General features: G+C 67.6%; 43 protein-coding genes, 1 pseudogene and 2 riboswitches (2 of these 46 running past the window's edge). Of the genes and pseudogenes, 9 read left to right on the top strand and 35 right to left on the bottom strand.

The window, feature by feature from the left end; translation table 11 throughout:
- On the top strand, positions 1 to 171 hold the final stretch of the coding sequence (locus tag ACWRN3_RS01875; RefSeq protein WP_255174970.1) for an SGNH/GDSL hydrolase family protein. Its footprint begins 699 nt before the window's first position; the window shows 171 of its 870 coding nt (coding positions 700-870); its start codon lies beyond the left edge, outside the window; it ends in the stop codon at positions 169 to 171.
- Between the two features lie 49 nt (positions 172 to 220).
- On the top strand, positions 221 to 802 hold the full coding sequence (locus tag ACWRN3_RS01870; protein WP_476739723.1) for a hypothetical protein: 582 nt from the start codon (positions 221 to 223) through the stop codon (positions 800 to 802).
- Between the two features lie 95 nt (positions 803 to 897).
- Here the strand turns inward: ACWRN3_RS01870 and ACWRN3_RS01865 are convergent, their stop codons facing one another.
- Together ACWRN3_RS01865 and mmsB are read right to left on the bottom strand one after the other, a co-directional pair.
- Positions 898 to 2,382 carry a CoA-acylating methylmalonate-semialdehyde dehydrogenase gene (locus ACWRN3_RS01865; RefSeq protein WP_476739722.1) on the bottom strand — a complete coding sequence of 495 codons (1,485 nt, stop codon included), beginning with the start codon at positions 2,380 to 2,382 and terminating at the stop codon, positions 898 to 900.
- Positions 2,383 to 2,447: 65 nt separating this feature from the next.
- The gene (gene mmsB, locus ACWRN3_RS01860; protein ID WP_476739721.1) at positions 2,448 to 3,365 is read right to left on the bottom strand and encodes a 3-hydroxyisobutyrate dehydrogenase; all 918 of its coding nucleotides are present in this window, start codon (positions 3,363 to 3,365) and stop codon (positions 2,448 to 2,450) included.
- Positions 3,366 to 3,476: 111 nt separating this feature from the next.
- Here mmsB and ACWRN3_RS01855 point away from each other — a divergent pair, with 111 nt between their 5' ends.
- The gene (locus ACWRN3_RS01855) at positions 3,477 to 4,409 is read left to right on the top strand and encodes a LysR family transcriptional regulator (protein WP_255174966.1); all 933 of its coding nucleotides are present in this window, start codon (positions 3,477 to 3,479) and stop codon (positions 4,407 to 4,409) included.
- Positions 4,410 to 4,470: 61 nt separating this feature from the next.
- On the opposite strand, the gene ACWRN3_RS01850 is transcribed toward ACWRN3_RS01855, so the two are convergent.
- From ACWRN3_RS01850 to ACWRN3_RS01835, 4 genes are all read right to left on the bottom strand, one after another.
- The gene (locus ACWRN3_RS01850; protein WP_476739720.1) at positions 4,471 to 5,607 is read right to left on the bottom strand and encodes a zinc-binding dehydrogenase; all 1,137 of its coding nucleotides are present in this window, start codon (positions 5,605 to 5,607) and stop codon (positions 4,471 to 4,473) included.
- A 4-nt stretch (positions 5,608 to 5,611) separates the two neighbouring features.
- Complete coding sequence (locus ACWRN3_RS01845) at positions 5,612 to 6,994, bottom strand: MFS transporter (protein WP_324644640.1); 1,383 nt, start codon at positions 6,992 to 6,994, stop codon at positions 5,612 to 5,614.
- Between the two features lie 179 nt (positions 6,995 to 7,173).
- Positions 7,174 to 8,289, bottom strand: a complete 1,116-nt coding sequence (gene metX, locus ACWRN3_RS01840; RefSeq protein WP_476739719.1) for a homoserine O-acetyltransferase MetX — start codon at positions 8,287 to 8,289, stop codon at positions 7,174 to 7,176.
- A 12-nt stretch (positions 8,290 to 8,301) separates the two neighbouring features.
- Positions 8,302 to 8,417, bottom strand: a riboswitch (SAM riboswitch).
- Positions 8,418 to 8,519: 102 nt separating this feature from the next.
- Positions 8,520 to 9,842 carry a bifunctional o-acetylhomoserine/o-acetylserine sulfhydrylase gene (locus ACWRN3_RS01835; RefSeq protein WP_476739718.1) on the bottom strand — a complete coding sequence of 441 codons (1,323 nt, stop codon included), beginning with the start codon at positions 9,840 to 9,842 and terminating at the stop codon, positions 8,520 to 8,522.
- A 44-nt stretch (positions 9,843 to 9,886) separates the two neighbouring features.
- A riboswitch (SAM riboswitch) is annotated at positions 9,887 to 10,001 on the bottom strand.
- Between the two features lie 161 nt (positions 10,002 to 10,162).
- Here ACWRN3_RS01835 and ACWRN3_RS01830 point away from each other — a divergent pair.
- Positions 10,163 to 10,801 (top strand): VOC family protein, encoded by a 639-nt coding sequence (locus ACWRN3_RS01830; RefSeq protein ID WP_175318149.1) that lies wholly within the window; start codon positions 10,163 to 10,165, stop codon positions 10,799 to 10,801.
- A 486-nt stretch (positions 10,802 to 11,287) separates the two neighbouring features.
- On the opposite strand, the gene ACWRN3_RS01825 is transcribed toward ACWRN3_RS01830, so the two are convergent.
- Positions 11,288 to 11,473 carry a hypothetical protein gene (locus ACWRN3_RS01825; RefSeq protein WP_476739717.1) on the bottom strand — a complete coding sequence of 62 codons (186 nt, stop codon included), beginning with the start codon at positions 11,471 to 11,473 and terminating at the stop codon, positions 11,288 to 11,290.
- 210 nt (positions 11,474 to 11,683) lie between these two features.
- On the opposite strand from ACWRN3_RS01825, the gene ACWRN3_RS01820 reads away from it, so the two are divergent.
- A complete protein-coding gene (locus ACWRN3_RS01820; protein WP_476739716.1) occupies positions 11,684 to 12,754 on the top strand; it encodes an HNH endonuclease signature motif containing protein in 1,071 nt (356 codons plus the stop codon).
- A gap of 65 nt (positions 12,755 to 12,819) precedes the next feature.
- Here ACWRN3_RS01820 and ACWRN3_RS01815 read toward each other — a convergent pair whose 3' ends face one another.
- From ACWRN3_RS01815 to tdh, 6 genes are all read right to left on the bottom strand, one after another.
- Positions 12,820 to 13,599: a CPBP family intramembrane glutamic endopeptidase gene (locus tag ACWRN3_RS01815; RefSeq protein WP_476739715.1), complete on the bottom strand. Its 780-nt coding sequence runs from the start codon at positions 13,597 to 13,599 to the stop codon at positions 12,820 to 12,822.
- 92 nt (positions 13,600 to 13,691) lie between these two features.
- Positions 13,692 to 14,480, bottom strand: a complete 789-nt coding sequence (locus tag ACWRN3_RS01810) for a DeoR/GlpR family DNA-binding transcription regulator (RefSeq protein ID WP_476739714.1) — start codon at positions 14,478 to 14,480, stop codon at positions 13,692 to 13,694.
- 99 nt (positions 14,481 to 14,579) lie between these two features.
- Complete coding sequence (gene hutI / locus ACWRN3_RS01805; protein WP_476739713.1) at positions 14,580 to 15,791, bottom strand: imidazolonepropionase; 1,212 nt, start codon at positions 15,789 to 15,791, stop codon at positions 14,580 to 14,582.
- Positions 15,792 to 15,802: 11 nt separating this feature from the next.
- Positions 15,803 to 16,933: an NAD(P)/FAD-dependent oxidoreductase gene (locus tag ACWRN3_RS01800; protein ID WP_476739712.1), complete on the bottom strand. Its 1,131-nt coding sequence runs from the start codon at positions 16,931 to 16,933 to the stop codon at positions 15,803 to 15,805.
- Positions 16,934 to 16,988: 55 nt separating this feature from the next.
- Entirely contained in the window at positions 16,989 to 18,185 is a 1,197-nt protein-coding gene (locus tag ACWRN3_RS01795; RefSeq protein WP_255174959.1) for a glycine C-acetyltransferase, read from the bottom strand.
- Between the two features lie 8 nt (positions 18,186 to 18,193).
- Entirely contained in the window at positions 18,194 to 19,240 is a 1,047-nt protein-coding gene (tdh, locus tag ACWRN3_RS01790) for an L-threonine 3-dehydrogenase (RefSeq protein WP_476739711.1), read from the bottom strand.
- 126 nt (positions 19,241 to 19,366) lie between these two features.
- On the opposite strand from tdh, the gene ACWRN3_RS01785 reads away from it, so the two are divergent.
- On the top strand, positions 19,367 to 20,278 hold the full coding sequence (locus tag ACWRN3_RS01785) for a LysR family transcriptional regulator (RefSeq protein ID WP_476739710.1): 912 nt from the start codon (positions 19,367 to 19,369) through the stop codon (positions 20,276 to 20,278).
- Positions 20,279 to 20,300: 22 nt separating this feature from the next.
- Here ACWRN3_RS01785 and ACWRN3_RS01780 read toward each other — a convergent pair whose 3' ends face one another.
- The 5 genes from ACWRN3_RS01780 to ACWRN3_RS01760 form a co-directional block, all read right to left on the bottom strand.
- A complete protein-coding gene (locus tag ACWRN3_RS01780; RefSeq protein WP_476739709.1) occupies positions 20,301 to 21,008 on the bottom strand; it encodes a hypothetical protein in 708 nt (235 codons plus the stop codon).
- A 235-nt stretch (positions 21,009 to 21,243) separates the two neighbouring features.
- The gene (gatB, locus tag ACWRN3_RS01775; RefSeq protein WP_255174957.1) at positions 21,244 to 22,752 is read right to left on the bottom strand and encodes an Asp-tRNA(Asn)/Glu-tRNA(Gln) amidotransferase subunit GatB; all 1,509 of its coding nucleotides are present in this window, start codon (positions 22,750 to 22,752) and stop codon (positions 21,244 to 21,246) included.
- Positions 22,752 to 24,317: an Asp-tRNA(Asn)/Glu-tRNA(Gln) amidotransferase subunit GatA gene (gene gatA, locus ACWRN3_RS01770; RefSeq protein ID WP_476739708.1), complete on the bottom strand. Its 1,566-nt coding sequence runs from the start codon at positions 24,315 to 24,317 to the stop codon at positions 22,752 to 22,754. The genes gatB and gatA overlap by 1 nt, the downstream gene beginning before the upstream one ends.
- Positions 24,318 to 24,319: 2 nt before the next feature.
- Complete coding sequence (gatC, locus tag ACWRN3_RS01765) at positions 24,320 to 24,616, bottom strand: Asp-tRNA(Asn)/Glu-tRNA(Gln) amidotransferase subunit GatC (RefSeq protein WP_043455998.1); 297 nt, start codon at positions 24,614 to 24,616, stop codon at positions 24,320 to 24,322.
- 145 nt (positions 24,617 to 24,761) lie between these two features.
- Positions 24,762 to 26,231: a CitMHS family transporter gene (locus ACWRN3_RS01760; protein ID WP_476739707.1), complete on the bottom strand. Its 1,470-nt coding sequence runs from the start codon at positions 26,229 to 26,231 to the stop codon at positions 24,762 to 24,764.
- A 190-nt stretch (positions 26,232 to 26,421) separates the two neighbouring features.
- Here ACWRN3_RS01760 and ACWRN3_RS01755 point away from each other — a divergent pair, with 190 nt between their 5' ends.
- Both ACWRN3_RS01755 and ACWRN3_RS01750 read left to right on the top strand, forming a co-directional pair.
- Entirely contained in the window at positions 26,422 to 28,176 is a 1,755-nt protein-coding gene (locus ACWRN3_RS01755; protein ID WP_476739706.1) for a sensor histidine kinase, read from the top strand.
- Positions 28,169 to 28,831 carry a response regulator gene (locus ACWRN3_RS01750; protein WP_159632435.1) on the top strand — a complete coding sequence of 221 codons (663 nt, stop codon included), beginning with the start codon at positions 28,169 to 28,171 and terminating at the stop codon, positions 28,829 to 28,831. The genes ACWRN3_RS01755 and ACWRN3_RS01750 overlap by 8 nt, the downstream gene beginning before the upstream one ends.
- Positions 28,832 to 28,841: 10 nt before the next feature.
- On the opposite strand, the gene ACWRN3_RS01745 is transcribed toward ACWRN3_RS01750, so the two are convergent.
- The 16 genes and pseudogenes from ACWRN3_RS01745 to ACWRN3_RS01670 form a co-directional block, all read right to left on the bottom strand.
- Positions 28,842 to 29,222 carry a RidA family protein gene (locus ACWRN3_RS01745; protein ID WP_255174953.1) on the bottom strand — a complete coding sequence of 127 codons (381 nt, stop codon included), beginning with the start codon at positions 29,220 to 29,222 and terminating at the stop codon, positions 28,842 to 28,844.
- A gap of 47 nt (positions 29,223 to 29,269) precedes the next feature.
- Positions 29,270 to 29,773 (bottom strand): GNAT family N-acetyltransferase, encoded by a 504-nt coding sequence (locus ACWRN3_RS01740; protein WP_476739705.1) that lies wholly within the window; start codon positions 29,771 to 29,773, stop codon positions 29,270 to 29,272.
- Between the two features lie 111 nt (positions 29,774 to 29,884).
- The gene (locus ACWRN3_RS01735) at positions 29,885 to 30,694 is read right to left on the bottom strand and encodes an inositol monophosphatase family protein (protein ID WP_476739704.1); all 810 of its coding nucleotides are present in this window, start codon (positions 30,692 to 30,694) and stop codon (positions 29,885 to 29,887) included.
- A complete protein-coding gene (ligA, locus tag ACWRN3_RS01730) occupies positions 30,691 to 32,994 on the bottom strand; it encodes an NAD-dependent DNA ligase LigA (RefSeq protein WP_476739811.1) in 2,304 nt (767 codons plus the stop codon). Before ligA ends, ACWRN3_RS01735 begins: the two co-directional genes overlap by 4 nt.
- An 83-nt stretch (positions 32,995 to 33,077) precedes the next feature.
- Positions 33,078 to 33,749, bottom strand: a complete 672-nt coding sequence (locus ACWRN3_RS01725) for a hypothetical protein (protein ID WP_476739703.1) — start codon at positions 33,747 to 33,749, stop codon at positions 33,078 to 33,080.
- A gap of 121 nt (positions 33,750 to 33,870) precedes the next feature.
- Positions 33,871 to 38,316, bottom strand: coding sequence for an FtsK/SpoIIIE domain-containing protein (locus tag ACWRN3_RS01720; protein ID WP_476739702.1), 4,446 nt, complete (start codon positions 38,314 to 38,316; stop codon positions 33,871 to 33,873).
- Complete coding sequence (locus tag ACWRN3_RS01715; protein ID WP_224025519.1) at positions 38,313 to 39,017, bottom strand: hypothetical protein; 705 nt, start codon at positions 39,015 to 39,017, stop codon at positions 38,313 to 38,315. The genes ACWRN3_RS01720 and ACWRN3_RS01715 overlap by 4 nt, the downstream gene beginning before the upstream one ends.
- A gap of 45 nt (positions 39,018 to 39,062) precedes the next feature.
- Positions 39,063 to 40,829 carry a serine/threonine-protein kinase gene (locus tag ACWRN3_RS01710; protein WP_476739701.1) on the bottom strand — a complete coding sequence of 589 codons (1,767 nt, stop codon included), beginning with the start codon at positions 40,827 to 40,829 and terminating at the stop codon, positions 39,063 to 39,065.
- Positions 40,826 to 42,982: an FHA domain-containing protein gene (locus ACWRN3_RS01705; protein WP_476739700.1), complete on the bottom strand. Its 2,157-nt coding sequence runs from the start codon at positions 42,980 to 42,982 to the stop codon at positions 40,826 to 40,828. Before ACWRN3_RS01705 ends, ACWRN3_RS01710 begins: the two co-directional genes overlap by 4 nt.
- On the bottom strand, positions 42,979 to 43,905 hold the full coding sequence (locus tag ACWRN3_RS01700) for a PP2C family protein-serine/threonine phosphatase (RefSeq protein WP_476739699.1): 927 nt from the start codon (positions 43,903 to 43,905) through the stop codon (positions 42,979 to 42,981). Before ACWRN3_RS01700 ends, ACWRN3_RS01705 begins: the two co-directional genes overlap by 4 nt.
- Complete coding sequence (locus ACWRN3_RS01695; RefSeq protein ID WP_476739810.1) at positions 43,902 to 45,239, bottom strand: RDD family protein; 1,338 nt, start codon at positions 45,237 to 45,239, stop codon at positions 43,902 to 43,904. The genes ACWRN3_RS01700 and ACWRN3_RS01695 overlap by 4 nt, the downstream gene beginning before the upstream one ends.
- 264 nt (positions 45,240 to 45,503) lie before the next feature.
- Positions 45,504 to 45,581 (bottom strand): annotated as a pseudogene (locus ACWRN3_RS01690) (zinc-ribbon domain-containing protein); the annotation flags it as partial.
- Positions 45,581 to 48,187, bottom strand: coding sequence for a transglutaminase-like domain-containing protein (locus ACWRN3_RS01685; protein ID WP_476739698.1), 2,607 nt, complete (start codon positions 48,185 to 48,187; stop codon positions 45,581 to 45,583). The pseudogene ACWRN3_RS01690 and the gene ACWRN3_RS01685, both read right to left, overlap by 1 nt.
- Positions 48,184 to 49,527 carry a DUF58 domain-containing protein gene (locus ACWRN3_RS01680; protein WP_476739697.1) on the bottom strand — a complete coding sequence of 448 codons (1,344 nt, stop codon included), beginning with the start codon at positions 49,525 to 49,527 and terminating at the stop codon, positions 48,184 to 48,186. Before ACWRN3_RS01680 ends, ACWRN3_RS01685 begins: the two co-directional genes overlap by 4 nt.
- A gap of 71 nt (positions 49,528 to 49,598) precedes the next feature.
- Positions 49,599 to 50,570: an AAA family ATPase gene (locus ACWRN3_RS01675; protein WP_255174943.1), complete on the bottom strand. Its 972-nt coding sequence runs from the start codon at positions 50,568 to 50,570 to the stop codon at positions 49,599 to 49,601.
- Positions 50,571 to 50,647: 77 nt separating this feature from the next.
- Complete coding sequence (locus ACWRN3_RS01670; RefSeq protein ID WP_476739696.1) at positions 50,648 to 55,783, bottom strand: Ig-like domain-containing protein; 5,136 nt, start codon at positions 55,781 to 55,783, stop codon at positions 50,648 to 50,650.
- Between the two features lie 532 nt (positions 55,784 to 56,315).
- Here ACWRN3_RS01670 and ACWRN3_RS01665 point away from each other — a divergent pair.
- Positions 56,316 to 56,561 (top strand): hypothetical protein, encoded by a 246-nt coding sequence (locus tag ACWRN3_RS01665; RefSeq protein WP_324644615.1) that lies wholly within the window; start codon positions 56,316 to 56,318, stop codon positions 56,559 to 56,561.
- Between the two features lie 367 nt (positions 56,562 to 56,928).
- Here ACWRN3_RS01665 and ACWRN3_RS01660 read toward each other — a convergent pair whose 3' ends face one another.
- Positions 56,929 to 57,671 carry the 3' portion of an adenylate/guanylate cyclase domain-containing protein gene (locus tag ACWRN3_RS01660; RefSeq protein ID WP_236561043.1) on the bottom strand. It continues 337 nt past the right edge of the window, so 743 of the gene's 1,080 nt are visible here — the last part of the coding sequence; its start codon lies beyond the right edge, outside the window — the gene reads right to left on this strand; its stop codon occupies positions 56,929 to 56,931.

The raw sequence follows: 57,671 nt of genomic DNA, 5'->3' as shown, positions 1-57,671 counted from the left end.
GTGTGGGCGCGCGAATACTTTGTCCCGTGGGTGCTGCGCCGGCTGCGGCGCCAGTCCTCGGGTGACGGCGTCATGGCAAAGCGTCCGACGCCGGGTCCCATCTTTGGCCCGGGCGTCCCGCTGGGTTCCGGCGAGGGTCCGCTGGGAACTTCTGAGCCCAGCCGCCGCTAAGGCCTCCCGGGGTTAGGCTGGAAGGACAATACACGAGAGGCGCGCCACCGTGAGCAGCTTGTTTTTCTGGATCATCATCCTGTCCTTCGTTGTCCCCATGGCCATGCGGGCATACCGGCGCTCCATGGCGCGGCGGGACCGGAACCAGGGCCTGCCCGGCCAGTTTCCGGGTCCGAACCAATTTCCCGGCTCGAACCAGTTCCCGGGTTCCAACCAGTTTCCTGGCTATGGCCAATTCCCCGGTTCCGCCGGGCCGCAGAGCAACCAGCCGCGCGACGGGTACACCCAGCAGGACTACTTCTCCGGCGGCTTCCGCCGGGCCGGCCAGCACGGCGAGCCGCCCATCCCGAACCAGTACGGTCAGCCGCCCATGACGGACCCCCGTTACGGGGCTCCGCAGGAACCGCCGTTCCAGCGGCAGCCCCAGCAGCCGCCCTTCCAGCAGCCGTCCCAACAGCCGTACCAGCAGCAGCTACCGGAGCAGCCTTCCGGACCCGCCACTCCCCCGCCGCCGTCAGGCCCGCAAGGATACCGGGCGCGGAAACTCGCGGAGCTGGACCAGCAGTACAGCAACGGTGAGCTGTCCATGGAGGAGTACATGAAGCGCCGCGGCGACATCATGAACGGCTAGCCACCCTGGGACTTAACAGCCCAACACAACAGGCCGGAGACCGAATGACGGTCCCCGGCCTGTTGTTGCTTTATCCACGTGCCTGGTCGTCGTGCCTAGTCCACTTGCGGGAAGCCCAGGTCGATCACCGAGGTTGAGGGGTCCGGCCAGCGGGTGGTCACTACTTTGCCGCGGGTGTAGAACCGGATGCTGTCGGGACCGTACATGTGGGTGTCGCCGAACAGCGAGTTCTTCCAGCCGCCGAACGAGAACGTTCCTACCGGGACCGGGATGGGGACGTTGACGCCCACCATGCCCGCCTCGACGTCGAACTCGAACTGCCTCGCCGCCCCGCCGTCGCGGGTGAAGATGGCCGTTCCGTTGCCGAACTGGTTGTCATTGACCAGCTGCACCGCGTCGCTGTAGGTGTCGACGCGGACCACGGACAGGACCGGGCCGAAGATCTCGTCGTCGTACACCTTCATGCCCGGCTTGACGTGGTCCACCAGGCTGACGCCGATAAAGAACCCGTTGGAATCGAACTGCTGGGAGCGGCCGTCCACCACCACGGTGGCCCCTTCGCCTTCGGCACCTGAAACGTAGGATGCCACCCGGTCCCGGTGCTCCGCGGTGATCAAGGGGCCCATCTGGGAGGCGGGGTCGGTTCCCGCACCGATCTTCAGGTCCGCCATGCGGCTGGATATCGCCTTCACCAGGTCGTCGGCAATGTTGCCCACGGCCACCAGGACGCTCACTGCCATGCAGCGTTCACCGGCGGAACCGTAGGCGGCGGAAACCGCCGCGTCGGCAGCCATGTCCAGGTCGGCGTCGGGAAGCACCACCATGTGGTTCTTCGCGCCGCCCAGGGCCTGCACCCGCTTGCCGTGCTCAGCTGCCCGCTTGTAGATGGACTGGGCCACGGGGGTGGAGCCGACGAAGCTGACTGCCTTCACGTCAGGGTGCTCCAGCAGGACGTCGACGGCTTCCTTGTCCCCCTGGACCACGTCCAGGACCCCGGCCGGCAAGCCCGCCTCGGCGAAGGCCTCTGCGATGAAGACGGCCGCCGATGGATCCTTCTCGCTGGGCTTCAGGAGCACCGTGTTGCCGCACGCCAGGGCGCTGCCGATCATCCACAACGGCACCATGGCCGGGAAGTTGAACGGGGTAATGCACGCCACCACGCCCACCGGCTGGCGGACGGAGTGCACGTCGATGCCGCTGGAGACCTGCTCCGAGCGCTCACCCTTGAGCATGTGGGACAGGCCCGTGGCGAAGTCGATGTTCTCCAGGCCGCGGGCAATTTCACCTTCGGCGTCGGAGAGGACCTTGCCGTGCTCGCTGGTGAGGATGGCGGCGAGCTCGGACTTTCGTTCGGTGAGGATTTCGCGGACCTTGAAGAAGATGGTGGTGCGCTTGGCCAGGCTGGTGGCCCGCCACGCCGGCAGCGCGGCGCGGGCTGCGGCGATGGCTTCTTCTGTCCGTGCCGTTGAGGCGAGCGCCACCTGCTTTTCCTGCTGGCCGGTGGCGGGGTTGAAGACCGGACCGAAGCGGTCGGCATCGGTGACGCGGGCGCCGTTGATGTAGTGCGGAATGGTTTCCAAGGGTGTCTCTTTTCCTGCGGTGCGTGCGGCGTGGTTGGTTGGCGTGTCTACGTTGGACGGCGTGGTTAGTTGGACGGCGTCCGGTCGGCGGGCTGGAGCGAGCCGTCCACGAGCTTGATGATCATGGAGCAGTCCTTGCCCGCGTCACCGGCGTCGATGAGCCGCTGGAAGAGCTGCTGGACATGTTTGCCAATTTCCAGCGGCGTGCCGGTGTCCTCGGCGGCGCTGATGGCCAGGCCGATGTCCTTGTTCGCGAGTTCGGTGGTGAACGTGGGTGCGAAGTCGTTGTTGGAGGCCGCGGTGGGTACCACCCCGGGCACCGGGTACCAGGTCCGCAGCGCCCAGGAGTCCCCCGACGAGACCGAGGCGATGTTCCAGAAAACCTGCTTGTCCAGGCCCAGCCGGTCAGCCAGGACCGCACCCTCCGCCGTGGAGGCGAGGTTGATGAAAAGCATCAGGTTGTTGCAGATCTTGGCCGCCTGGCCCGTGGTGGGGCCACCCGTGGGAATGATGTTTCCGGACATGGGCCCGATGTAGCCCGAGGCGTCTTTGACGGCACCCTCTTCGCCGCCCACCATGAAGGTCAGGGTTCCGGCCTCGGCGCCGCTCATTCCGCCGGACACCGGGGCGTCCACGAAGCGGAAGCCGGCGGCAGCAGCGGCGTCGTGCAGTTCCTGCGCGGAGGCGATGTCGATGGTGGAGGAGTCGATGAGCAGCGTGCGGGTATCCGCGTGCTTCAGCACGCCGTCCTCCCCGAGGTACACGGCGCGGGCGTGTTCGCCCTTGGGCAGCATGGTGAACACGGCGTCCGCGCCGCCCACCGCTTCGGCGATGCTGGCTGCGCGCTTGACGCCACCTGCTTCGGCGGCTGCCAGTGCCGCGGGGTTGAGGTCGAAGCCGCGCACATCGTGCCCGGCCTTCACCAGGTTCACCGACATGTGGCCGCCCATGTTGCCCAGGCCGATCCATCCGATAACTGCCATGCGTAAGCTCCTTTGCTTCCAGTCCGGCGTTACTGCCGGCATGTCTGTGTCTACGATCACACCCTGCTAGAGTGCAATCAAGGGGAAAAATTACAGACGCTCTGTGCATTGATGCACACAAGAGGAAGGCCGCCCGTGGATTCGAGACGGTTGCCCAGCCCCGACGACCTGCTCATCCTGCTGACCGTGGCGCGCCTGGGCCGGTTCAATGCGGTGGCCGAGACCCTGGGAACCACCCACACCACTATTTCCCGCCGGATCCTCGCCCTGGACAAACAGTTGGGCGGGCGCACCCTGGAGCGCAGCCCGCACGGCTGGGAGTTGACGAAGCTTGGTGCGGCCGCAGTGGAGGCGGCGGAGGCGATCGAAAGCACGCTTGGCTCGTTGTCGGGCCTGATCAGCCAGGACCAGAGTGCCCTTGCCGGCCTGGTCCGGGTCGCCACCACCGACGGAGTTGGAGCCGTGTTCGTCACCCCGTCGCTGGTGCGGCTCCAGCAGCAGAACCCGCAGCTGAACATCGAAATGCTGAGCGCCACCCGGAAAGTCAGCCAGAACCGGTCAGGGGTGGACCTGGAGATCGTGGTGGGCCGGGCCGACGTCAGTACCGCGCAGACCATCTTCCTGAGCAACTACTACCTGCGCCTCTACGCCAGCCCCGCCTATGCGGCGCAGCACGGGCTGCCGGAAACGCTCGACGACGTGGGGCAGCACGCGTTTGTCTCTTACGTGGAGTCTGCGCTCCAGGTGGCGGAGCTTGGGCCCCGCTGGTCATCGCAGCTTCCGACGCCCAGGACAAGCTTCCAGGCCACGAGCGTGTTCGCCCAGGTCGAGGCGGTGCGCCAGGGCGCCGGAATTGGGCTGCTTCCGAACTTCATGGTGGGAGACCGTGAAGATTTCGTCCCCGTGCTGCCAGGTGATTTTGAGCGCCAGCTGCCAATCTGGGCTGTTGCAAGGCCGGAGTCACTTCGGTCAGCGCGGGTGCAGGCCGTGATCGCGGCCCTGAAGGACGAGGTGAAGGAGCGCTCGTTGCTGCTCGCCGGGTGAGGAGCCGGGACGGGGAGAATCGGGCCTGACGGTTCAGGCCCGAAAATTCAGGCGCGACAGTTCAGGCCTGAAAGAGCCGCCGCACTACCTCCCCCGCTGCGAGCGCATCAAGGCCCTCATTGATCTCGCTGAGTGGCCGGGTATCGGTGTGCAGCAGCTCAACCGGCAGTTTGCCCTCCCGCCAGTACCCGAGGTACCTGGGGATGTCCCGCGCTGGAACGGCGTCACCCATGTAGGAGCCCAGCAGCCGCTTGCCGGCGCCGGCGAACTGCAGGGCCGGTACCGTCAACTCCGCGGACGGGTGGGGCAGGCCCACGGAGACCACGGCGCCACCCCTGGTGACCCGCTCCAGGCAGGACGCGATCACACCGGCCGAGCCCACCGCCTCGATGGCGACGTCAACGCCGTCACCGGCTGCTTCCTCAATCAACCGCCCCGCGTCCTCCGGCGTCCCCACCGCGGTGGCCCCGGCGTCGCGGGCCAGCTGGTGCTTCCCCCGGTTGGGATCGATGGCGATCACACTGGCGGCCCCGGCGAGGCGGGCTGCCATCACGGCGGAAAGGCCCACCGCTCCCAGGCCGAAGACTGCCACGGACTGGCCTGGGCCGACTCCGGCGGTGTTGAACACCGATCCCATTCCGGTGAGCACGGCGCAACCGAACATCGCCGCGACGGTGTCCGGGACGTCGTCGTCAATCACCACCACTGATTCCCGCGCTACCACAGCGTAATCAGCGAAGGCGGAAACGCCCAGGTGGTGGTTGATCCGCTCCCCCGCGGGCGTCCGCAAGAGTGCCGGACCATGGAGCAGGTCTCCGGATCCATTCACCTCAGCTGCCCTGTGGCAGAGCGCGGGCCTGCCGGAAAGGCAGGCCCGGCACTGGCCGCAGCTGGGCACGAAGACCAGAACCACATGGTCGCCCACGGACACGTCGGAGACGCTGTCGCCAACGGACACCACCCGCCCCACGGCCTCGTGTCCCAGGGCCATGGGAAGGGGCCGGACGCGCGACCCGTCCACCACGGAAAGGTCCGAATGGCACAGGCTCGAGTAGGTGATGGAAACTCCGAGCTCACCGGCGCGCGGCTCCGGCTGATCCAGCTCCTGCACCAGCAGGGGCCGGGACTCGGCGTAGCTCTGTTTGCCCTCGGCGCCGGCCGGGGCGGGAACGGTGGAATAGAGGACGGCGGCTTTCATGGGCCTACTTCTTGCTGGCAGCGAGCAGGTCTGCCGTGCCCTTGGCGTCGGCCGCGTCAACGTCGTGCAGCGAGATGCCCCGGGTTTCCTTCAGGAAGAAGACCGCGACGGCGGTGATGGCACACGCGATGAGCAGGTACACCGCCACCGGGACGGAGGACTTGTACGTTCCCAGCAGGGAGGCTGCGATGATCGGCGCCAGCGAGCCCGCCACGATGGACGTCACCTGGTACCCCAGGGAGACACCGGAGTACCGCATCCGGGTGGGGAACATTTCCGCCATGATGGCGGGCTGCCCGGCATACATGAAGGCGTGGAACACCAGGCCGATCATGATGGCCGCCAGGATGATGACATCGTTCTTGGTGTCCATCATGGGGAAGGCAAAGAAACCCCAGGTGGCACCCATGATGGCGCCGGCCATGTAGACGGGCTTGCGGCCGAAGCGGTCCGACAGCTTGCCCACCATGGGAACCACCGCGAAGTGGACGGCGTGCGCAAGGAGCAGCAGCAGCAGGATCCGCGTGGTGTCAGCCTGCACCACGGTCTTAAGGTAGGTGATGGAGAACGTGACCACCAGGTAGTACAGGATGTTTTCCGCGAAGCGCAGGCCCATGGCGGTGAAGACCCCGCGCGGGTAGCGCCGGAACACCTCGGCCACGCCGTAACCCTTGTGGCCCGCCTCCACCTCTTTGCGGGCCTCCAGGAAGATGGGGGCGTCGTTGACCTTGGTGCGGATGTAGTAGCCGATCAGGACGATCACGGCGGAGAGCCAGAACGCCACGCGCCAGCCCCAGCCCAGGAACGCCTCCTGCGTCAGCGTGGAGGAGAGGACGAACAGCACGGCCGTGGCCAGCAGGTTGCCGAGCGGCACTGCCGATTGCGGCCAGCTGGCCCAGAAACCGCGTGACTTGCTGGGGCTGTGCTCTGCGACGAGGAGGACGGCGCCGCCCCACTCCCCGCCCACGGCAAAGCCCTGGGCGAACCGCAGGAAGACCAGCAGCGTGGGGGCCCAGTAGCCGATCTGTCCGAAGGTGGGCAGGCAGCCCATCAGGAAGGTGGAGACGCCCACCAGGATGATGCTCAGCTGCAGCAGCTGCTTGCGGCCGAACTTATCGCCGAAGTGGCCAAAGACGATGCCGCCGATGGGGCGTGCGACGAAACCGACGGCGTAGGTGAGGAAGGCGGCGATGATGCCGTCCAGTTCCGTGCCGGCGTTGGGGAAGAAGGCCTTCCCGAACACCAGGGTGGCGGCCGATGCGTAGAGGAAGAATTCATACCATTCCACGACGGTGCCGGCCATGGAAGCCGTCACCACTTTCTTAAGGCCTGAGGCCTTGACGTCGGTTTCCTCTGTACGCCTTGCGGCGGAGCTTTCCGTACTCATGCGAACTCCTTCGGCGTCGTCGTCGACACCACGGGGACCAGTCAATGGCAGACGGGTGTGATGCACACCACGAAAGCCGGATTCGATGAGTATGGTCTGCCTGCGGTGCAACCTCAACGCCGATTAGTGCAGAAGGCATCTGCAGGAATGCACAATGCCGGTTGTCCGCCAGGCTGCGCCTAGACCAGGAAGCTGCTCCGCAGCCGGCCGCCCAACTGCCCGATCTCGGTGAGGAACCCGTCGTGCCCGATCGGCGCCTGGATGACATGGACGTCCACGTCGCCGGGCAGGGCCTGGGCCAGTTCGTGGGACTGCGACGGAAAATAGAGCCTGTCCGAGTCAACGGCGGCCACGAAGAACCGTGCCGTGGAGGTGGCCAGGGCTTCGGCCAAGGTTCCCCGCCCCCGGCACACATCGTGGCTCATCAGCGCCTCGGTCAGGGCGATATAGCTGTTGGCGTCGAAGCGCTTCACCAGCTTGTTCCCTTGGTGGTCCAGGTAGCTTTCCACCTGGTAGCGGCCGCGGGAGGCGAGAATTTCCCCCTGCAGGGGTGATTCGGGCGCCTGGGGTGCCCGGCCAAAGCGGCCTTCCAGTTCCGCGGCCGACCGGTAGGTGATGTGGGCGATGCGCCGGGCAAGTGCCAGCCCGTCTTCCGGACACGGACCGCCGTAGTAGTCCCCGCCGTTGAAGTTGGGGTCCTGCCGGATGGCCAGCGTCTGGGCCTGCGCGAAAGCAATCTGTTCGGCAGTGCTGGCGGCTCCCACGGAGATCACGGCGCAGCGCTGCACCCTCTCCGGGTAGGTCACCGCCCATTCCAGGGCGCGGGCGCCGCCCATCGACCCGCCAAGGACGGCGAACCAGCTCTTGATGCCCAGCTGGTCCGCCAGCCTGGCTTCAGCAACAGTGCTGTCGCGCAGCGTGACGAGGGGAAACCTGGAGCCCCAGGGCTTTCCGTCAGGCGCGGGGGATGACGGGCCGGTGGATCCGTAGCAGCCACCAACAATGTTGATGGACACCACGAAGAAGCGGTCCGTGTCCACGGGAGCGCCGGGGCCGGCCAGCTGTTCCCACCAGCCTTCTTCGTCGGTGTCGCCGCGGGTCACATGGGTGCTGCCGGTCAGCGCGTGCTCGATCAGGATGGCGTTGCTGGCGTCCGCGTTGAGCGTCCCCCAGGTTTCATAGGCCAGGGTGACATCCGGGAGGTATCCCCCGGCCTCGAGTTCCAGTCCCCCGATGGAGGCGTAACGGACAATTCCATGTTCGGGAATGGTGGTTCGGGCGACGGTAACCGTCATGGCAAGACCTCTTCTACGCGCTTGCCTGCCGTCGTCTGACCGGCAGGCCAGGTCCTCACCCGGGGCACCCCACCGCGGATGGAGGGTTGCCGGCCAGCAAGCCGGGGCTGTCACTGGCACTCATGACCTGGTTCGAGTGTACGAAACACCCCCCACTCCAGGCCAAGAGTATGACTGGTTGTGACTTCCCGGCTTGCCGGCCGGCACATGCTGCGTCATCGTGTTTGGGGCTACTGGTTGGCGCCCTTGGCGGCCCGGAAGCCTGCCTCCAGGTCGGCGAGGATGTCGTCGATGTGCTCCAGGCCGACGGAAAGCCGGACCAGGCCCGGGTGAACGCCGGCTACAACCTGCTGCTCCGGCGAAAGCTGGCTGTGCGTGGTCGACGCCGGGTGGATGACCAGGGAGCGGACGTCGCCGATGTTGGCCACGTGGGAATGCAGCTCCAGGGCGTCGACGAAGCGCTTGCCCGCCTCTGCCCCGCCGACCAGGTTGAAGGCCACGACGGCGCCCGTCCCCTTGGGTCCGTACTTGCGGCCACGCTCGTACCAGGGGCTGGAGGGAAGACCCGCGTAGGCGACGGATTCGACGTCGTCCCTTGCCTCCAGCCAGCGCGCCACTTCCGTGGCGTTCGCAACGTGGCGCTCCACCCGCAGGCTCAACGTCTCCAGGCCCTGGGAAATCAGGAACGCGTTGAAGGGCGAGACGGCCGAGCCCAGGTCGCGCAGCAACTGCACCCGGGCTTTGAGGATGTAGGAGAGGTTGGCGCCGAGCGCGCCGCCTTCACCGAGGTCGCGTGCGTAGACCAGGCCGTTGTACGTCGGGTCCGGGGTGTTGAAGCCGGGGAACCGTTCCGGATCCTTGCCGAAATCGAACTTGCCGGAATCGACGATGACACCGGCGATGGCGGAGCCGTGGCCGCCAAGGTATTTGGTGGCCGAGTGGATCACAATGTCTGCTCCCCACTCCAGCGGGCGGATCAGGTAGGGGGTTGAAAGGGTGTTGTCCACGATCAGGGGCACGCCCGCCTGGTGGGCCACCTGGGAGATGCCCTCGATGTCCAGGACGTCCTGGCGCGGGTTGGAGACCACTTCACCGAAGAAGAGCTTGGTGTTGGGCTGGACGGCATCGCGCCACTGGTCCAGGTTGTCCGGATCGGCTACGAAGGTCACCGAGATGCCGAACTTCTTCAGCGTGTGGGCGAACAGGTTGTAGGTTCCGCCGTAAAGGCTGGGGCTGGCCACGATGTGGTCGCCTGCCTCGGCGATGTTCAGGACAGCGAAGGTTTCCGCGGCCTGCCCGGAGCTCAGCAGCAGCGCGGCCAGGCCTCCTTCGAGGCTGGCAATCCGTTGCTCGACGGCGTCCTGGGTTGGGTTGCCAATGCGGGTGTAGATGGGCGCAAGTTCAGCCAGGGCAAAACGGTTGGCAGCGCTTTCAGCGCTGGGGAACACGAATGACGTGGTCTGGTAGATGGGCAGGGCGCGGGCACCCGTGGCGCTGTCCGCCGTTTGGCCTGCATGGATCTGGCGGGTTTCGAAGGACCATCCGTTGGACATCCAAATCTCCTTTGACATGGGCCCGGCATGCTCACCGGCAGTACGGGCCGCGCTTGCTCCCGGCTGTTGCCGGAGAGCCAGGTCCTCACCCGGGGCACCCCACCGCGGATGGAGGGTTGCCGGCCAGCGAGCCGGGGCTTGTCGCTGGCACTCATGACCTGGGCCCAGTCTAGGAACCGGACAGCCGCTGTGGACAGCATTGTGACGAACATGGTCTTCCGGCGCCCCTGTTGGCTCCGGTACCGGGGCGCCGCGCACGACAAATGCTAGTAAGGGCACCCTTAGCTGAGAGCCGGATCACAAAGTGCCAAGATGTTCGCATGCGCATGGATCACGTCTCTTACGCCTGTGAACACGATGGCCTCGCGGCCACTACCGAACGTATTGCAACTGCCCTCGGCGTTGAGGCAGTGAAGGGTGGCGTACACCCCCGCTTCGGAACCCGAAATATGATCATTCCGCTCGCCGGGCACAAGTACCTCGAAGTTGTCGAGGTACTGGACCACCCGGCATCGGACAAGGCACCCTTCGGGCAGGCAGTGCGTGCCCGTTCCGCTGCCGGTGGCGGGTGGATGGGCTGGTGCGTCGAAGTGGACGACCTCGCCCCCTTCGAGGAACGCCTGGGCCGCGCCGCCGTGAACGGCAACCGCAAATTCCCGGACGGCCGCGAGCTGGTCTGGAAGCAGATTGGCATCCTGGGCCTCATCGCCGATCCCCAGGTCCCGTACATGCTCAAGTGGGAGGGCGATCCATCGCTCCACCCGTCCAATGCGTACGAGAGCAACCTCAAGATGAGCTGCCTGACCATCGCCGGTTCCGCCTCGCGCGTCACCGAGTGGCTGGGTGAGCCGGTGGAGAAGCCGCTCGAGGACGTTGCGGTCGAATGGGTCGCCCCGCACGGGACCCCGGGCATCCTCTCGGTCACCTTTGAGACCGCCAACGGGGCCGTCACTATCTGACGCTCCTCCCTCCCGCCTGTCCGGCCCGGTCCGGGAGGTTCCTGGGTTGCGCCCAGGCAAGCTTCGGCCGCCATTGGGTGGTGACAACGGCGTCACCACCCAATGGCGGCCGAATTCGTTTAAGTGGCTGCCGGGTCGGGAGTCCCGGGCGGTGTCAACTAAAACGGCCAACACTTTGAATGTCAGTGCCTCGTCGGATGATGTTGCTATGGAAATCAGCGATGGTGTTGCGGTGGCGTTGGAGGGTATTCATGCCTCTGTTGCTGCCCTCGATGCGCTGGAGGAAGAGGACGCTTCCCTGGCTTCCGGCGCTCATGTCGGTGCCGGTGATGTGTTGCAGCGGCGGTATGAGATCCGGCTGGAACGCCTGGAAGCCGCGTCCCGCCTGGAAGCACAACTTGCAGCGGTGAAGGCATGGGACGCCGCTGAGGCAGTGGAGTTCCAGGAGGCGATGACGCCGCCGGACGCCTCAATCCAGGACCGCGCTTACGCGGACATGTCCGTGGTGGAGGAGATCGCGGGAGTCCTGACCATCAGTTCCGCGGCCGCGGGCGCTTTGGTGGAGCAGTCGCGGCGGATCTGTTCCCTGCCACCCGTCATGGACGCACTGGCCGCCGGCGTGTTGTCCTGGCAGCACGCGAAGATCATCGCCGACGAAACCGAAGGCCTCACCTCCGAGGGCGCGGCCTCTCTGGTGGCGCACTTCTTCGACCCCGATGCACCCAACCCCGCCCGCGGCGCGGCCCCCGGTGAGCTCGTCCCGTCCCGGTTCCGGGCCAAGGTCCGTGGCTGGCGGGAACGCCACCACCCTGACTCGATCGAGAAGCGGCACGCCAAGGGGGCGGCTGACCGGCGGATGGAATACACCCCGACCGGGACGGCATGGCCTGGGTCTCCCTCTACCTCCCCGGGGACACCGCATGCGCCATCTGGAACCGGACCACTGCTACCGCACGCGGCCTCCAGGGCCCCACCGAAGAGCGCACCCTCACCCAGCTCCGCCCCGACATCGCCGCCAGCCTCCTCCTCGGCGCCGGGCACACCACACAAACCGGGAAACCCACAGAGATCGGGAAGGTCCCTGCGCCGCGGGCCGACGTCCTGGTCACCGTGCCGGTACTCTCCCTCCTCGGCCAGACCGATGAACCCGCCGTACTGGATGGTTTCGGGCCGATCCCGGCATCCATGGCACGCAGGCTCGTCGCGGACGGGGCGGACTCCTTCTACCGGGTCCTCGTCGACCCCCGTGACGGGGCACCCTTGGAAATCGGCCGCAAAAACTACCGGCTCACCGAAACCATCAAACGCTGGATCAGGATGCGGGATGCCAAGTGCACCTTCCCCGGCTGCAACAACAAGACCAGCGACAACGACACCGACCACCTCACCGCCTGGCAACACGGTGGCACCACCAACGCCAACAACCTGGCCCAACTCTGCCCCAAGCACCACCGGCTCAAGCACCACAGCCAATGGACACCCAGCACAGCAACCGAAAACCAACCGCCCGGCTGGACCTCACCAACAGGCAGGCACTACAAACCCGAACACCAGGACGCAGCCCAACGCACTGGCCACCAGGATTTCTGCCGGTGGATGCTGTCGCGGGACAAACTGAGGCGCCAACTCCGCGCGGATCCAGGGCTGGACCTGATGACGCTGCTCGGCTTAAGGACACTGCTCGGCTTACCGGCACTGCTCAGCTGGTCACGGCGCCACCATGGCGCGGGCCGGACCTATCCGAAGATCCGTTGTGGCAAGAGTTCCTCGCGGGGATGCCGGTGTGGCCAGATCCGCCTGTCGAGGACCCGCCAGGTGACAACGTGCTGGATTGGAACGAGCTTTGCCCTGCTGATCCCCTGTGGGATGAGTTCCATGCAAGGTTCTACGACCTGCCCGCTGACCCCCAGTCGGACTGGCAGTTGCTGTTGTTGGAAATTTGACCCTGCGTGATGTTTAGAACCACAGCACCCATACCGCCCGGGGAACATCACCGGCCCGCCGGGCCGCCTGCGCAGCTACCCCAGCCCCATGGCCTTGCCGAAGAGGCTGAAGCCAACAAAAGCCACGATATCCAGCAGCGCATGGGCGATGACCAGGGGCATGACGCGCTTGGTGCGGGTGTACAACCAGGCGAAGACCACCCCCATCACCGCGTTTCCAATGAAGGGACCGAAGCCCTGGTAGAGGTGGTAGCTGCCGCGCAGCAGCGAGCTGACGGCGATGGCGAGCGGCGTGCTCCACCCGAACTTGCCGAAGCGGTCCAGGAGGTAGCCCACCACAATGACTTCCTCGAGCACCGCGTGGCGCATCGCCGACAGGATCAGGACCGGAACAGTCCACCAATACGCATCCAGTGCACTGGGAATGATGGCGGTGGTGATGCCGAGAGCCCGGCCGGCGGCATAAAGCCCCAGGGACGGTATGCCAATCAGCGCCGCGAGCCCCAGGCCCTGCAGCAGGTCCCTGCCGGGCCGGGCAAAGTTGAACCCAAGCTTCCGGAATGCTGAACCGGGATTACCGGCATCGCCCGGTGTCGCCTGCCGCTGGTCGGTGAGGAAGTAGAAGACCAGCAGCACCGGAACCAGCGCAAAGATGATATCCAGCAGCTGATAGGTGAGGTCGAAGTACTCGCGGGTGCTCTGCGACCGGTTCAGGGTGGAGGTGCCCTCGGCCAGCGGGGCGCGGGTCATCTTGTCGAGCAGCTGCACCACGGAGTAGACGGCCGACTGGCCCAGGGACAGGCCCAGGACGATCCAGACTTCGAGCCGCAGTCGACGGCGGGAGGGAACCAGCATGTTCCCATCTTGCCTTCAGTTTCTGGATCCGGCCTGATGGAGCGGCAGGTGTTGGGCAGCACTGTACCCGGACCGCGCACAGCCCAAGGGATTTAGGCGGGTGCGACAATCACTTCCGTGCCGTTGGCTTCGAAGGCTGCCTTGTCGCGCGCAGAGATGCCGGAATCGGTAATCAGTCGGGTGAAGTCATAGCCGTCCATGGTGGCAAATGCCCGCACGCCAACTTTCGAGGAATCAGCCAGGACGTAGGACACCCTGGCGCGGGAAGCCAGCAAGGCATTGACAGAGGCTTCGCCTTCCCCCGTGTTGGTGGGTCCCACCTCCGGATCGATGCCGTTGACACCGATGAAGGCGATGTCCAGCACTACCTTCTGCATGATGATGTCCGTATAGGGCCCCACGAGTTCATACGAACGCGGGTTCAGGATGCCGCCGGTCACCATCACCTTGATATTGGGCCGGACCGCAAGCTGGCCGGCGATGTTGATGGCATTCGTCACCACCGTGAGCGTCGGCTGGTTGGAGGGTGCGTTCAGGTCCTCGCGGGTGGCCAGGATCTGCGCAAGGGCGGTGCTGGTGGTGCCCCCGCAGAGACCGATCACCGTACCCGGCCGGATCAAGGCCGAGGCGCACTGCGCGATCTGTTCCTTGGCTTCCGCGTGGTCGTCGCGGTTGTAACGTCCGGGCAGGTCGTATGCGAGGGCGCCCGTGGTGGCGCCGCCACGGGTCCGCGTGAGCAGGCGTCGCTTGGCAAGGCTGTCCAGGTCGCGCCGGGCCGTGGCAGGGGAAACATTGAGGGTGCTGACGATCTCGTCAACCTCCACCTGCCCGGTCTTGGCCAGCAGGTCGAGAATCGCCGTCAGCCGGTCGGTACGCGTCATACAAGCGGGCCTTTCGATGCATCAGCCACCACTCCTGATGACGTTTCCTGATTATAACCTTAGGGAAACAATCAGGAACAATCAAAGCGCCTCCGTTGATTACCGTTCCCGGGTTCCGGCCCGCCACACAGCGTACGTCAGCGGCATCCCCGGCCGGTAAGCGAGATGCGTGGCGGACGGCGCGTTCAGAAGGTGCAGGTCGGCCCGGTGCCCGACGGCGATCGACCCCACGGCGCGTTCACCGTCGGCATCCCGGCCGGCTTCCTTGTGCAACGCCAGGGCGCCGCCGTAGGTGGCGGCACGGACAGCCTCGTGCACGCTCAGCCGCATCTGGAGGACGGCCGTTGTCACGCAAAAGGCCATGGAACTGGTGTACGACGTGCCGGGGTTGCAGTTGGAAGCCAGTGCCACCTGCACACCCGCGTCCAGGAGCTCACGGGCGGGGGCCAACGGCTGGCGGGTGGAAAGGTCGCAGGCAGGGAGGCAGGTGGCCACAGTGCCACGCCCGCCTGTTCCTGCGGAGGGATCCCAGCCGGACCAGGAGGCAGCCAGGGCCTTGACGTCCTGCGCGGCAAGGTAGTTGACGTGGTCAACGCTGGCCGCGCCCAGCTCCACAGCGAGCTGCACGCCGGGGCCTTCACCGAGCTGGTTGCCGTGCACGCGCAGCCCCAGCCCGGCGTCACGGCACGCCACCAGCACCCGGCGTGACTGCTCGGCATTGAACGCGCCCTCCTCGCAGAAGACGTCAGCCCACTGGACGTACGGGCGGACCGCGGCGAGCATCGGCCCGCAGACCAGGTCCGTATAAGCCTCCGGATCCTGCCCGGCGGGCACCAGGTGCGCACCAAGGTAGGTCACCTGGTCCGCGATAGTGGAGGCAATACGCGCGCTCCGGGCCTCATGCTCAACGTCCAAGCCATAGCCGGTCTTGGTTTCCAGGTAGGTGGTGCCCTGGGATGCGGCCTCGGCCACCCGCCCCATGGCCAGGCGGGTGAGGTCGAAATCGGACGTGGCACGCGTGGCGTTCATGGTGACGGCGATGCCGCCGGCGGCGTAGGCCTCCCCCGCCATCCGGGCCTCGAATTCTGCGGTGCGGTCCCCGGCGAACAGCAGGTGGCTGTGCGAGTCCACCCACCCCGGCAGCATGGCCCGGCCGCCGGCATCGACGGCGTCATCCGCTGCGGGAGCATCCGCCGCCGCCCCGATCCAGGAGATCCGTTCGCCCTCGACCACCACCGCCGCGTCCTTCAACACCCGGTGTTCCAGGTCCTGGGTCATCAGCTCGGCGATGTTGGTGATCAAGGTGCTCATGGAATCATTCTTCAGCGTCGGATGGACCAGCGTGTGGCTGCCAGGGCCTGCGCTGTCCGGGATTCCGGACCATCCATAGCCCCTTCGGCAAGGGCGGCACCGCCGGAAGAGTGCAGCGCGGACAGAATCTGGCCCGCTGCCAGCTCGGCCATGGCGGCCGAAGTCTGGAAGCCATAGCCGCCCTGCCCTGCCAGCCAGTAGAACCCGGCAGCCTCGGCGTCGAACCCGGCCACCGGCACCCCGTCCGCAGCTTCCGTTCGCAGGCCCGTCCATGCCCGGCGGATGCCGCTGATCCCCAGGCTGGTGAACGCGTTGAGCTTTTCCACCAGGCGTTCCACATCGCCGGGGCGCGGGCGCGCATCTTCGGGCCCGCTGGGCACAGTCTCCGAGGGAGAAATCAGCACGTCCTGCCCGTCCGGCCGGAAATAGAACGTGTTGTCCGCCGCCGCCACCATGGGGGTAGCGGCGGGCAAGGGACGGTCGACGGCGGCAATCGCCGCGGTGCGCCGGAACGGCTGGAGTCCCAACTTCTCAACGCCGCTGAGCACCGCCAGCTCGTCCGCCCAAGCACCTGCGGCATTGACCATTACCGTGGCCTCAAAACCCTCTGCGCCGGCACCCACCAGCCAGCCGGAACCCAGCCGTTGTGCGGAATGCACGCGCGCGCCGGTGATGATGTCGGCGCCGGCGGCGAGCGCCCGTTTGCGGTGGTCCTCCACCAGCAGGGGCGCATTGCAGCCAAAGGAGCCGCTATCCAGTCCGGCGGCTTCAAAGGTTCCCGACTTCAGCACCGGGCACAGCTCAAGGGCACGGTCCACCGAAATGGTCTGCATGTGCCCGCTGGCCTCCGCGGCGACATCCTCCGCAGAGCCCACCAGCATAAAACTTCGCGGCGTCAGGACGGGTTCGGGCGATTCCGCGTCGCGGGCTGCGAGCAGCTCAAGGGTCCGGACGGTAAGCTCCTGCACCACGGGAGGCCCGTAGCTGGGGATCAGCTGGCGGGCGGAGCGGGAGGACGTGTGGTACGCCAGTTCCTGCTCCGCCTCCACCAGGGCAACGCTGCAGCGGCCGGCCAGGGCGGACGCCAGGGACAGGCCGGCGATGCCGCCGCCCACAATCAGGACATCGTAGTGTGCTGCCATTCGTCCATCCTGACAGAGTTCCTGCGGACTGAAACCCCGCTGTCGGGGAGTCCCGTCAGGCTGCCGCCTCGGCCCGGCTGGCGACGAAGGCACCTACGCACGCTTCGACGTCGTCCGCTGAGTGCGCGGCGGAGAGCTGCACCCGGATCCTTGCGGCACCGCGCGGAACTACGGGGAAGCTGAAGGCAGTGACGAAGACGCCGTGCTGCAGCATCCGGTCCGCCACTTTGGCCGCCATGACGGCGTCGCCGAACATGACCGGCACGATCGCGTGCTCGCCGGGCAGCAGGTCGAACCCCTCTTCGGTCATGCGGCGGCGGAACAGCCCGGCGTTTTCGAACAGGCGGCGTCGAAGGTCGGCCGAGTTCTGCACCAGGTCCAGCGCCTTGAGGGTGGCGGCAACGATGGCGGGGGCCAGGGAATTGGAGAACAGGTAGGGCCGCGCCTTCTGGCGCAGCATCGCGACAATCTCGCCGCGCCCGGAGACGTAGCCACCGGAAGCTCCACCCAGGGCCTTGCCGAAGGTGCCGGTGTAGATGTCCACCCGGTCAGAGACGCCGGCGTGCTCGGGAGTGCCCGCACCGGTGGCGCCCATGAAGCCCACCGCGTGGGAGTCGTCCACCATGACCATGGCGCCGTACTTGTCGGCAAGGTCGCAGATGGCCTCAAGCGGGGCCAGGTAGCCGTCCATGGAGAACACGCCGTCGGTGACAATCAGTGTCCGGCGGGCGTCCTGTGCCTCCTGCAGGCGGGCCTCGAGTTCGGCCATGTCCTGGTTGGCGTAGCGGTAGCGGCGCGCCTTGCAGAGGCGGATGCCGTCGATGATGGAGGCGTGGTTGAGCGCGTCGGAAATCACGGCGTCGTCCGGGCCCAGCAGGGACTCGAACACGCCGCCGTTGGCGTCGAAGCAGCTGGAGAACAGGATGGTGTCCTCGGTGCCCAGGAACGCGGACACCTTGGCTTCCAGCTCGAGGTGCAGGTCCTGGGTGCCGCAGATGAACCGGACGCTGGCCATGCCGAAGCCGCGCTCATCCATGGCGGCCTTGGCCGTGCTGATGATGTCCGGGTGGTCGGCCAGGCCCAGGTAGTTGTTGGCACAGAAATTGAGCACGTCAGCTCCCGGGCCGCCGATCTGCCCGGCGGTGATGTGGCTGGACTGCGGCGAGCTGATGCTGCGTTCGGTCTTGTACAGTCCCGCGGTGCGGATTCCGTCCAGTTCTTCGCGCAGCTGGTCCTTGATGGAGGTGTACATGGGGTTCCTTACAGTCGGGTCCAGTCGAGGACAACTTTGCCGCCCACGCCGCTGCGGGCGATCTCGAAGCCTTTTTCCCATTCCGTGGCGGGCAGCGTGTCCGTCACCACGGCGGAGATGCCGGCGTGCAGCACCGGGCTGGAGGAGAGCATGGCGCTCATGGCGTACCAGGTTTCGTACATTTCACGGCCGTAGATGCCCTTGAGCGTGAGCATGTGGGTAACCACCTTGCCCCAGTCGATGGTGATCTCCTGGCTGGGCAGGCCCAGCATGGCGATCCGGCCGCCGTGGTTCATGTTGTCGATCATCTCAGGCAGGGCCGAGGGGTGGCCGGACATTTCCATTCCGACGTCGAACCCTTCGCGCATGCCCAGCTCACGTTGGGCGTCGCGCACCCGGGTGGTGGAGACGTCGATGGCAAGATCGGCTCCGAGCTGCCGTGCCAGGTCCAGCCGCGGCCGGGAAACGTCCGTGATGACGATCTTCCGCGCTCCGGCGTGGCGGGCCACGGCGATGGCCATGAGGCCGATGGGGCCTGCGCCGGTGATGAGCACGTCCTCGCCCACCAGCGGGAAGCTGAGTGCTGTGTGGACGGCATTTCCGAAGGGGTCGAAGATGGCACCGAGTTCGGGCGTGACGGAGGGATCGTGGTGGACCCAGACGTTGGTTTCGGGGATCACGACGTATTCGGCAAAGGCACCATCGCGCTGGACTCCCACGCTGACCGTGTGGATGCACATCTGGCGGCGTCCGGCGCGGCAGTTCCGGCAGATGCCGCACACGACGTGGCCTTCGCCGGAGACCCTGTCCCCGACCTTGACCTCCCGGACGTCCTCGCCCACTTCCACCACTTCGCCGTAGAACTCGTGGCCGGCAATCAGGGGGGCTTCGATGATCCCCTGCGCCCAGGCGTCCCAGGACTGGATGTGCAGATCCGTGCCGCAGATTCCGGTGGTCATGACCCGGATCTTCACGTCAGCCGGGCCTGCTGCGGGTTCGGGCCGTTCGACGAGCTCGAATCCGGCGTGGGGGCCGGCTTTATACAGGGCCTTCATTGGCATCCTTACTGCTTGGCATTCAATCTGCGGGGTACGTCCCCATTGAAGCCCTGCCGATGCTTTAGCACAACAGGGATTTTCTCAATCGACGATGTAGCTGTAGCTAATGATTAGAGTGGATGTATGGAGGTTCATCAGCTTGAAATCCTGCGGGAACTGGGCGCCCTGGGCAGTGTGAAGGCAGTGGCCGATACGCTCATGGTCACCCCGTCGGCAGTGTCGCAGCAACTGGCGCACCTGCAGCGCACCGTGGAGGTGCCGCTGACGCGAAAGGAGGGCCGGAACCTGGTGCTGACGGAGGCCGGCCAGGTTCTCGCCGACGCGGGCGCCGCCGTCGTCAGCGCCATGGCCGATGCCCGCGGCGCGCTCGGTACTTACCACGGCTCGCCCGCCGGAAGGGTGACCGTCAGCGGCTTCCACAGCGCGGGGCAGGCCCTGTTCGCGCCGCTGGCCCGCATGCTGGACCGGCCGGAGCACCCGCGGATCGAGCTGTCCGACGAGGACGTCGCGCAACAGGACTTCCCGGCCCTCACCGCCCGGTACGACCTGGTGCTGGCGCACCGCATGGACCACAGTCCCCGCTGGCCGGCGGAGCGGGTTGCGGTGATCCCGCTGGCACATGAGCCGCTGGACGTGGCGCTGCCCGCCGGCCATCCCCTGGCCCAAAAGGAGACGGTCACGGCGGACGACGTCGGCACAGAGGCCTGGGTGACCAGCCACCCCGGCTACTCCCCCGCCGATGTCCTGTCCGCCGTCGCTGCCCTCTCCAGCCGCGAGCCTAATATCGTCCACCGCATCAACGACTATTCCACGGTGGCGGCCCTCGTGGCTGCCGGCGGCGTGGTGGGGCTGCTCCCCAGATACACCGCGGGCCCGGTCCTGAACCCGGACATCGTGCTGCGTCCGCTGGAGGGAATCAGCACCCGCCGCAGGATCGATCTGCTGGCCCGGCCGGAGAACCTTAAGCGCCGCTCCGTAGTGATGGTCTGCGAGGCGCTGGAGGACATCATGGCGGGGCTGGTGAAACAGGGCTGAGCCGGAGCCGGCGGCCCGGAACTCAGGAGTCCTCGCCGTCCTGGTGGTTGCCCTTGCCCGTCTTGTGTCCAAGGCCCGGGCTGTGTCCCGGCGTATGTCCCAGCCCGCGTCCCAACCCACGCCCCAGCCCCAGGCCGGGCCCGTTACCGGCGCCCTTCACGATCCGCGCGGCAGTGGCTTTGTCCCCGTCCTTGACGCCGGTAATGCGCACGGTGTCCCCGGCGGCGATGTCCGCGATGGTTCCGTCCGTCGGTTTGAGCCGCTTGCCGTCGTCGCCCGTTGCCCCCCGGGTGGGTGTTGCTTCCGGGCTGGGGGTTGCTTCCGGACCGTCTGTGGATCCTGAACTGGCCGGCGCTGCCGGAATCCTGATGATCTTCGTGTCGCCATTGACGGTGTAGGTCTGGGAGAAGCCGTCATCACTTTTGACGGTGATGGCTGAATCGCTGACCGACTCCACGGTCCCGTTCTGTTCCAGGACCGTCTGGTAGGTTCCGTCGGGCTTCCTGGCTACGGCTTCGCCGTGCAGGAGTTGCCCGCGCTGGGCTTTCCTGTCCTGCTTGTTCTGTTGTCCAGGCGCAGCGTCCTTGCCCGGCACTCCCTGCTGGGGCGCTCCCTGCTGGCCGGGGGTCGAGGGGGAAGGTGCCGGCGTTCCGGTGGCCGACCAGGCGAGGGCGGCCCCAGTCCCGCTGAGTGCCAGAGCCACCGCCCCGGCGAGCATTGTCTTGCGCATCCTCATAGGTTCCCGGACCACCATGGTTGTTCCTCCCGCACGCTGCCAGGGCACCGGCGCCCTGTGGGCTCAAGTGTAAGTCCGCCACGGCCGCCCAACCACGGGTACTTACGCAGGCCTTCGCCTGAGTACCCAACAGGTAGTTAAGGCGAAACCGGGCCGGGGTTGGCATCAATGTGAGGTTTCACAAGGATGCCAACCCCGGCCCGGCCGGGAGAAAACAGCGGGAGGAGCCTTAGACGGTGACGCCCAGCTTCTCCAGGATCAGTTCCTTCACGCGGCCGGCGTCGGCCTGTCCACGGGTGGCCTTCATGACCCCGCCCACGATCGCACCGATGGCCTGCACCTTGCCGCCACGGATCTTGTCCGCGACGTCGGGCTGCGCGGCGAGTGCGGCGTCGATGGCTTCCAGGAGGGGCCCGTCGTCGGATACGACGGCGAGGCCGCGCTTCTCCACGATCTCCTCCGGGGTGCCCTCACCGGCGAGCACGGCGTCCAGTACCTGGGAGGCCATCTTGTTGTTGATCTTGCCCGCCTCAACCATGCGGCTCAGCTCCACCACCGTGGCAGCTTCAACGCCCAGCTGGCCGGGGTCCACGTCGGCGGCCTTGGCGCGGCCCACGATCTCACCCATCCACCATTTGCGGGCCACGGAAGCCGTGGCGCCGGCGGCGATGGTTTCCTCGATTTCGTCCAGGACGCCGGCGTTGACCACGTCGCGGAATTCGAGGTCGGAGTAGCCCCAGTCAGCCTTGAGGCGCTTGCGGCGCTCGGCCGGCGGCTCGGGCAGGGTGGCGCGCAGTTCCTCCACCCATTCGCGGGAGGCCACCACGGGAACCAGGTCCGGTTCCGGGAAGTAGCGGTAGTCGTCTGCGTCGGACTTGGCGCGGCCGGACGTGGTGGTGCGGGTGTCCTCGTGCCAGTGGCGGGTCTCCTGGATCACCGGTTCACCCGAGTCCAGGACGGCAGCGTGGCGCTGGATCTCGTAGCGGACGGCGTGCTCCACGGCGCGCAGCGAGTTCACGTTCTTGGTCTCGGAACGGATGCCGAACCGCTCACGGCCGTGCGGGCGGAGCGACACGTTCGCATCGCAGCGGACGTTGCCGCGTTCCATCTTCGCGTCGGACACGCCCAGGTTCTTCACGATCTCCCGGACGGCCGCCACGTAGGCCTTGGCCAGTTCCGGTGCGCGGGACCCGGCTCCCTCGATGGGCTTGGTGACGATTTCCACCAGCGGAACACCGGCACGGTTGTAGTCCACCAGCGAGAAATCGGCGCCCTGGATCCGCCCGGTGGCGCCACCCATGTGGGTCAGCTTCCCGGCGTCCTCCTCCATGTGCGCGCGCTCGATCTCCACGCGGAACACGGTGCCGTCCTCGAGCTCAACGTCCAGGTAGCCGTCGTAGGCGATGGGCTCGTCGTACTGGGACGTCTGGAAGTTCTTGGGGGTGTCCGGGTAGAAGTACTGCTTCCGGGCGAAGCGGCAGGATTCGGCAATCTTGCAGTTCAGCGCCAGTCCGATCTTGATGGAGGACTCGATGGCCGTCTTGTTCACCACGGGCAGGACGCCGGGCATGCCCAGGTCCACCTCGTTGACGTTGGTGTTGGGCTCGTCGCCGAAGACGTTGGGGGCGGAGGAGAACATCTTGGTCTTGGTGTTCAGCTCCACGTGGACCTCGAACCCCAGGACGGGATCGTACTTCTCCATGGCCTCGTCGAAGCTCAGGATGTCGTCAGTGCTCATTATTTTGCCTCCTGGGTTTCGAGGGTTCCGGCAACGGCAAGGTCGGGCGCCTGGGCCAGCAGCGGGCCGCCCCACTTGGCTTCGAGCAGCGATTCAAGGACTGCACCCACCCGGTACAGGCGGGCGTCCTCGCGGGCCGGGGCCAGCAGCTGGATACCGACAGGCAGCCCGTCCTCGTCGGCCAGGCCGCCGGGCAGGGACAGGCCGGGGACGCCGGCAAGGTTGGCGGGGATGGTGGCGACGTCGTTGAGGTACATGGCCAGCGGATCGTCCAGTTTTTCGCCAAGCGGGAACGCCGTGGTGGGGGCGGTGGGCGAGATCAGGACGTCAGCCTGCGCGAAAGCGGCCTCGAAGTCCCGCTGCACCAGGGTGCGGACCTTCTGGGCGGAGCCGTAGTAGGCGTCGTAGTACCCGGCGGACAGGGCGTAGGTGCCCAGGATGATGCGGCGCTTGACTTCGTCACCGAAGCCGGCGGCGCGGGTGGCACCCATCACGCGTTCGATGGTCATGGGGCCCTCTTCGGGGAGGACGCGCAGGCCGTACCGGACGCCGTCGAACTTGGCCAGGTTGGAAGAGGCCTCGGACGGCATGATCAGGTAGTAGGCGCCCAGGGCGTACTGGAAGTTGGGGCAGGAGACCTCCACGATCTCCGCGCCGGCTTCCTTGAGCAGCTCCAGGGCATCGTTGAAGCGGTTTTCGACGCCGGCCTGGTAGCCCTCGCCGTGCAGTTCCTTGATGATGCCGATCCGCAGGCCCTCGACGTTGCCGGTCTTCGCAGCGGCAACGAGGTCCGCCAGGGGTTCGGGCAGGGAGGTGGAGTCGCGGGGATCGTGGCCGCCGATGACCTGGTGCAGGAGGGCGGAGTCCAGGACGGTGCGGGTGACTGGGCCGATCTGGTCCAGGGAGGATGCCATGGCGATGGCGCCGTAGCGGGAGACGCTGCCGTAGGTGGGCTTCACACCAACGGTTCCGGTGACGGCGCCGGGCTGGCGGATGGAGCCGCCGGTGTCCGTACCCAGGGCCAGGGGCGCCTCGAAAGCGGCGACGGCGGCAGCGGAGCCACCACCCGAGCCGCCGGGGATCCGGTCCAGGTCCCAGGGGTTGCGGGTGGGGCCGTAGGCGGAGTGCTCGGTGGAGGAGCCCATGGCGAACTCGTCCAGGTTTGTCTTGCCCAGGATGGGCATCTTTGCGGCACGCAGGCGCTCCACCACGGTGGCGTCGTACGGGCTGTGCCAGCCTTCGAGGATCTTCGAGCCGGCGGTGGTGGGCTGGCCGACGGTGACGATCAGGTCCTTGACGGCGATGGGAACGCCGGCGAGGTAGTGCAGTGCTTCGGCTTCCGCGCCGCCTGCGGCGCGGATGGCGTCCACCTCGGCGGCGACGGCGAGTGCTTCCTCCGCGTTGACGTGCAGGAAGGCATTGACCTGCCCGTCGACGGCGGCGATGCGGTCCAGGTGGGCCTGGGTGATTTCGACGGCGGCGACCTCGCCGGCGCGGAGTTTCTCCGCGAGCTGCGCGGCGGACAGCCGGATCAGGGTGCCGGCGGTGGTGTTCTTTTCAGTCATGGTTATGCCTCATCCAGGATGGCCGGGACCTTGAAACGGTTGTCATCGGAGTCCGGTGCGCCGGAGAGTGCCTGTTCCGCGGTGAAGGTGTGTCCCACAACGTCCTCGCGGAACACGTTGGTGAGCGGAATGGGGTGCGAGGTGGCCGGGACGTCGTCCCCCGCGGCCTCGCTGACGGACTTGACCGAATCCACGATGACGGCGAGCTCGCCGGCCATCCTGTCCAGCTCTTCGGCACTCATCTCGATGTGAGCGAGCCGCGCGAGATGCGCGACGTCGTCACGGTTGATCGCAGCCATGGATCTCCCCTGCAAAGTTCGGATTGTTTTCCGATCCAGTCTAGTGCGGAAACGCAGATGCCCGTCTGACATCCCCCAGCGGGCGTCAGACGGGCACCTTCGACACCCGGCCTGCCTCGGGGACAGGATCACGGGCAGCTACAGACTAGCCGATTCCAATGGCTCCGGTCAGCATGCCGACTCCGAGCATTACCAGGGAGATGACGGCGGTGCGCCACAGGACCTTTTTGTGGTGGTCACCCAGGTCCACCTTGGCCAGCGAGACCAGCAGCAGGATGGCCGGAACCAGCGGGCTCTGCAGGTGGAAGGGCTGGCCGGTGATGGAGGCCCGGGCCATGTCAGCGGCGCCGACACCGTAGTGGGCCGCGGTTTCGCTGAGGACGGGCAGGACGCCGAAGTAGAACGCGTCATTGCTCATGAAGAACGTCATGGGGATGCTGAGCACACCGGTGATGACGGCCATGAACGGGCCCATGGAGGTGGGGATGATCTGGACCAGCCACGCGGACATTGCTTCCACCATGCCGGTGCCCTTGAGGACGCCGGTGAGGACGGCGGCCGCCATGACCATGCTGACCACGGCCACGATTGACGGTGCGTGCGCAATCAGCTGGGCGCCCTGGTCCTTGACCTTGGGGAAGTTGACCAGCAGGGCGATCGCGGCGCCCACCATGAACACGAACGGCAGCGGGATGACGTTGGCGACGAGCACCACCATGACGGCGACGGTCAGGACCAGGTTGAACCAGAACAGCTTGGGGCGCAGGGTGCTGCGGTTGGGATCGAGCGCGGTGTCCGCCATGGCGGAGTCGTGCTCGTCCACGAGGGTTTCGGTGCGGTCCAGGACTGCAACCGAACCACCGGCGGGGGCTGCTCCGCCGGGGTTGCCGCCCTTGCGGCCGCGGCCGGTTCCGGAAGCGGGGGTTCCGGAGGCACCTGCGGAGGTGCCGCCGTCGAACTCTTCCGCAGTGTCCGGCACGCCCCAGATCTCGGGGGCGGTGGCGCGGAGGCGGTTGCGTTCCTGCAGGCCGAGCAGCCAGGAGAAGGCGAAGACGACCACCAGGCCGGCCACGAGGGACGGGATCATGGGGACGAAGACGTCGTTGACGTCGATCTTCAGGGCGGTGGCGGCGCGGGCCGTCGGGCCGCCCCACGGCAGGATGTTCATGGTGCCGTTGGCCAGGCCGGCCACGCAGGTGAGGACCACGGGGCTCATCTTGAGGCGCAGGTAGACCGGCAGCATCGCGGCGGTGGTGAGGATGAAGGTGGTGGACCCGTCGCCGTCCAGGGACACGGCGGCGGCCAGGATCGCGGTGCCCAGGACCACCTTGGCGGGGTCGTTGCCCAGCTTGCGGAGGATGAACTTCACCAGCGGGTCAAAGAGCCCGACGTCGATCATCAGGCCGAAGTAGATGATGGCGAACATCAGCAGGGCCGCGGTGGAGGTCATGGACTTCATGGAGTCCATCACCATGTCGCCGATGCCCAGGCCGGCGCCGGCGAACAGGCCAAAAACAGTAGGGACAATGATCAACGCCAGCACTGGCGTCAACTTCTTCGTCATGATCAGCACCATGAATACCGCGATCATGGCGAATCCAAGTATTACCAGCACAGCCGGCTCCTTCTTGTGAACAGCGGCACAGCGGTGTGACGCGTGCTACAGACTGTAGGGTGGCGGACGTCACGGCAGTGCCTTTGGCTCAATTGATTGGCATACTGCTTATTGGGAGCATTTTGCTCATTGTGCTCACCGTGCTTGTGCGCTTAAACCATGGGCCGCCACCACCCGTCAAGGAGGATGAATGCAGCGTTCCATGCCCCGGCGGCCGCTGCGGTTTTCCACCCAGACGCTGCTGCTCCAACTGGCCGTGGTGCTGCTGGTGGTGCTGCTGAGCACCGCCGTCCACGCCTGGCTGACCTACGACCGGGTGGGCAGCGATGCGGAGAACCAGGCACTGACGCTGGCCCGGACTGTTGCGTCCGACCCTGAGGTCCGCGCCGATGTGCTGGCCATCAGTGACCAGCCCGGCACTCCCCCGGCGGCAGAGCTCCTGGGCGGGCCGCTGCAGGCGTCGGCGGAGGCAGCGCGGACCCGGACCGGGGCGCTGTTCGTGGTGATTACCGACGAAACGGGCATCAGGCTCGCCCACCCGGATCCGCAGCGGCTGGGAGAAAAGGTGAGCACCGACCCGTCGGAAGCATTGTCCGGGCAGGAGATCACCACCCGGAACACCGGAACACTCGGCCCGTCCGCCGGCGCAAAGGTTCCGGTGTACGCACCCGGCACCAGCACGGTGGTGGGCGAGGTGAGCGTGGGCTACTCCATGGAAACCGTGGCCCAGAGCGTGGCGCGCGACATCGGCCCCGTGGCACTGACCGCCGCGGGCGCCCTCCTGGCCGGGGTCCTGGGCTCCTTCCTGCTGCGCCGCCGCCTGCAGCGCCTCACCCTGGGCCTGGAGCCGGAGGAAATCAGCACGCTGGTGCACGACCAGGTGGCGGTGCTCCAGGGCGTGGACGACGGCGTGATCGGCGTCAGTGCCGACGGCCGGGTCAGCGTCTTCAACGCCGCCGCGCAGCGGCTGCTTGGCCTGCCGGACCTTTCCGGGTCGAGCTGGGAGGACGCGCCCGTCCCGGAACAGCTGAAGTCCCTCACGCGCCCCGGCCCAAGGGTTGCCGGCCCGGCGGTAGCCAGCGGCGGATCAAACCAGGACGCCCTCGAACTGGTGGCCGGGGGCCGGGTGCTGGTGGTGAATGCGCGCAAGGCGCTGCACCGCCGGGAGGACCTGGGCTGGGTGGTCATGCTGCGCGACCGCACGGAACTGCAGGAGCTGACGCGGCAACTCGACGCCGTGGGCACCATGTCCACCGCGCTGCGCGCCCAGCGGCACGAGTTCGCCAACCAACTGCACACCCTTGCCGGTTTCCTGGGCATCGGCCAGCACCAGGAAGCGCGCGACTACCTTGCCGGCCTCGCCGCCACCGGCCCGCTGAAGTTCCCGGTGGACCAGGCCGAGCTGCTGCAGGACCCGTACCTGCAGGCCTTCGTCGGCGCCAAGGGCGTGGAGGCCGACGAACGGGGCGTCTCGCTGCGCATCGGGCCGGAGACCCTGGTCCGAGGGCACGTGACCGATGCCCAGGATGTGACCACGGTGCTGGGGAACCTGCTCGACAACGCCGTCAACGCCGCCGTGGCCGGCTCGTCCGCGGACCGCTGGGTTGAGCTGGAGGTGCTGGATGAGCCAGGCGACGACGGCGGCACGCTGCACGTCGTGGTGGCGGACTCCGGCGACGGGCTGGCAGAAGGCACAGACACGGAGGCCGTGTTTGCCGAAGGTTTCACCACCGCTTCCGGCCCGGTCCGCGCCGGCGGCGGTCAGGGCTTCGGACTGGCGCTGGCCCGCCAGCTGGCCCGGCGCCGGGGCGGCGACGTGAAGGTGCTCGACCGCGGGGCCAGGGGCGGGCCGGGTGCCGTGTTCATGGCCACCCTTCCGCACACGACGGCAGGAAGCGCTGCCGCAAAGACCACGGGGGAAGCCGGAAAGGATAAGAATGGCTGACGATTTTCGGGTCCTGATCGTGGACGACGACTTCCACGTGGCCAAGCTGCATGCCGCCTACGTGGATTCGGTGGCGGGGTTCCTGGCGCTGGCGCCTGTCGGTACGGCGTCGCTGGCACTGCAGGCCATCCACAGCCTGCGGCCGGACCTGGTGCTGCTGGACGTGTACCTTCCGGACGCCTCCGGCCTGGACCTGCTGCAGCAGCTGGATGTGGACACGATCATCCTCAGCGCCGCATCCGATCCCGCGTCCGTCCGGGTGGCGTTCCGCCGCGGCGCGCTGGGATACCTGCTCAAGCCCTTCACGGCGGAGTCATTGTCCCAGCAGCTGCGTTCCTATGCCCGGTACCGGCGCCTCCTGGGCCAGCCCGGGGCACTGGACCAGGACGCCGTGGAGCGCGCCAAACGTGCGCTGATCCCGGGGGACGTCACGCCGTCGTCGAAACCCCGCTCCGCGACGGAGGCCGCGGTGCTGGAATCACTGGCCCCCGGCGAGCAGTATTCTGCCGCCGAGGTGGCCGCCCGGGTTGGCGTTTCTCGCGCCACCGCCCAGCGGTACCTGTCCTCGCTGGCGGACGACGGGGCGGTGGACATCCAGCTCCGCTACGGCACCACCGGCAGGCCCGAACACCGCTACGGCCTGCCGGCACGGTAGGGCCGGAAAATCACTCGCTCTTCTGCGCGACCAGTTCGATCTCGACGAGCATCTTCGGGTCCAGGAACGGGAGCACGTGGACCAGGGAGAGAGTGGGGCGGATCCCGCCGAACACTTCGCCGTGGGCCCGGCCGGCCTCTTCCCATTTGCTGATGTCCGTCAGGTACAGCTTGGACTGCACCACGTCCCCGTAGCCGAAGCCGGCGTCGGCCAGGACCTTGCCGAGTTTCTGCAGGATGTACTGGGTCTGGGTGTAGAAGTCATCCCCCACGATTCCGTCGTCACCGCTGGCCGCGGTGGCAGAGATATAGAGGGTGTTGTCCACCTGGACGGCGCGGGAATAGCCGAGGGTCTGTTCCCAGACGGATCCGCTGCCGAAGGTTTTGCGCATGGGTGGGCCTTTCAAAGCTGGAATGGGTCGCCACCACTGTAGGGCTGCTACAGGTCGCGCCGGTAAACCAGCAGTTTTATGTCGGTTCCGGGGACCAGCCAGTCCCGTTCAGGCACCCGCCGGAAGCCGGTCTTGCGGTACAGCCCGTGCGCGCTCTCCCAGGTTTGGCCGGTGGTGAGGGCCACCGCACGGATGTCGGGAAGGGTCCTGGCATGGCCGATGATGGCCTCGACCATGGCTTTGCCGGCGCCACTGCGCTGGACGGCAGGGTCCACCACCAGCATCCGGAATTCCAGCTCATCCTGCAGGGCGATATCCGCGTACGGCTCCCCCGCCAGCGCCAGCGTGACCGAACCGACCACAGCTCCATCGCGCTCCGCCACCCAGATGGTGGCCTGCTCCGCGCGCTCTGCCACATCCATGATCTTGACCATGTAAGGGTGGGCTGCGTCGTCGAAGTAGCCTGCCGAAAGATACGAATCTCCGGTGATGCGGGCAATGGCGGCGAAGTCGGCCTCGACGGCGGGACGGATGGTTATCTGCGGCTGCACCCGTCAATGCTAGTGGCGGCCCGGGCCGCCGTACGGCAGGAAGGCACTTTCCGTGACAGAACTATCAGAACGGGTGGCCCCGCTCTGTCGATGATGGCCTCCCCTGCCCGCTCAGAGCGGAAACTTTCCGGACAGCTCCAGGCTGGCGGCACAGGTCCAGGCGTCCAGGCGCTCACCATCGGTGGGGCCGCCGTCGAGGGGGCTCGTGAGGCGCGGCCTGCGCACCCAGCAGCCGGCCTCCTCCGCGATCAGGGCGCCGGCTGAAAAGTCATGCTCATTCAGCCCCCGCTCGCCGTAGGCATCGTGGGTTCCGTCCGCCACCATGCACAGGTCCAGGGCAGCGGAACCAAGCCGGCGGACATCGGCAAAGCCGTCCATCAAAGTACCGAAGGCAGCTGCCTGCTGGGCGCGGATATCGGGCTCGTAGCTGAACCCGGTGGCCAGGATCTGCCCGGCCCGGCCCGGAACCGGTCCGTCCAGCCTGGTGACAGTGCCGCGTTCCTCCAGCCACGCACCCTGGCCGCGGGCAGCGTAGTACACCCGTCCCAGGGCAGGGGCATTGACCACGCCGGCCAGCCAAACGCCGTCGGCATCGGCAACAGCCACGGAGGTGGCGTAGTAGACGATGTTGCGGATGAAGTTGGTGGTGCCGTCCAGGGGGTCGATGGACCAGCGGTAACCGGTGGGGTCGGCGGGCCGGGTGGTGCCCTGTTCCTCGCCGGTGATGCTGTCGCCCGGGCGGGCAGCGGTGATGACGCGGCGTACGGCGTTTTCCGCGGCCAGGTCAAAGGCTGTGACCCAGTCCCCGGCCGCTCCCTTGTTGCTCGCGTCCAGGGCGTTGCCGTCACGGCCGGACAGGACTTTTGCGCCTGCCGCCGCGGCCTGTTTGGCTACCTCCAGCAGTTCCGTTGCGGACGTCATGCGTTCTCCTCCACGGTGTCCTGCACGGCGCTCTCCCCGGCGGCGCTCTCCCCGGCGGTGCTCTCCCCGGCGGTGTTCTCCCCGGCACTGGCCGGTACGGTCGCTTCCTCTGCGCCGTCCTGGGCCGGTTCGGTGGCCGGGGCATCCCCCACTGCTGCCGGGCCGCCGTCGAGCAGTTGCCGGAACCCGTCCTCGTCCAGGACGCGGATGCCCAGCTGCTCTGCCTTGTCCAGCTTGCTGCCGGCGCTTTCGCCGGCCACCACGTAACTGGTGTTCTTGGAAACGGAGCCGGCCGCCTTGCCGCCGCGGAGCAGGATGGCTTCCTTGGCCTCGTCACGGCTGAAGTTGGGCAGTGAGCCCGTGACCACCACGGTCAGTCCCTCAAGGGTGCGCGGCATGGACTCGTCACGTTCGTCCTCCATGCGTACCCCCGCAGCGGCCCAGCGGTCGATGATCTCGACGTGCCAGTCCTCGGCGAACCATTCCTTCAGCGCGGCGGCGATAGTGGGCCCAACGCCGTCCACGTGGGCAAGTTCCTCCTCGGACGCGGCGCGGATGCGGTCCATGCTGCCGAACGCCTGCGCCAGGGCCCGGGATGCGCGGGGCCCGACGTGGCGGATGGACAGGGCCACCAGGACGCGCCAGAGCGGCTGGGTCTTGGCCTTCTCAAGTTCCTTAAATAGTTTCTGGGTGGTGGCGGTGGCCTTGGACGGCGACTTGGCGGTGCCCTTGCTGAAGAAGTACGGCACCAGCTCGTATTCGCCGGTGGGGACGCCTTTGCTCTTCTTTTCGCGCCGGATGCGGACACCGGCCAGGTCCTCGGGGGTGAGGTCGAACAAGCGGGCTTCGGAGGTCAGCGGAGGGGTGTCCGGTTCGGCAGGCTGGGTCAGTGCAATGGCCGCCTCCCAGCCCAGGGCCTCGATATCGAAGGCACCTCGACCGGCCACGTGGAACACCCGCTCCCGGAGCTGGGACGGGCAGGACCTCGCGTTGGGGCAGCGGACATCCACGTCCCCCTCCTTCGCAGGTGCCAGCGGGGTACCGCAGGAAGGGCACTCGGTGGGCATCACGAAGTCGCGCACCGGCGGGTCCTGCTGGTCCCGGAGGGACAGGACCGGGCCCACGATTTCGGGGATGACGTCCCCCGCCTTCCGCAGGATGACGATGTCGCCGATCTTGACGCCCTTGGCCTTGACCACGTCCTGGTTGTGCAGGGTGGCCATTTCCACGGTGGATCCCGCAACCTTGACCGGCTCCATGACGCCGTAGGGCGTGACGCGGCCCGTGCGGCCCACGTTGACCTGGATATCCAGCAGTTTGGTGTGCACTTCCTCCGGCGGGTACTTGTACGCAACGGCCCAGCGGGGAACACGGGTGGTGTTGCCCAGGGCCCGCTGGGTAGCGAAATCATCGACTTTGATGACGATGCCGTCGATTTCGTGAAGCAGCTTGTGGCGCTGGTCCCCGTACCGCTTGATGAACCCGAGGACGTCGTCCCGGGCTTCCAGCACCTCGAAGTACGGGCTCACCGGCAGGCCCCACTCCTTCAACAGGCCGTAGGTCTCCGACTGGCTGGCCGCGGCCAGGCCCTCCCGGGCGCCGATGCCGTGGACAAACATTTTCAGTGGCCGCTTGGCCGTCTCCGCCGGATCCTTCTGCCGCAGCGACCCGGCCGCGGCGTTGCGGGGATTGGCCAGCGGCGCCTTGCCGGCTTCAATCAGGGCCTCATTGAACTCGGCGAAGGCCTTGGATGGGATGAAGACCTCGCCGCGCACTTCCATTTCGGCGGGGAAACCGCTGCCGCGCAGTTCCTGCGGGATTTCCTTGATGGTGAGCAGGTTGTGGGTAATGTCCTCGCCCGTGGTGCCGTCGCCGCGGGTGGCAGCCCGCACCAGCTTGCCGTCGCGGTACAGGAGGTTGACAGCCAGGCCATCGATTTTCAGTTCGGTCAGCCACGCAGCTTTTGCGCCGCCGTCCCCGATCTTTTCGATGCCGGCCTCGGCCCGGTTAAGCCATGCCTCGAGCTCCTCCAGGGAGAAGACGTCCTCGAGGCTGTACATCCGCTGCAGGTGTTCCACCGGCGCAAACGCGGCGGACACCTCGCCGCCCACTTCCTGGGTGGGTGAATCGTTGGCCACCAGTTCCGGGTGCAGCGCCTCGATCTCCTCGAGGCGGCGGAAGAGGGCATCGAACTCGGCGTCCGATACCAGTGGCGCGTCCTCCTGGTAGTACGCGAACCGGTACTTCCGGACCAGGTCCGCGAGGTTGTCGTATTCCTCGCGGATGGCTTCGGTGGGGATCGCTTCGGGCTCGTGCGGTGCCGTGGTCCGGGTGGCGGTCTGTTCTGCGGGTCCTGGTCCTGTGCTCACAGACCTATCTTGCCTTACGCCTCCGACAGCCACTGGGCAGGGCGGCGCGGCAGGCACCCAGGCTCAGTGCGACCGGAGCCGGTTGCGGTTACGGTTAACCAGGCGAAAGCTCCGGCGGAGGCGCCCACCAGCAGTGTTCCGATGGCGATAGGCCCGAGTGCCGGCCCGTCCGGGCCCCCGCCACCGGCGGGAGCAACGGCGGCCAACTTGGTGGGGGCGGCGCTCCGGGTAACGGGACTGTTCCAGTCCTGTCCACTGGAGGGGCCGGTGGGCGGCCGGTAACCGGCAGTCGCTGATGGGGTTTCGGGGGCGGAATCGTCGGGGACCGGCGCCACCGTTGCCGGCAACTGAACCGGGTCAGGGGGCGGGACGTCACCCTGCGCCGGCTGGGGCTGGACAGTCGGTGCAGCCGGCTCCGCCGGGGGTGATGGCTGGGCTGGCGGCGGCACCGGATCCTTGGATTTGCGGGGGCGCCCGGTCTGGCCGGGGTCGGGGCTGCTGGCAAGGATGGGCATGCAGATCAGTCCGCAGTCGGCTGGCGCCTGGGTGTCCGACACCGGGGCGGGCGTGGGCTCGGCTGTGGCAGCAAGTGCCGGGCCTGTTGGGAAGAAGCCAAAGGCCAGGGCCAGGACAGCCGCGGAAGCCGTCGTCGAAACAGCGTGGCGGACCGGGGTGGACGGGGTCATTGCTACCTTTCGATGCGCGCAGCCCCCCACCACGGCTTTCTGGTGTCCCCGGTAGTCTTCTACAGCGCCGGGCGGGGCCGCAAATCCGCCGCAGCAGCGGCCCCGCCTTTTTCGGGCCTGCTCAGTCCCGGTTTTCCGGTGGAAGCGCCACCTGGATTTTCCGCGCTTTGCCGCGTCCCACCACGTACCCGCGGCCCGGGATGAAGTCCGGGCTCACCCGGCCCAGTGAGGTGTTGAGCAGGCTGTCGCCTTCGATGTCCCCCGGGTTGAGGAGCAGGCCCCGGCGCCCGGATTTGAACGGCTGGGCAAGCTGCCAGGCGCTGGACCAGGTGGAGGACTCGGACTCGCCCACCACCCACTGGTCCGCCTTCAGCGACGCGGTCACCAGCTGCGCCATGCCGGATTCGGCGATGGTGTCGGTGAATTCCGTCAGGCCCTCGATGAAGAAGGCCACCGCTCCCGGATTCCCGGTGGAGTGCTCCACCAGGTCCTCCACCACCTCGGCGAGGTCGTCCGGTCCCACCACCGAGCGGTTCCAGATGGGAAGGGAGGCGACGGCGGACCGGCGCGACCCGAGGTAGATCAGCTCCGTGGCGGGGTTGGACCGGCGCAGTGCGTAGGCCAGGGTCACCAGTGCCACGGTCCGTCCGGCACCCGGCGGGCCTGCCAGCAGCAGCGGGCCGCGCGCCATGACCTCCGCCGGCTGCAGGGACTCGTCGTCTACACCGATCACCGGCAGGTCCGGGCCGCCGGCGGGGAGGACATCCAGGTCCACCTGTTCGGGCAGCCGTTCGATGCCCGGCGCGGTGTCCAGGCCCTGGCGCAGCATGGCTTCGCTGAGCTTATGGACTTCCCGGGCCTGCAGGGCCAGGTTGGAGTTGCCGCCCAGGACGGCGAGCTGCACTTCAAGTCCGTCCAGCAGCCCGCGTCCCGGCGGCGACGTGGCGGTGAGCACATCCCTGGGGACGTCCATCGAGATGTAGTCGTCTTCATTGGAGAGCCGCAGCACCAGCCGGCGCTGGATGGAGGCGAGCAGCGACGCGGGGACGGCGTTGGGCCGGTCCCCCGTCACCACCAGGTGGATGCCCAGGGTGCGGCCGTCGGTGGCCAGTTGCAGGAAGATGTCCCAGAGTCCGGAAAGCTTGCTGTGCTCATATGCCTCCCGGAACGCGGACATGCCGTCCACCAGCACGAAGATCCGCTTCTCATCCGGCCGGTTGGCCAGCTTCCGGTACTCCACGATGGTGGAGGCCCGCACCTCAGCGAACCGTGCGGACCGCAGCTCGGCGATGTCCCGCAGGAGGCGCAGGAGCCGCCCAACCCGTTCCACGTCGTCGCCGTTGATGATCTCGCCCACGTGGGGAAGCTCCTCCAGCATCCGCAGCCCGGAAGAACCGCAATCGATGCCGTACACGTGGACCGGGCCGCCGCGCGGGGTGACCGCGGCGGCAATGGCAATGCCGCGCAGGGCTGCGGACTTGCCGGAACCGCCCGTTCCGTAGATGGCCATGTTGCCGTCCCGGTCCGGTTCGTAGAACACGGTGGGCTGGTCCTGGTGCACGGGATCGTCGGCAACGCCCAGGAGCAGCTGTTCGTCGGTGCGGGGGTTGGGCAGCTTGGAGAAGTCGTAGGTCTTGGCCAGTTCATCCAGCCATGGCTTGCGCGGCGGCTGGATGGCCAGGGTGTCCGCGGCGTGCACGATGGTGGAGGTCATCCGGGCGATGTCGTTGGGGCCGGCCGGTTCCTGGGCAACGGGCTTGTCGGGGGCGGGCGCTTCCCAGCTGGGACCGGAGCCGAAGGCCATTTCCACGATGTCGATCTGGGGCCGCTGTGGCTTGTCGGTGGTCCAGCCGCCGGCGTAGCCGGTCTGGAACCCCTGGATGCGGCCGGGCCCGGTCTTGGCGGCGCCGCGGCCCGGAATGGCGGGGTCGAAGTAGGCGGCGTCCGGGACGCCCAGGATGTCCGTGGCGTCGTCCTCATCGGCCATGCGCAACGCAACCCGGAGGTTGGTGTTGGCGCGGAGGTTGTCCTTGATGACGCCGGCGGGCCGCTGGGTGGCCAGGATCAGGTGCAGGCCCAGGGAGCGGCCACGGGCGGCCACGTCCACCACCCCGTCGACGAACTCGGGAACATCGTTGGCCAGGGCGGCGAACTCGTCCACGATGATGATCAGGTAGGGCGGGGCTTCCGGGTCTGCCTCGCGCTGCAGGGCCAGCAGGTCCTTGGCCTTCTTCCGGTTCAGCAGCTGCTCACGGTAATGCAGCTCCGCACGCAGGGACGTCAGGGCGCGGCGCACCAGGTGCGGGGAAAGGTCGGTAACAAGGCCCACGGTGTGCGGCAGGTTGATGCAGTCCGCGAATGCGGCGCCGCCCTTGTAATCCACGAACAGGAAGCTGACGCGGTCCGGGCTGTACGCCGCGGCCATGCCCATGACCCAGGACTGCAGGAACTCGGACTTGCCGGCGCCGGTGGTGCCGCCCACCAGGGCGTGCGGCCCCTCGTTCTTCAGGTCCAGGTACAGCGGCTCGATGCCCTTGGACCCCACCAGGGCCCGGAGCGTGCCGTTGTCCTTGCGGTTCGCCACCGCGGTGGCGTGCACGGAGTTGTTTTCCGTCCAGCGCTCGGCCACGGCCTGGGGGTTGTCCAGGAAATCCGCGCCGATTAGGGTCGCATAGGACACTGCGCGCGGCAGGTCGGAGTCGTCGTTGACGGGCTTGCCGACGTCAACCACGGGGGCCAGCATCCGGGCGAGCTGGGCGGCGAGCTCCGCGTCCACGCTCTCGCAGCTGACGGGATAGGTGTGGCGGCCCACGCGCACCTGCCCGGTGGTGGTGCCGTGGTCGCCATCCACCACCATGAAGTCGCGGCAAGCGGCCGGGAGGGCCTGGATGTCGGTGGCCACCCACAGGACGTGGACGCCGGAGTCGGGCCCGCGTTCTGCCAGCCGGGTGAGCCGGCCGCGGTCCACGGGAGCGTCGTCTTCCACGATGACCAGCACCGACGGAAGGACAGGCTCTTCGAGTTCATGCTTGACGGGGTCGATGCCGGGGCGCAGGTCCGGGGCGGTCCGTTTGGCCGCCGCTTCCCGGGCATCCACCAGGTCCTCAAGCCGGGCCAGCAGGGAGGAGCCGCCGGCCGAGCCGGCGGCCAGGTGGTCCCCGCCCAGCGGGCTGTGCCCCGAGCCCACGTGCGGCAGCCACTGCAGCCAGTTCCAGCGTTCGCGGGACTGCGCGGACGTGATGGCCGTCAGGACCACCTCGGCCGGGGAATGCAGGCCTACGAGCTGCAGCACCATGCCGCGGGCCACGTCGTCCACCAGGCCGCGGGCGCCGGCGATGCCCAGGGCGCCGGAAGTGCGCAGCTGGGAGACCACGGGAACGCCGTCGATCTCGCTGAACTGCTTGATGCAGTCCTGGATCTCGCGGGCGTACTGGACCTCGGTGTCGTTGTTGGAGGGTTCCTCCAGCGGGATGCGGGACGGCCCGGTCCCCAGCCCGAAGCGCAGGCCAAGGAACGAGGAGTGCTCCGGCCGGTGCGTCCACAGCAGTGGCCCGAGCTTGTAGATGGCATCCACGGTGTCGCTGACCGACGGCGCTTCCTGGAGCCGGACCGCCCGTTCCACCTGCTGCAGCTCGGTGAGGTCCTGCCGGAAGGCAGCCATGGACGCCCGGAACTGCTTGAGCTGTTCCTTCTGCTGCTTCCGTGTCCGCATCCTGGTATCCACATAGTGGCCCACGATGAACAGGGGCATCATCAGCATGAACACCATGGACAGCACGTTCTGCGTGACCGCGAAGATGACCGCGCCCATCATCAGGGGTGCCACCAGCATGATGTACGGGAACGGCTGGTCCTCGGGCCGCTTGGGCCCGGCAGGAAGGACGCGCTTGGGCACGTCGAAGCGGGGCACCACGCGCGGGGAGCGGTTGAAGTCCACAAGTGGCGACGTCGGCGCTGCCGCGTGGTTGTGTCCCAGCGGCACCACGGTGACGGTGGTGTCCCCCAGGGTCACCGTGTCGGATGAGTTCAGGGTGGCGCGCGTGACCGGCAGCCCGTCCATCAGGAGGCCGTTGGCGGAGTTGGTGTCCACGATCTCGATGCTTTCGCCCACCGTGATCCGGGCATGCCGTTTGGACGTGAGCGGATCCGTCAGGCGGATGTCCACGTCCCGGTCCCGGCCGATGTAGCTGGTGCCGATGGGCAGCGAAAATTCGCGGCCGACGTCGGGCCCGGACAACACGCGCAGCGTGGCCGCAGCAGGCCCACGGCTGGCTCCGGGTTCGTGGAACTGCCCGCTGACCTGGGCCAGTGACACCACGGAGCCGGGGCGCAGGCCCGATTCGAGCAGGTTGTCTTCGCGGGCCAGGACGTTGCCGCTGATGCCGGCACCCACGAAGGCTTCGTCGATGCGCAGGGACAGGTTGTCCGGGGCCGGCGTGCCCTTCCGGTCAGGGTCGGCCGCCCAGAGCACGGTGGCGATGTCGGCCACGGTGGCCAGGCCGTCCACCGTGACGGCCAGGTCTTTGGCGTCGGCGGGTTCGCGGCGGAGTGTCAGCCGGATCCTCATCCTTCGTCCACGCCCCTCATCTTCTCCAGGAGGTACAGGTCATCGGGCGTCACCAGGTGGGTGGTGACGGCGTGCTCCACCAGGCGTGCCCGGCGGTTGGTGGCGAGCTTGCCGCCGCCGCCGCGCAGTCCCACCACGCCCACGCGGTCCAGCTTGTCGCAGACGTTGTCCAGCTTGCGGTTGAACCGGGTCAGCGCCCAGCCCAGGGTTTTGGCGGCGGCCGCGGAGGACGGGATGGTGCTGAACCCGGTGCCTTCGCGCCGGAGCACCGGCTCGGCGAGGGCCACGATCAGCGCCTTCTGGGCGTCGGTGAAGACCACGGGGCCGATGGTGGTGTCGCCGCTGCTGGCACCTTCCCGGGCTTCCTGCCGGAAGGATGGCGTCTTGAGGTGCACGGCGAACTCGTAGGTGGTGGGCCCGGCCGTGAAGATGACGTTGGTGTGGCTGAACACCAGCGGAATCCGGGCGCCGGGCGACAGCCATGCCTGCATGCCGCCGGACGCGTCAGCCACGGTGGCGGACAGCATGCTGCCCACGTTGCTGAGCCACCAAATGCCGTCGTAGCGGGCCACCTGCAGGAACTGCCGGTGCAGGTACGGGTTGTCGTCCACTTCAAGGTCGCCTTCGCGGCCGATATTGAAGATGTCCTCATCCGATGGCTCGTACCATTCGCCACAGAAATCTATTGCTAGATCCCCCATGATCTGTGCCTCCTCAGTGGGCAATGTGTTTGCGTCATCAGCTGGCTAGTCCTGCAGGCAGGCGATGGAGTCCTGGCCTTCCGGCGAGGCGCTGCCGTCGGCCCGCACCAGGATCACTTCCAGGCAAATGGGAGTGGGGCCGAACCCGGAAACAAAGGTCTTCGGTACCTTCGTGGTTTCGTAGGGCCCGTCCGCCTTGGCCGATTTGGTGCGGTACTTGTAGGAGTCGCCCTCCCTGGGCTGCGGGTTGGTCCAGGAGAAGATGATGGTGTTTGGATCTTCGGGCTTTCGTGATGCCGTGAGGCCTTCGACACTGGGGACAGTGCCGCTGTCCACGGCGTCGGCCGGCGGCTTGCTGACCTGCTGGGTTTCCACTGCTTTGGGCGTCCCGGTCGCAGTGTTGGCCACCACGATGCCCACCACCGCCGCCAGGGCCAGGAGGGTTCCGCCGGCCAGCGCGAGCCAGAGGTTGCGCTGGCCATGGTCTGCCGCCGGCTCCGGCTGCGGCTGGTCCACGTTCACGGGCCGGTGCACGGTGGCGTCGGCGGTGTAGGTGTCCGGCCCGGCGTCGTCCCTTACCGGGGCACCATAGGTCGCCGCGCCTGTGCTGCCGCGCAGGACGGTGGACTGTGCCCACTCCCCCTGGCCGCCGCCGTCGGCCGCACCTCCTCCGGGGCCAGACGCTCCGGCGGGGGCCGCCGGGATGGAGGGCACGGCCGGGGCCGCCCGCCATGGGGTTGGGCCGGCGGGGGTGAAGGACGACGGCGGGACGGCGCCACCCCGCCGTGCCGTGGCGTCGGTCCCGTCGCCGGCTGAGCCGGGGCGGGTGCGGGCCGGGAAGGTGGGCGCGCTGCCGGTGCGCTCGGGATCAATGGCGGCGATGCTGCGGACGCGGGTTTCCTCCGTGCCGTCGTCCGGGTGGCCCTCCTCCTGCTGGGGTTCCTCGAGGACTTCGAAGGGCGTCACGGAGAGGTTGAGCTCAGCCTGGATCCGCTGGAGGGCCAGCGCGAAGGCGTGCGCGGAGGAATACCGTGACTGCGGCGACTTGGCCATGGCTGTGGCCAGGGCCAGTTCCAGCGATTCCGGCACATCCGGACGGCCCAGCCGGGGCACCGGCGAGTTGCTGATCCGGTTGATCAGTTCCCGCTGCGAGTTGTCCGCCCCGGGCAGGACGAAGGGCGAGCGGCCGGCCAGCAGGGTGTACAGGGTGGCGCCGAGGGCCCACACGTCCACCATGACGCCGTCAACACTGCCGTCGCGGAACTGCTCCGGCGGGGACCAGGGAATGGACATGCCCGAGTCGTCGTCGGAGTCCCCGGCAAGGGTGCCGGAGATTCCGAAGTCAGTCAGCGCTGGACGGTTGTAGTCCGTCACCAGGATGTTGGCGGGCTTGATGTCGCGGTGGGCGATTCCGGCACGGTGCGCGGTTTCGACGGCGGAGGCCACCTGGATGCCGACGGCCAGGACTTCATCAACGCTGAAGCGCTGCCGCCGGTACCGCACGTCCAGGCTGGGCCGGGAGCAGTACTCCATGGCCAGGTAGGAATGCCCGTCGTCCGTTACTTCCGCTTCGAAAATGGTGACGATGTACGGGTGCGAGGACAGCTGGGCCATGAGGTTGGCCTCGGACTCGAAGCGGCGCCGGGCGCCCTCGGTCTTCAGGTCCGAGAGCAGCACCTTGACGGCGACCTTCCGGCGCGGCCTGTCCTGTTCGTAGAGGTAGACGTCGGAAAAGCCGCCCGAGCCGAGCAGGCTGATGTAGGTGAACCCCGGAATGCGGGGCGGCGGCGCAACAGGCCGTTTGGAACTCAAGGAATCTCCTCAAAACGCAATGAGATGTTGTCGCCCAGTTCAGCGATATCGCCGTCGAGCAGGATGGCCATCTCGTTCTGGGCGAGGCGGCGCGGCGGTTGGCCTTCGCGCACCAGGACGGTGCCGTTGGTCGCCTTGAGGTCGCAGAGCATCACGTGCCAGCCCTCAAGCCGCACCTCCACGTGGGACCGCGAGATGTCACCGCCCGGGCTTGCCACCTGCACCAGGCGCGGCATCACTCCGCCCTGGACCCGGGACACCGACGGCTGGCGGCCGATCACCATGGACTGGTCGAGGTCCAGCAGGTCTCCGGTGGACAGCCGCATCCGTCCCAGCCTGGGACGCGCCACCTGCACCGCATCGGGCAACAGGGCGGCCCCGCAGACACTGCACTGGGCGCGGGTGGGCGGATTGGCGTGGCCCTGTGCGCAGACGCGGGCGAGTACCAGCGGGCCGCCGCCCGCATCCTGCCGGGCGGCAGGTGCGTCCGCGGCAGGGCCGGCCGCCGACCCGGCGACGCTGCTCTTCATGACCGTCTGGCCATCATGGTCGGGATCGAAGCCGGCGGGTTCCTGGCCTGGATCCGGCTGGTGGACCTGTGGGTCGTGGGGCGGCGGGGTATGGAGTGGCGGGTTGTGGACGGGCGGCCCATCGGCAGGCAGCTCATGGACCGGCGCTGACTCAAAGGGAGCCGGACCGGGCTCATAGGCAGCCGGAGGTCCCTGGAAGGGGGCGGGCTCCCGGGCGGGAGCATCGCTGCCGATGCCGGGTTCCGTCGCGGCGGGTGCCGTCCCTGCGGTGCGCCAGGGGACGGAATCGATGAGGACTCCGGAGGAAGCGGGACGGGACGGAGTGGCAGCCGCGCCGTTCGAGCCGGCACCGGGTCCGGCGGGAGCGTCTGAACGGGCATCTGATGGGCCGGAATCTGCTGCTCCGGCAAGTCCTGCTCCGGATTCGGCCGACGAGCCGCCCGGCGCCGCATCCTCCCCCGTGCCCAGGGCAGGGAGTGGTTCAGCTGCGGGCAGCGCGGGCTGTTGCTGCGGCATTACATGTCCGGAATCGGCGTCGGGGTCCTCCCGCACGGCTGCGTCTTCGATGTTTCGCATCACGGTCCGGTCCCACAGGTGGTCGTAGGACGTGGTCAGCTCCACGGCGGGACCTGCATCACCCTGGCTTGCTGCCGCGGTGGTTGGCTCCACGTCTGCTGCCCCGGAGCCGGGTCCTGCGGTGGCTGGGGACTCTGTGCCTGGAGACTCAGCACCTGGCGCCCCGTCGCCGGTCGAATCCCCGGCACCGGTTTCCTCAAAAAGCTCTCCGTCGGCGTCCATGATCGCGCCGGGGGCAATAGTGGCTTCCGGGTCGAGGTGGTGCGCGGCGGGTACCGGATCCGGCATGTCCGCAGATTCGCGTACGTCCACGGCAGATTCAGCTGGAGTGAAAGCGTCAGGCCGGCCCTGGGACTCGTCGGCCGCTTCCCCGTCATCCGCCGCCGCTGCTTCCGTGGCAGGTCCGGGGGCCAGCGGCGGACCGAAGCCGGCTGGGCCGTCCGCCTCGCCGGAAGAACTGACGGCGAACGAACCATCAACGCTGGCCGGTGTCACCGTGGATTCTTCGCGGTCCACGGCGGCAGGACCACCGACGGCGGCAGGGCCGGCCGGCGCGCACAGGGTCAGCGTCTGGAGCAGCACCACGCCCTCCCCCAGCGGCAGTTCATGCAGCGGCTGTTCACCCAGCGGCAGTTCATTGAGCGGCTGGCTGGGGCGTCCCGCGGCCTGCCCCGCCGTGGCACCGCCGGCGATACCCAGCCGGCATGTCCCGGGCACGACGAACCTGCGCTCGTTCCAGGTGGTCACGTCGCGGCCGTCGAGCTCCACCGGGCCGCCGGGCTGCTCCACGCTGAGGTCGAGGTCACCGCGCAGGAAGACCCGCAAGGACCCGTTGAAGTCCAAAATGCCGAAGGACGGGATGCGGGTCAGGGAGCCACCGGAACTGCTGGTGACGGCTGCCAGGACCTCGTGCGGCTCGGGTTGCGAAGCCAGGAGCTCCCAGATTGCACCTGCGAGTCCGGCGGGTGTCTCCGGGCCCAGGAGGACTGCGGTCCCGGACCGGACGATGCCCAGCCAGGTGCCGGGAATGTAGCTGGCGCCGGTCATCGTCCCGGCTCTCCGTCCTGGTCGGTGCTGGCTTCGACAGGCGCCGGCAGGGGCTGCGTGACGGCTTCGGACGCAGCCGGCCGCGGCAGCGTCACTTCGTCCCCGTCCGCCGGGGTGTGGCGGGGTGCCGTGGTGCCAGTGCCGTCGTCGTTCGCTACGTTCCTGGCGTCCACCACGATGGCCGTCACGTTGTCCCGGCCGCCGCTGCGCAGGGCAGCCTGGATCAGGGCGTCCACTGCGTCCTGCGGCTCAGCCACGGTGCTGAGGATCCGGAGGATCTCCTCGTCCGGCAATTCCCCGGTGAGGCCGTCCGAACAGACCAGCACCCGGTCCCCTTCCTCCACGGGGAGGAGCCAGTAGTCCGCCTCCGTCTCGTCCCCTGTGCCAAGGGCCCGGGTGACCACGTGCCGGCGGGGATGGACGGTGGCTTCCTGTGCGGTGATCTCGCCGGCGTCCACGAGCTCCTGGACCTCGGAATGGTCCACGCTGATCTGCTCGAACCGGCCCTGGCTGAGCCGGTAGGTGCGGGAATCGCCAATGTTCATGACCAGCCAGTACGGCACGCCCATTTGCTCCACCACCACGGCGCCCGTCAGGGTGGTGCCGGCGCGGGCGCCCGTGGCTTCGCGGATGGAGGCGTCGGCACGGACCAGGTACTCCTGGAGGAGGGACGCGGTAATGTTCCGCTCCCCCGTGGTGACCTGGGGTATTTCTGCCAAGGCGCGCACGCACAGGCCGCTGGCGATTTCGCCGGCCTCGTGTCCGCCCATGCCGTCAGCCACGGCGAAGACGGGGTCGGCGGCGATGTAGGAATCCTCGTTCAGCTCCCGGCGGAGTCCCCTGTCCGTCCCGTAGCCGTAGGTAAGGCTGAGGCCCGGCCCCGGCTGGATGGTGGAGGAAACACTGGCGGGGTGCTGGTTCATGCCTGTCCTAGGTAAAAGGTACGGTCTCCAAAGTGCACACTGGATCCCGGGGTAACAAACGTGGGGACGCCCGGCACCAGGGGGGTGCGCAGGCCGTCCGGGGTGGTGACGGCGCTTCCGTTGGTTGACTGCCGGTCCGTCACCCAGATGCCCGCACCGTCAGTGAGCAGGTGCAGGTGCGTCTTCGAGATGGAGCGCCCGGGGTCGTCCACGGCCAGCAACTGGGCGTGCTGTTCGCCCGTTTGCCCCACCGGGTTGCGGCCCACGAGGACGCTGCGGTCCAGCTGGAAGTCCCGGCCATCGTCCAGGCGGATGCGGAGGACGGCCACCTGGGCGGGGCCGCCGGCGCCGGGACGCACCTGGGTGCGTTCGACGTCGTCGTCCACGTGCTGCGAAGGCACCCGGTGTCCCGGGGGGACGCCCTGGGAACCGGCTGCGGGCGGCGCGAAGGACGCCGACGAGGTGTAAGGCATGGTCTGGGACGGCATGGTGGCCGACGGCGCAGGTGCTTGGGGTGCGGACGCCTGGGGTCCGTTGACCTGCGGCCCCGGAACCGCCGGCGTCGGGTTGTAAGGGGCTGGGTTGTACGGGGCCGGGACAGCGGGTGGTGGAGTTTGCAGTGCCGGAGCAGTCGGCTGGGAGCCATTGGTTTGGGATGCCGGGGGTTGCGGTGCTTTGGCCCCGGCCACCGGGGACAGCACCTGCTGCACGGGCGGGAGGTCCAGGGGCGCGAAGCTGTAGGGCCCCTGGATGCCGCCGGTGGTGATGGGGTCCCTGCCTGCCTTGACGTCGAACACCAGGGTCTTGGCCGCGGTGTCATTCCAGCCCCGGAGGCCGCCGTTCTTGTCCCAACGGTTGGAAACCACCACCAGCACGGCCCAGGCAGCTCCCACCAGGAGCAGCGGGCCGAGGATGAACAGGGCGGCGTCAAACCATTTGAAGACCACTACCAGCACTGCCGCCAGCAGGGCCAGGAGGATGCCTGCCCCGGTGATGAGGCCGCGCAGGAAGACAGCGCCCGCGCCGGGTGCGTAGCCGTCCTGGTCCGCGCTGCGGATGCCCATGGCCAGGTTGCCGGGCGTTTTGCCGCTGCGGGCTTCCAGACCGAGCACCACGAACAGGTAGGCCAGGGTGAGGCCCAGGCCGATTCCGCCGAACAGCACCAGGGAAGAGGTGTCGTACACGATGAACCCGCCGCTCCTGGTGCGGGTGATCCCGGCAAATCCGATGGCGAACGTCACCACCAGCACTGCCACCCCCGGCAGCCAGTCGATGACGGCAGCGCCAAGCCGCTTGCCCGCCGCAGCCGGAACAAGCTGAAGGTTCACTGCCATTCCCGTTCCTCCCCCTGGAGCGGCCTCCACCCTTGTGGAACCGCCGGTCCTGCCCGGCCCGGTGCCCGCGTGCAGGGTGCCCCTGCGCGCGTTGCCCGTATGTGCTGTGCCCGCCGGCTGACCTGCCGGGGGCCTTTCTACTACCGGGATAGTACCGGGAATCCCGGGCGCATGCGTGGGGCGCGCTTCCCCGGCGTCACTCCTGTCCTGGTGCTCCAGCGCGTCCGGGGTGCGGGTGCGGCGCGCCGCCCGGTTGGGCAGCGGCGCGCCGCAGGCGGTGCAGAAGGTGGCTCCCGCGCGGATCTGCTGTTGGCAGCGCGGGCAGCGTTCGGCGTCGGGCATCACTGCTGGTTGGGTCCTTGCTGGTCTGGCTCCTTGGTGTCCCGGGGCGGGGCCTCCGGCCGGGGCGCTGAAGGTGCGTTGGGCGTTTCCGCCCGATCCGCGGCAGGGTCCCCGCCTGCAATCCGGCGGCGGCGTGCGGCAAGGATCCCGCCCATCGCCGGCAGCGCCATGCGGCCGCCGCGCAATTTGGGGCCTTTGCCGGAGTTCATCGCGGTCCTGGCGTCGGCAAGAAGCGACCGCGGCGAGAACCGCGCCTGCTGGCGCCGCCAGAATCCGATGGAGGAGGTCATCTCCTTGAGGGACCCGTCCACGATGGTCCAGTACTCGCGGACCTCCTCCTCCGTGGGCTCCCCCGCTCCGAAGATCGAGGCGTCCGCCCGGCGCGCCAGCATGGTGGTGGTCCCCTGGGTGGCGGGGAATGCTTCGGCCAGGACGGCGGCACTCTCCCGCCGCGTCGAGCGGGTGTCGACGGCGGCGCCCAGGTCTGTCGCCAGGCTCACCACCTCGTTCCATCCTCCGCCCACACGCTGGGCGGGGTGCCCGTCGCGGAAACGCGACTTCCGCCGTCGTGTCTTCAGCAGGGCGATCAGCAGCAGCGGCAGGGCCAGGATCACCAGCGGGATCGCGACGACGCCCAGGGCACCCAGGAGGGCACCCCAGAACAGCCACGGGTTGTTCTTCTTCTGGTCGGCATCCAGCGCGTCCGGTGATGAGTCCGGCGGCAGGTCTGCCGGCTCCTGCGGCGGGGGCGGCGGCTGCAGCACCTGCGGCTTGGGCTTGGACTTGTTCTCGGGGTCAGGCGGGATGGGGATGTTGTCCTTGGGCGGGGTGGGATCGAAGCTGACCCAGCCGACCCGTTCAAAGGCGACCTCAACCCAGGCGTGGACGTCCTTGCCGGTGATCTTCACCTCGCCTGCACCGTTCTCCGGGCTGGTTGGCTCAGGGTAGAAACCCATCACCACGCGGGACGGGATGCCCAGGTGGCGGAGCATCAGGGACATGGCCACCGCGTACTGCTCATCGTCACCAAGCATCTGCTTGGCCGTCAGCAGGCTGCGGATGCGGGCTGCGCCGTGGCCGGAGACGCTGGGCAACTGGCCTTCACTGACCAGGCCGTTGCTGAACGCCCCGGTTTTTTGGAAGTGGGCTTCGATCTGGCGCACCCGGTCGATGGCCGTCGGCGCATCAGCGGACAGGTCGTTGGCCTGGGACCCCACCACCGGCGGCACCTCCAGCGCGTCCGGGAGGGAAATCTTTGCGAAATCGTACTGCGTCAGCTGCCCGTGCTCGAGCTTGACGGGATCTGAGACCTGGACACTGTAGGAGTCGCCGCGGGACAGCCCGCTGGTGGTCACCGCGGTGTCGGAGCCGGGGTTGAAGTAGAGGCCCGAAGCGGCGGCAGAGCCGGACTGGTCAAAGCTGATGCCCGTGGTCTTTCGTCCGCCGGGGACAAAGTAGCCCTGGTAGTCCTCGATGTTGATGCTGATCGAGTAGTCGTTGGTGGGCACCACACCGGATGAGTCGGCGAGGGTGTTGATGGATTTCGCATCGCCCACCTTGCTGAAGTTTCCGGAGCCATTCGGGTCCATGTTGTAGTTGGTCCCGTTGAAGGCATCCAGGGCGCCGAGCCGGACCCGGCCGTCCTTCGGGAGGCCCTTGACCACGAACAGGGTGTCGTCCTTTTTGTCCTTCACATACGTCCGGAAGCTTGCCAGGGGCGTGATGTAGTCCTTGGGGTCGAACGGGGGCACCACCACGTTGCGGAGGACCTTCCGGTCCTCTCCTGCGCTGACCAGCGGTGCGGCCACCGCGGTGACCCCCACACTGACGGCAATGACTCCCGCAGCCATGCCCAGCCGGCGGATCCGGGCACGCCGTGCGGCGGCCGTGTCCGTCTGCGGGTTGTTCACGGACACCCGCCGGGTGTTGTTCCGCCGGAGCGCGTCCCGGCGGAACGTTGCCCACGCGATGCCCAGCACGGTCAGGCCGATGCCACGTTCCAGGGTCAGGAACGCCGCGTTGGTGCTGAAGGCGATGCCCGTGACGAACAGGACCAGCACGGGCAGGAGGGGCAGGTAGGGGCTTTTGGTGCGCCACGTCAGCAGCGCAGCCACGAGCGCCGTGATCAGGGAACTCAGGAACGGGACAATGAGCACGCCGCCGGCAGTTCCCACGGGCACACCCACCGTGAGCATGTCCTTCCAGGCGAAGACGACGCCGAGGAGCAGGGTCCGCAGCGAATCCAGGGTGGGGACGAAGCCGGCGATGGCAGCATCAGGGACCGCCAGCCAGGTGCCAAAGAGCAGGTACGCGGCAAGGCCGAGTGCGGTGGTGATGAGCAGGCCCAGGCGCAGGTGGGCATTGACCGCGCCGATGGCCAGGCCCAGGATGATGCCGCCGAAACCCGACAGCAGGTAGTACGGGTCCCCGCCGAAGCTCAGGCCGAAGCCGAGCAGTCCCAAGCCCAGCAGGACCACCAGGGCTCCGGCGTCGAGCAGGAAGTGCCACAGCGGCTGGCCGTCCGCGAACGCCGACTCCTGGTTGGCCACTTTGCGGCGGCTACGGTTCTGCGGGGTTTGTCGGGATCGGCCCGGTGCGGTGCTCATGCGGCCGCCTTTCTCAGCACGATGGCAAGGTCGGCCAGGTCGCCGAGCGTCAGGACAGTAAGGTCTGCGATGTTGGCCCGGGTGGGGGCCGCGCCGGTTTCCACCCTTACTGCCAGGCTGCGGACGCCGGGCGGCACGGATGCTGCCGCCGAGCGAAGCTGGCTTGCCGTTACGTTGCTGCCCACCACGAAGAAGACGACGGAGGCGTTGGGGACGGTGTCAGCCAGGGTCCGGGCGAGGTCGACGGCGGTGCGGCGCATGGGGGTGCCCACGATCCGGGTCATGTCATCGAGCATGTTGCGGCCGGTTTCGCAGCGCAGGGGCCCCTTCTGGGTCAGGACATCCAGTTCGCGCTGTTCGTGGATGGCCTGCCGGCCGATGGAGGCAGCCACCGAGATGGCCATCTCGAACTCGGTTTCGGAAGCGTATTCCTCGGTGTTGATGGACAGCGAAATGGCCAGGTGGGCGCGGCGCGTTTCCTCGAACTGGCGCACCATCAGCTTGTTGGTGCGGGCGGTGGTCTTCCAGTGGATGTGCCGGCGGTCATCGCCCGGCACATAGTCGCGCAGGGCGTGGAAGGAGACGTCGGCGCTGGAGAGGTCCGTGGTGGGCATGCCCTCAAGGTCGCGGATGAAGCCGGCGGCGGAGCCGGCCAGGGCGACGGTGCGCGGGTGGACGAAGAGGTCCTCCGGCTCGGTCCAGAGGACCTGGCGGCGCAGCAGGTGCAGCGGGTCCGCCCGCACGGAGCGGACCGGTCCCACAACGATGACGGCGCGCCGCGCAGTGGGGATGGTGAACAGGTCTTCGTGGACCTGGCCGGGCTTCATCCGGGGCAGGTGGAACACGGCAGTGGTGCTGCCCACCGGCAGTTCCAGCGCAGCCGGCAGGAGGGGACGTGCCGAGGTGTTGGAGACGGCAATGCTGCCGACGGCGCTGTCCCCCACCGCCACCCGGGTGCGGGCCAGGTCCAGGACCACCCCGTACGAGGACCGGCCCAGGATGAAGGCCACTGCGATGACGAACATGGCGAAGGCGGCAATGGCCGCCGCCGTGGCTTCCTGCCAGCCGAATGCCTGTCCTGTGGTCCAGAGCAGGATCGCGGCGGCGAGGACGGACCAGCCCAGGATGCTGACCACGGAAAGCACCGGCCACGCGTACTTCAGCCAGGTGTCCCGGACGGACCGCCATGCGGGCGCCAGGGCCTGGAGTGCGGTGCTGCTGGCCTCGGACCACACCGCGGCCGGGTGCAGCCGGGTGGGGCGGCCGTTCCGGTGGAAGAGGTGCTGGAGACGCTCCGCGAGCCGGGTCAACGGGGTACCGCTGGACGTGCCGTCGGACATAGGGGTGTGCCTTCGTTGTTGCGCTGGAATGGAATGACGGTGGCTGCGGCGTGCGGCCGCAGCCGGGCGGATCAAGCGTTGGTGCGCTGCTGCGGGGCGGCGACGTCGGCCAGGATCCGGGTCAGCACGGCCTCGGCGGTGGCGCCGGAGAACTCTGCTTCGGGGTCCATCACGAACCGGTGGGTCCACACCACGGATGCCAGTTCCTTGATGTCGTCCGGCAGGACGAAGTTCCGGCCCTGCGCGGCGGCCCAGACCTTGGCGGCCCGCACCATGGCCAGGGCACCACGCACTGACACCCCAAGGCGCGTTTCCGGGGCGTTGCGGGTTTCCTCGCACAGCCTGGAGATGTACTCCAGCACGGCAGTGTCCACGTGCGCCGTTGCGGCGAGATCGGCCATGTCCGCCACGGCCTGGGTGGTGATGACGGCGGAGAGTTCCTTGGAGCGGTCCTTCAGGTTGCTGCCGCCCAGGAGCCGAACCGTGGACGCGTGGTCCGGGTAACCGATGGAGGTCTTGATCAGGAAGCGGTCAAGCTGCGCCTCGGGAAGGCGGTAGGTACCGGCCTGCTCGATCGGGTTCTGGGTGGCCATCACCATAAAGGGCCGCCCTGCCGAATACGTGACGCCGTCCACGGTCACGCGGGATTCCTCCATGACCTCCAGCAGCGCCGATTGGGTCTTGGGCGAGGCACGGTTGATTTCGTCGGCCAGGACGATGTTGTTGAAGATCGGGCCCTTGTGGAACTCGAACTTCTGCGTCTTCTGGTCGTAGATGGTCACACCGGTGACGTCGGAGGGCAGCAGGTCCGGGGTGAACTGGATGCGGTTGTTGGAGCCCTGCACGGTGGCAGCCAGGGCGCGGGCAAGGGAGGTTTTGCCCGTACCCGGGGCGTCCTCGAACAGGACGTGGCCTTCGGCCAGCATGGCGGTGAAGGTCAGCCGGATGACGTGTTCCTTGCCCAGCACCGCCTGGCCCACGTTGGCAACCAGCTTTTCGAACGTGTCAGCAAACCACTCGGCCTGCTCAATGGTCATGGTCATGAGATGTGCTTCCTTCTGATGGATCGGAATTCCTTGTGGGCCCGGGAGGTCCGGGCCTGCAAGGGGTGATGCGGTTGCTAGCGGTTTGGCATGCCCTTGGGCGGGGTGCAGCCCACGTTCGAGGTGTCGCAGCGGAGCCAGTTGCCGGACGCCATCCCCGAATTCAGGTGGTACCAGATGCCGCTCGGGTTGTTGGAGGTCTTGTACCAGACCTGGTAGCGGTCCGCCGTGGATGGGGCACCGGCATCGAGCCACTTGCCGCCACCTGTGCACTGGGACGGGTTGCCGTCGATGAAGCTGTCCGTCCCCTGGCGGGGCTCCGTGCAGCTGCGCACCGGGCTTGCCGTGACGTACCAGTCCGTGGGCGGGGGTGGGGTGTTATCCGGACCGGAGGTAGACGTGACCGGTCCGCCGATTGCCCCGTTGGTGACGGTGTAGGCGCGGACCCGCAGTTTGTGGCTCGTGCTCCACCCGCCGGCTCCGGTATCGAACTTGTTCGCCTTGCCGACGTTCTGCCAGCCGCCACCATCCATGCTCACTTCGTAGTAGCTAAGGGGCCTGCCGTTCGTCGCGGGGTCGTTCCAGGTCCAGTGCACCTGGCCATCGCCCTTCGCCGAGGTGCCGCCGTTGATGCTGGGGGCATTGGCAGGACCGTAGGGGTTCCCGGTGCCGATGGCCTTGGCGTCACCGGACATATTGTTCTTGGTGGACGTGGCAATGATGGTCACGGTGATGTCCCGCCCGTTGGTCATGCCACCGATGGTTCCTCCCCCGGCCTTGATGGCACCTGTCTTTCCGTCGGCATTGTATGAGTAGGCAATCTCGGACGCCGTGGAGCCGTTGCGCTGCGCATCCGTCAGGGGCGTGAACGTAACGTCGAGCTGGCCGCTGGTCCCGTTCTCTTTTACGGTTCCAGCGTTGACAGTGCCAGGTTTGCCTGCTGCCCGGATTGCGGCGGACTGCGCGCTCGTGGCGCTCGTTCCGGCCTTGTTGGTTGCCGAGACCGTAAAGGTGTAGTTCGTTTCCGAGTTGTCCACGGTGACGTTCTGCGAGGTGCCGGACACCTGCTGGCTGGAGACCGCGGCACCGCCCCGGAGCGTGGTCAGGGTGTAGGCCGAGACCGCGTCACCGTTGTTGTTGGGCGCGGTCCAAACCACCCTCAGCTGGCTCTGCGAACCTACCGGCGTCGCCTGTGCCACGCTCGGCGCCGCTGGAGTGGCGGGGACGCCGGCCGGCACCTCGGCCGCCGAATACGGGCTCCACTCGGAGGGGTCCTTGGCATCGTTGCGGGCCAGGACCCGGACCTTGTAGGAGACGCCGTTCTGGAGGCCCTTCCAGACGTAGCTGACCGATGTCAGCCCCTGGATCTGGGCGGTCTGCCCGGCCGGAGCCGGTGAAATTTCCAGGTCGTAGGACTTCACCGGGGAGCCCTTGCTGGCCGGGGCAGTCCAGTTCACCGTCAGCTGCTTGTCGCCGAACTTCAGCGACGGCGCCAGCGGCGTATCCGGTTTGACGTCCGGGCGGACATCGGCGGACGCCGGCGAGCGGTCGGAATCGCCGAACTCGTTGGTGGCCGTCACTTGGAAGTGGTACGTGGTGTTGTTGGTCAGGCCGTTCAGGGTGCAGGTGTTGGCCGGGCACTCCTGCCGGAACCCGCCCTCACCATAGACGGTGTACTTGGTGATGGCGGAGCCACGGTCGGCCGGCGCGGACCAGGTGAGCAGCGCGGTCTGGTCGCCCACGCTCTGCGCCTGCGGCGTGGTGGGCGCAGCAGGCTTGTCCTTGACGGTCAGCCGGACACGCGCTGTGGCATGCCTGGAGCTGTCCTGCGTCTTGTCTTCCACCGTGTACGCCACCACCATGGTTCCGGTGAACCCGGGCGCCGGTGTGACGGTCACAGAGTCACCATTGACGCCCACATTCCCGCTGCCCGTTTCGGTGTTCGCGGCAATGATCTTCAGCGGTGTTTCCGGGAACGGGTTGGCGTCATTGGCCAGCACATTGATGGTCACCGGTTTGCCGGCGGCGGCGTTGTCCTGCACGTCGTCGTTCGCCACCGGTTTGGGCCGGTTGGAGGCGGTCACGGCAAGCTGGTAGGTGGCGGTGGCCTGGAGCCCGCGGGGGTCGGTTGCCGTGACCTGCACGGCGGCGCGGGTTCCGGTTGCCGTGGAATCGGCCGCTGACACCTTCAGCGTCTTGCCTTCGATGCGTGCGTTGAAGCCGCCGGGTGAGTCGCCCACCACTTCGTACTTCATCTTCTCGACGTCGTCCTGGTCCGGATCGGAGGTGAGCTTGCCGAGGTCCGTGGTGGCCGAGTCACCCTTGGGAACATCCACGTTGGCGCCCAGCAGTTCCGGCGGGTTGTTCTTGTTCGGGTCCGGGAGGACCTTGGTGCGGATGCTGAGGGTGGACTTGAGTCCGGCAGGATCGTCCGGTCCGGTGCCGTCGGTCACCTCGAAGGTCAGTGAACCGGGGCCCACATAATCCGCACCCGCCGTGTACTTCAGCCCGGCGCCGTCGCGCGTCACCGGATCGCCGCCGTCGGCACCGATGAGCTTGATCCGGTCCGCCTGGGTCAACCGGGGTGACCGTCCTTCCCGTACCTTGACCCATTCCTTCAGGTCGACGTCGACGGACTGGCCGGCAACCACCTCGATGACTTCGTCCTTGGCCAGGGTGGGAACCTGCTGTCCCAGGCCCGGCACCCAGATGATGGCTGTGGACTTCTGGGCGTCAACGTCTTCAACGGTGTACGGGATGAGCTGCGGCTGCTCGGTCAGGTCCACCAGGACGTTGCCGTTGCCGCCGGGCCGCGCCGTGGTGGCGTCCGTGCTGATCTTCAGGTTTTCGCCCACGCCGTCGGGATCCTCGTCGTTCTTGAGGACCGGAACGTCAACAGCGGTCTTCCCCATGGCCTGGGCGGACGTCACCCTGTCATCACGGGCGATCGGCGCCTTCAGAGGCACGTCGTTGTCGACCACCAGGCGGATGGTGGCCTGGGCGGTGGCGTCCCGGTCGTCGGCGATGGTGTACCGAACGTTGACGGTTCCGGCCTCGTTGGGGGCCAGGAGGATGATGCGGCCACTGTTCTTGCTGACGGTGGCCTGCAGGGCCGGGTCGGCCTCGATGCCGTCGGTCAGGATGCGGATGCGGTCGCCGTCTGGATCGGTGTCGTTGGCGAGGGCATCGACGGCGATCTGGCGGCTCGGGCGCACCCGGACCTCATCATCCACGGGGGTGGGCTTCTGGTTCATGTCACCCCGGGGTGCAATACCCACGGTGACGGTTCCCGTGTTCACGGCGCCCTGGCGGTCCACCACCTTGTAGCGGAACGTGTCGGTACCGGCGCCGTCCCCGGCAGCAGTGAAGTCGATGAAATTGCTGCCCACGGTGGCGGTTCCCATGGCAGGGGTGCTGTCGATGCCGGTCAACTGCACGGAGTCGCCGTCGGGATCGATGCCGTCCAGGGGAACCGGAATGCGGACAGTACCGGCAGCCACCACGCGGGCGGTGAGGTTCCGCGGCTGGGGCCGGGAGTTCTCCGCGCCTTCGAGCGGAAGAATGTGGATGGTCACGGCGGCGGCGCTCTTCTGGCCCTGCGGATCCACCGCGTTGTAGATGGCGCGCACGGTCTTGGGCTGGCTGCCCGCAATGAACCGGAGCGTGTTCTCGGAGACGAAGCTCTTGCCGTCGGCAGGATCAACCGCCTGCGGCAGCACGGGGTCCACGGTCAGTTCCTGCCCCTGCGGGTGGGTGTCATTGTCCAGGACGGGGATGGTGACCACGTCGTTGACGCGGACATTCACCTCGTCCGGCTTGGGCTGGGGTGCTTCCACCACGGCCGGTGCCGGGACCGGCACCACGGAGACTGAGCCGGTGGCAGACTTCTTTCCGTTGGACATGGTGTATTCGAACAGGATGGGGTCCTTGGTCCCCAGGATGTCCGTGATGCGCAGGACGCTGTGGTTGATCACGCTGACGGACACCGTCGCGTTGTCCGGGAGCTTCACGGACTGCAGCACCAGGACACCCCCGGAGGGGTCGGAGTCATTGGCCAGGGGGTCCAGCAGCACGCTGCCGCCGATGGGCATCAGGGCAACGTCATGGACTGCCACGGGGTCGCCGCCGTCGTTGCCGGATTCCACGTCCACCCGGATGAGGCCCTGGCTGCTTTGGGGGCCGTTGCTGGCGATGTAGGTCAGGTAGACGGGGCCGGGCGTGCTGCTGCGGAAGGTGAAGGTGCCGCCGTCAGTGACGGGGCCAAGTTCGGCAGGGCCGTTGGCTTCCACCTGGGCCAGGCGGAGGGCACCTCCGTTGGGGTCGACGTCGTTCTTCAACGGGGAAATGACCAGGTCCTGGCCCACCACGGCGGTGACGTGGTCTGCGTTGACCACGGGTGCCAGGGCGCCGGGCGGCTGCACGTTGACCACCACCTTGCCCGTGACGGTGGCACGGCCGTCCCAGATGGTGACCTGGACGTTCTTCTTGCCGGCGGAGGCGCCGGAGTCCTGGAAGGTGAGCAGGCCGTCGCGCCGGACCTTGACCTGGTCCTGGTCGTTGTCGGCCTTGGCGTCCAGCAGGACCAGGTCGTCGCCGTCGGGATCGATCCAGTCGGTGAGGATGTTCTGGCTGACGGTCTTGCCCTGCTCCACCAGCATGGTGGTGTCTTCCCCGCGCTTGAACTTGGGCGGCTTGTTTTCGTCGGGCCCCACCACGTTGAGCGTGACCTGGCCGGTGGCGGACAGGCCGCGGCCGTCCGAGGCACTGTAGTTGAAGGTCTCGGTGCCCGGCTTGGCGTCTGCGGGGACGGTGATCTGGAAGGCGGTGCCGCCGTAGATGCTTTCCAGCGTCCCCGATTTGGGTCCGGCGTCCCCCACCGCTGCGGTGAGGACGTCGCCGTCGGGGTCGGAGTCGTTGTCCAGGACGCTGAGGATGGTGGTGCGGCCCGGGCGGACTCCGACGGCGTCGGGCTTGGTTTCCGGCGGACGGTTGGGCTTGGTGCGGTCCGGCAGGATGTTGATGGTGTTGTTGTCCGCCGACTCCTGGTCCTGATCGTCGGACTGGTTCTTGGGTGGGATGACGTCGTCCCAGTTGTTCACCAGCTGCATGTTCTGGTTCACCAACCACACGTTCCCCGAGTTCACATCATTCAGGACCACCAGGTCCCGGTTCACCCGGAAAACATACGACGGCGACGCACTCGCCCTCGGCACCGCAACATTCTTATCATCAGCATCATTGACACAGTCCCGGACATACTTGTTCGCACCCGACCACGCCGCATGCACACACCCGCCCAACTGCACCGGAGCAGCCGGAACCCCCTCACCATCAAACGCCACCGTCCCGGCCGTACCCCCACCCAACGGCTGCTTCAACAACGCCTTCCGCGTCGCCACCGCCACAACATCACTGCCCGGCCCAGGCTGCTGCAACTTCGCATCCCGCGCATCCTCCAACGCCAGCCGCTTACCACCAGGCAAAAACAGGCTCCCCGCAGCAGCATCCAACACCACCGGCTGGTCCCCCACCACCGTCATCTGCAAATCCCCGGCACCCTTAAGACCATCCCAGGTACTGGACTCCGACGACGTAACACCACCATCAGCGTCCACCCCCGTCACCGTCACCACACCGGTCTTCGGATCCGCCGAATAAATCCGGTCATCAGACCCCACCACCGACACAAGGCCCGCCGAACCAACCATCACCGGCTCGGACGCTTCCTTATCAAAACCATTCACCGTGGACGGCGACACCGCCCACACCTTCCCCGACGCAGCATCCGTCACCGAAATCGTCCGCGCCCCAAAACTCACATCAGCCGCCCCCGGCAACTGCTTATCCCCACCCAAACGCATATTCGCCGGCGACACCTGGTTCAACGTCGAACCAGTCTCATCGTCAACAAACACCTCACCGGCATGCTGCAACACATCAAACGTCGTCGACGCCGGCGTCACCGCACCATCCAACACCCGCGACGGATAATTCAACCGCCCCACAGCATTCCTGGACTTCGACACCACCCACACACCACCGTCATTCAACTCCACCTCAGTGGTCTTAAACCCCGGATACAACACAGCACCCGTCACCACCACAGCAACCACAGCACCAAACGCAGTACCGGAGAACCACCGGGAGCGGGCCAGGCGGCGCCACCGGGGCGTGCCGGAAACAGGGCTTTGGGCGCGCGTTTGGCCGCGACGTTTCATGAGTGAAAATCCCCCGGTAGATCTAGGCTCTTTGCCTGCAGCCGGCGTCACGGGACCCCGGGCACCACAACGATACCGCTATACGCCAACAAATGGACAAATTACTTCAGCAGGCTTGCGCGGCAGCCGAAGCCTGCTTACTAGTCGAGGACCAGGCCCTTGCCCCGGCCGCGCGTGAGGCGGACGGGATTGATCTCGCCAAAGCCGCGCACGTTTTCCGGCTCCTGGGGAATCAGGACGAACCGCTCGTCGTGCTCCAGGGCGGAAGCGGTCATGGAGTCCACCAGCACCGTGCCCGGATCCGCAAGGGTGGTCAGGCGCGCTGCGAGATTGACAGTGGGACCGTAGATGTCGCCCAGGCGGGACAGGATCCTGCCCCACACCATGGCCACCCGGGCTTCGGGGAGGATCTCGTCCTCGGTGAAGGCCTCGGCGAGCGCCAGGGAGATCTCGGCACCGGCTGCCGGGGTTTCGGCGATGTACAGGACTTCATCACCCACCGTCTTGACCAGCCGGCCGCCGCCGACGGAGATGATCTCTGCGCACTTGTTCTCGAAGCGCTGGACCAGGCGGGCGAGCGTCTTCTCGTTCATCCGGCGGGACAGGCTGGTGTAGGAGACCAGGTCAGCGAAACCCACGGCGCGGGCCAGGGGCAACGGAGCGTCATCCTCGTCGCCTTCACGGCCTTCCTCGCTGGCCTGCAGACCGGCTTCGGCCCGGACCGCGAGCCGCTGGACCCCGGCGTTGAGCTGGCGGCGCCAGGAGTACACCAGAACCTCTTCGAGGGCGTCCACCAGAGCGGGAAGTTCGTTGACCAGGCGCTTGCGGGCCACGGCATCCGTGACGCCCTGCTCGTGGACCATGTCCTCCACCAGCGCTTCGA

This window comes from Pseudarthrobacter sp. rb (assembly GCF_056389225.1).
Note: the sequence above shows the minus strand (reverse complement) of the source record. Positions and strands in the feature narration are given on the sequence as shown.

Excerpts from the sequence above, each read along its gene's own strand:
- mmsB (WP_476739721.1), bottom strand. The coding sequence starts at position 3,365 with ATGGCAGTTATCGGATGGATCGGCCTGGGCAACATGGGCGGCCACATG.
- ACWRN3_RS01855 (WP_255174966.1), top strand. The coding sequence starts at position 3,477 with ATGCACACAAGAGGAAGGCCGCCCGTGGATTCGAGACGGTTGCCCAGC.
- ACWRN3_RS01850 (WP_476739720.1), bottom strand. The coding sequence starts at position 5,607 with ATGAAAGCCGCCGTCCTCTATTCCACCGTTCCCGCCCCGGCCGGCGCC.
- ACWRN3_RS01845 (WP_324644640.1), bottom strand. The coding sequence starts at position 6,994 with ATGAGTACGGAAAGCTCCGCCGCAAGGCGTACAGAGGAAACCGACGTC.
- metX (WP_476739719.1), bottom strand. The coding sequence starts at position 8,289 with ATGACGGTTACCGTCGCCCGAACCACCATTCCCGAACATGGAATTGTC.
- ACWRN3_RS01835 (WP_476739718.1), bottom strand. The coding sequence starts at position 9,842 with ATGTCCAACGGATGGTCCTTCGAAACCCGCCAGATCCATGCAGGCCAA.
- ACWRN3_RS01830 (WP_175318149.1), top strand. The coding sequence starts at position 10,163 with ATGCGCATGGATCACGTCTCTTACGCCTGTGAACACGATGGCCTCGCG.
- ACWRN3_RS01820 (WP_476739716.1), top strand. The coding sequence starts at position 11,684 with ATGGCCTGGGTCTCCCTCTACCTCCCCGGGGACACCGCATGCGCCATC.
- ACWRN3_RS01815 (WP_476739715.1), bottom strand. The coding sequence starts at position 13,599 with ATGCTGGTTCCCTCCCGCCGTCGACTGCGGCTCGAAGTCTGGATCGTC.
- ACWRN3_RS01810 (WP_476739714.1), bottom strand. The coding sequence starts at position 14,480 with ATGACGCGTACCGACCGGCTGACGGCGATTCTCGACCTGCTGGCCAAG.
- hutI (WP_476739713.1), bottom strand. The coding sequence starts at position 15,791 with ATGAGCACCTTGATCACCAACATCGCCGAGCTGATGACCCAGGACCTG.
- ACWRN3_RS01800 (WP_476739712.1), bottom strand. The coding sequence starts at position 16,933 with ATGGCAGCACACTACGATGTCCTGATTGTGGGCGGCGGCATCGCCGGC.
- ACWRN3_RS01795 (WP_255174959.1), bottom strand. The coding sequence starts at position 18,185 with ATGTACACCTCCATCAAGGACCAGCTGCGCGAAGAACTGGACGGAATC.
- tdh (WP_476739711.1), bottom strand. The coding sequence starts at position 19,240 with ATGAAGGCCCTGTATAAAGCCGGCCCCCACGCCGGATTCGAGCTCGTC.
- ACWRN3_RS01785 (WP_476739710.1), top strand. The coding sequence starts at position 19,367 with ATGGAGGTTCATCAGCTTGAAATCCTGCGGGAACTGGGCGCCCTGGGC.
- ACWRN3_RS01780 (WP_476739709.1), bottom strand. The coding sequence starts at position 21,008 with ATGCGCAAGACAATGCTCGCCGGGGCGGTGGCTCTGGCACTCAGCGGG.
- gatB (WP_255174957.1), bottom strand. The coding sequence starts at position 22,752 with ATGAGCACTGACGACATCCTGAGCTTCGACGAGGCCATGGAGAAGTAC.
- gatA (WP_476739708.1), bottom strand. The coding sequence starts at position 24,317 with ATGACTGAAAAGAACACCACCGCCGGCACCCTGATCCGGCTGTCCGCC.
- gatC (WP_043455998.1), bottom strand. The coding sequence starts at position 24,616 with ATGGCTGCGATCAACCGTGACGACGTCGCGCATCTCGCGCGGCTCGCT.
- ACWRN3_RS01755 (WP_476739706.1), top strand. The coding sequence starts at position 26,422 with ATGCAGCGTTCCATGCCCCGGCGGCCGCTGCGGTTTTCCACCCAGACG.
- ACWRN3_RS01750 (WP_159632435.1), top strand. The coding sequence starts at position 28,169 with ATGGCTGACGATTTTCGGGTCCTGATCGTGGACGACGACTTCCACGTG.
- ACWRN3_RS01745 (WP_255174953.1), bottom strand. The coding sequence starts at position 29,222 with ATGCGCAAAACCTTCGGCAGCGGATCCGTCTGGGAACAGACCCTCGGC.
- ACWRN3_RS01735 (WP_476739704.1), bottom strand. The coding sequence starts at position 30,694 with ATGACGTCCGCAACGGAACTGCTGGAGGTAGCCAAACAGGCCGCGGCG.
- ACWRN3_RS01725 (WP_476739703.1), bottom strand. The coding sequence starts at position 33,749 with ATGACCCCGTCCACCCCGGTCCGCCACGCTGTTTCGACGACGGCTTCC.
- ACWRN3_RS01720 (WP_476739702.1), bottom strand. The coding sequence starts at position 38,316 with ATGAGGATCCGGCTGACACTCCGCCGCGAACCCGCCGACGCCAAAGAC.
- ACWRN3_RS01715 (WP_224025519.1), bottom strand. The coding sequence starts at position 39,017 with ATGGGGGATCTAGCAATAGATTTCTGTGGCGAATGGTACGAGCCATCG.
- ACWRN3_RS01705 (WP_476739700.1), bottom strand. The coding sequence starts at position 42,982 with ATGACCGGCGCCAGCTACATTCCCGGCACCTGGCTGGGCATCGTCCGG.
- ACWRN3_RS01700 (WP_476739699.1), bottom strand. The coding sequence starts at position 43,905 with ATGAACCAGCACCCCGCCAGTGTTTCCTCCACCATCCAGCCGGGGCCG.
- ACWRN3_RS01695 (WP_476739810.1), bottom strand. The coding sequence starts at position 45,239 with ATGGCAGTGAACCTTCAGCTTGTTCCGGCTGCGGCGGGCAAGCGGCTT.
- ACWRN3_RS01685 (WP_476739698.1), bottom strand. The coding sequence starts at position 48,187 with ATGAGCACCGCACCGGGCCGATCCCGACAAACCCCGCAGAACCGTAGC.
- ACWRN3_RS01680 (WP_476739697.1), bottom strand. The coding sequence starts at position 49,527 with ATGTCCGACGGCACGTCCAGCGGTACCCCGTTGACCCGGCTCGCGGAG.
- ACWRN3_RS01675 (WP_255174943.1), bottom strand. The coding sequence starts at position 50,570 with ATGACCATGACCATTGAGCAGGCCGAGTGGTTTGCTGACACGTTCGAA.